The following is a 40,557-nucleotide window of genomic DNA, read 5'->3' as shown; positions in this document are numbered from 1 at the left end:
TCAAAGGAACCGCGTCTCTTACGAGACGGGGTATCAACATATCTGGCGTTGACTTTTGGCACGCTGTTGAGTTCTCAAGGAACGGACGCTTCCTTTGTACTCACCCTCTCGGGCTTTCCTCCGGGCTTTTCCCTTCGGTCTTGCGTTTCCGACTCTATCAGACTCTTTCGTGTCCGATTCCCGGTCGGCCGGGGATTGCTTTCCAGTTCTTCGCTTTCGCGTTTCCCTTTCCGGCGACTCCGACTTTATCAGAATCATTTCGGCCGAGCTAATCGGCTACTTGATTCGAAAATCGGAAGGCTCAGCGGAAATGATTTCCGCGAGCGAGAGAGACTCTAACCGTCGAGCCCCGAACCTGTCCAGTTTGGGGCAACCGTTCTAATCTACCTCCCCACGCGAACCGTGTCAACGGCTTTTGTGGGCGAGGGAGACACTAGCAGCTCAGAGGGGTCGTACGCACATCACGCTGCGACGGGGAGAACGGCGCTGCGCCCGGCGTCCTCCAGGTCTCCGGTCTCACCCACGCGTGCGGCTCGGCCACCCACTGCGTAGACGTACAGCAGGAACAGGGCCTCGACCGCGATCCCGATGGCGATACGGGACCAGGTCGGCAGGCCGGACGGCGTCACGAACCCCTCGATGGCACCGGAGACGAATAGGACGAGGGCCAGGCCGATGGCCATTCCGATCGCGGCGCGGCCCTGCTCCGCCATGGCGGTGCGCCTGGACCTGGGCCCGGGATCGATGAGCGTCCAGCCGAGTCTCAGACCCGTGCCCGCCGCGACGAAGACCGCGGTGAGTTCGAGGAGTCCGTGCGGCAGCACCAGGCCGAGGAAGGTGTCGAGGCGGCCTGCCGACGACATCAGACCGGCTCCCACTCCGAGGTTGAGCATGTTGAGGAAGAGGATCCACAGGACCGGTATGCCGATGAAGACGCCGAGTGTCAGGCACATGGCCGCAGCCTGGGCGTTGTTCGTCCAGACCTGAGCGGCGAAGGAGGCTGCGGGGTGGCTCGAGTAGTACGTCTCGTACTCACCGCCGGGCCTGGTCATACCGTGCAGTTCCGCGGGGGGTGCGATGGCCGCCTGGACCTCGGGGTGCGTGGCGATCCACCAGCCGATCAGAGCCGCGAGCCCGGTGGAGATCAGCGCGGTGGGCACCCACCAGTGCCTGGCGCGGTAGACGGCGGCGGGAAATCCCGCCGTGAGGAAGTGGACGGCGTCCCGCCATCCGGCCTGCCGGGTGCCGGTCACCGTGGCACGGGCGCGCGCCACCAGTTCCGTCAGGCGTGCGATGAGCACCGGGTCCGGAGCGCTCGACTGAATACGGGAAAGATGCGTGGCGGTCCGCTGATACAGCACGACGAGCTCGTCCGCTTCCGCTCCGGTGAGACGGCGCCCTCGGTGCAGCAGGGTGTTCAGGCGGTCCCACTCGGCATGGTGGGCGGTGACGAATACGTCGAGGTCCATCGTCGGCTGCAGCTCCAGCACTCGGTCCGTACGGCGCGCTTGGGGCCAGCTTGGCAGACTGATGTCCGGCGATGCGCGAAAGGGCGGCGACTGAGGGGTGGGCACCGGTGAGTGAACTCGTGACAGGGGACGCAGTCGTACTCGGGCTGCGCACGGCGAGGTTGCCGAGCCGGGCGCTGGCCCTGGCGATCGACCTGGTGCTGGTGTGGACGGTGTATCTGGCGGGGTCGATCGCCTTGCTGGCCGCCACCGCGTCCCTGGACGATGCCGCGCAGGCAGCGATCACCGTGGCGAATTTCCTTCTGGTGCTGGTGGGGGCGCCGATCGCGGTCGAGACGCTCAGCCATGGGCGCTCACTGGGAAAGCTGGCGTGCGGGCTGCGGGTGGTGCGGGACGACGGGGGACCGATCCGGTTCCGCCACGCGCTGGTGCGCGGCGCGATCGGTGTGGTGGAGATCCTGATGACGTTCGGGATCGTCGCGTGCATCGCCTCACTGGTTTCCGCGCGGGGGCGCCGGATCGGTGACGTCTTCGCCGGAACCCTGGTCGTCCGGGAGCGGGTGTATACGGGGCGGGCCGGCGCCGTGCCACCCCCACCGCCGTGGCTGGTCGGGCGGTTCGGGCAATTGGATCTTTCCGCGGTGCCCGATGGACTGTGGCTGGCCGTTCGGCAGTACCTGACCCGGATGCGGCAGCTCGACGCGGCGGTGAGCTGGGCGATGGCGGAGCGGCTGGCCGCTGATCTGGTGGCCGCCACGGGGGTGCAGGCGCCCCAGGGAGTGCCTCCGGCGGCCTACTTGGCGGCTGTGGTGAACGAGCGGCAGGCGAGGGAGGCCCGGCGGATGTTCGGGGGGCCCGCGTCGCGTCCGGCCGGTCCGGACGTGGGGGCGACGGCGGTGGGTTCGCCGGAGACGGCGGAGCCCGAGTGTTCCATGTCGTTCGCGGGACCCAGGTCACCGTGGGGGCCCGGAACTCCGGACGGGCTCGCGGCCGTACCGGCCGCACCTGCCGCACCGGGGCTACAGGGCAGCTCTCCGGGCACCCAGGCAGGTCCCGGTGCGCCGGCCGGACCCGGCGACTCCGCTGGTCGCGTCACCTCTGCAACACCGTCTTCCGGCCCGGGTGTTGAACGGACCGGCCGTGCGGATGCGCCTCCCGCGACGGGCTTCGTACCGCCTGCGTAGCCGACAGCTTCTGCGGCGGACCAGGCCGATCCGGTGGACCCGGCGGTCAGGGAAAGACAGAAGGCGGGGTCTCCAGGTGTTCGAGCTCGATGCCGGGGGCCGCCAGGACTACGTCACCGGCGATGTGGACCGCGTACTGCTCACCGGTGTCCAGGGCGCTGACCTGGTATTCGTCCACCAGCAGGGGGCCGTTGTCAGTGGCGTGCGCTTCACTCTTCAGTAGCGCCCAGGACTGGTCGACGGTACGGGGCGCCAGCACCGGGTCGGTAAGGGCGACCAGGCGGACGCGAGTAGCGGGGGATTCGGGGGTGAGACCGAGCAGACGGGCTGTTGCGACAAGGAAGGCGGGGGAGGTGCCGGTGAAGGCGTGAGCGGGGGCATTGCCTTCGGTGGCATAGGCACCGGTGGGATCGGTACGCACCCAGGTGACTCCCTCGATGGCGGCGCCGCGCACCTGCCAGCTCGCGGCGTGGACTTCGAGGCGGATGGGGCGGCCCAGTTCGTCGATGGCCAGATCGACGGAGCCGGCGTGGTCACCGGAGGGGGTCGTGGTCTGCGAGACGTAGCGCCAGCCGGAAGGGCCGGGCGCACAGTGGAAGTGTTCTTCGCCGAGAGGGGTGTGGTCGTGCAGATCGTGGAGCGAATAACGGCCGCGGGGCATGGGGTCCTTGGGGCTGTCTGAGGCCGGTACGGGGCAGGCCCCCCGACACGGGGGTGCGGGGGCCTGCCCGGTACTTGACTACTGCGGCCGTCCGCCGGCAGCGGATATCCCGCAGCCGCTGACGACAACGGCCGCGGGTGACGGCACGCACCGCTGCGGAGTGGTCCGGAACCCGGGTCGGTCCCGGACGCGGTCAGTAGCGGTAGTGGTCCGACTTGTACGGGCCCTCGACCTCGACACCGATGTAGGCGGCCTGTTCGGGGCGGAGCGTCGTGAGCTTCACGCCGAGCGCGTCCAGGTGGAGACGGGCGACCTTCTCGTCGAGGTGCTTGGGCAGCACATAGACATCGGTCGGGTACTCCTGGGGCTTGGTGAACAGCTCGATCTGGGCCAGCGTCTGGTCCGCGAACGAGTTGGACATCACGAACGACGGGTGGCCGGTCGCGTTGCCCAGGTTCAGCAGGCGCCCCTCGGAGAGGACGATCAGCGTCTTGCCGTCGGCGAACTTCCAGGTGTGGACCTGGGGCTTGACCTCGTCCTTGACGATGCCGGGGATCTTGGCCAGGCCCGCCATGTCGATCTCGTTGTCGAAGTGACCGATGTTCCCGACGATGGCCTGGTGCTTCATCTTGGCCATGTCGGCGGCCATGATGATGTCCTTGTTGCCGGTCGTGGTGACGAAGATGTCAGCAATGGAGACGACGTCGTCGAGGGTCGCGACCTGGAAGCCGTCCATGGCTGCCTGCAGGGCGCAGATCGGGTCGATCTCGGTGATGATCACCCGTGCGCCCTGGCCGCGCAGTGACTCCGCGCAGCCCTTGCCCACGTCGCCGTATCCGCAGACGACCGCGACCTTGCCGCCGATGAGGACGTCAGTGGCGCGGTTGATGCCGTCGATCAGGGAGTGGCGGCATCCGTACTTGTTGTCGAACTTGGACTTGGTGACCGCGTCGTTGACGTTGATCGCCGGGAAGAGGAGCTGCCCGTCGCGCTGCATCTCGTACAGACGGTGGACCCCGGTGGTGGTCTCCTCCGTGACGCCGCGGATCTCGGAGGAGAGCTGGGTCCACTTCTGCGGGTTCTCACCGAGAGTGCGGTTGAGGAGCTGCAGGATGTAGCTGTACTCCTCGCTGTCCGCGGTGGCCGGGTCGGGGACAGCACCGGCCTTCTCGAACTCGACACCCTTGTGAACGAGGAGGGTTGCGTCGCCCCCGTCGTCCAGGATCATGTTCGGACCGCCGGTGGAGGTGTTGGGCCAGGTCAGTGCCTGCTCCGTGCACCACCAGTACTCCTCCAGCGTCTCCCCCTTCCAGGCGAAGACCGGGATGCCGGCGGGGGCGTCCGGGGTGCCCTCGGGGCCGACCGCGATGGCGGCGGCGGCGTGGTCCTGGGTGGAGAAGATGTTGCAGGAGGCCCAGCGGACCTCGGCGCCGAGGGCGACCAGTGTCTCGATCAGGACGGCGGTCTGCACGGTCATGTGCAGCGAACCGGTGACACGGGCGCCGGCCAGCGGCTGCGCCGACGCGTATTCCTTGCGGATCGACATCAGGCCGGGCATCTCGTGCTCGGCGAGGGTGATCTCCTTGCGCCCGTAGGCGGCCAGGGACAGGTCGGCGACCTTGAAGTCCTGGCTGCTGGCGTCAGTCGTCATATGAGCTGCTCCTCGGAAGGTTGGTCGAGGGTGTAGGGACCGGATGCTGCGGCGACGGGCGTGGAGGCACAGGAATGCCCGAGCGCTCGCGGCGCAGTCCGTCGGAGGCCCTCTCTCCCTCGGCCGGTCCGTACTACGGACCGCCCGACCGCCATCAGCAGCGACGTCTGGCTCACCTCGAATCTACACCGACCTGCTCGGTCGGCCCCAGCCCGCCTGGGCCGGGGGCGGCCGCTCGGGAGCGACCGGTGCCGGACGACGCCCGGGGACCGGGCCGCCAGATGGACGACTGGTCCCCGTCATCGACGACAGCAGTCGGCGTACGCCGTACGGCGTACGGTCGGCGCTCCGGCAGGTGCAGCCGCCGAGGACCCCGGCACCGTGGCCACCCCACGCCGGGCAGATCAGGGCCCGGCCGGCTCGAACGGTCACGGCCCCCGGCACCGGCAGCGGGGCACCCCGTGGGCCGATCAGCACCCCGGCAGCCACGAGCGGCCTGCGCCCCGGCAGGTTCACACGGTCACGGCACCGGCAGCCCCGCACGGGCCGGATCAGCGCCCGGCACCCGGGAACGGTCGGCGCCCCGGCAGGGTCAGACGTTCAGGGCGCCGGCGCCCTGAACGTCCTGGGTTCCGACAGGTGCAGACGCTCAGCGCTCCGGCACCCGCGTACGCCCAGGACTTCACCAGGTTCAGACGGCCACGGCTACGGCACCTGGACCGGGCGGGTCAGGACGCCAGCAGGTGCAGCCGGCCACAGCCCCAGCACCGGGGCCGGCCAGAACCAGGCGGCCGGCGTCCAGGCGGTCAGCGTCCACGCTCCCACTGCCCCGGCCTCTTTCCCCTGGTGGTCACCGCCCCGGCCGTCACTCCCCAGTCACTCCCCCGGCGGGTCAGTGCTCCGGCACGGGGGACGGGCCGCCCGGTGTCGCCGCGGGGTCGTCGCCGGCGGCGGCCTGCGCCTCGCTGTAGATGTCCGGCTCCAGGTAGATCACCCGGGCGATCGGGACCGCGGACCTGATGCGGTCCTCGGCGGCGTTGATCGCATGGGCCACCTGGGTCGCCGTGTCGTCGTGCTGAACAGCGATCTTGGCGGCGACCAGCAGTTCCTCAGGACCGAGGTGGAGCGTCCGCATGTGGATCACCGAGGTGACCGTCTCGTGGTCGACGATGGCCTCCCTGATCCGTTCGACCTCCTCAGTGCCCGCCGCCTCGCCGAGCAGCAGTGACTTGGTCTCCGCCGCCAGGACCAACGCGATCAGGATGAGCAGGGTACCGATGCAGAGAGTGCCGATCCCGTCCCAGACACCGTTGTCCGTGCCGATCGCCAGACCCACTCCGGCCAGCGCCAGGACCAGGCCGATCAGCGCGCCGAAGTCCTCGAGCAGCACAACAGGGAGTTCCGGAGCCTTGGCGCGGCGGATGAACTGCGACCAGGAGAGCGAGCCCCGGGTCTGGTTGGACTCCTTGATGGCCGTACGGAAGGAGTAGCCCTCCGCGATGATCGCGAATACCAGGACACCCACCGGCCAGTACCAGTTGTCGAGGGAGTGCGGGTGCTTGACCTTCTCGTAGCCCTCGTAGAGCGCGAACATGCCGCCGACCGAGAAGAGCACGATCGAGACGAGGAAGGCGTAGATGTAGCGCTCACGGCCGTAGCCGAAGGGATGTTGCGGTGTCGCCTCGCGCTGCGCCTTCTTACCGCCGAGCAGCAGCAGGCCCTGATTGCCCGAGTCGGCGAGCGAGTGCACGCTCTCGGCAAGCATCGACGACGAGCCACTGAAGAGGAACGCCACGAACTTCGCTGCCGCGATCGCGAGGTTGGCGCCGAGCGCCGCCACAATCGCCCTGGTTCCGCCTGACGCACTCATAGGTGGACATATTCCCTTCGTCGCTGCTGCGGGCCCGGCACCGCTGCTGCGGCCGCCGTCCGGCCGCACATTGTCGCATCAGGCCACAACGGTGGCGCGGAAGATCGTGCCCGCTCCCGACAGTGTGACGCGCTCGCCCGCGGGCACGAACACCGACCGTCCAGGAGCGAGGGCCAGTTCACCGATCGCGGGCTCGCCCGCGGTGCAGAGCAGGATCTGCGCGGTGCCTGCGGGAAGGGTGAGCGGGGCCGCGTCCTCGGGCCGCACGTACCGTGACAGCCGGAACTCGTCGATCGGGGTGTCGTAGAGCTCCTCACCGTCGGGCGCGGCCTCCGGCCGCAGGACACCCGGGTCGGTCGCCTCGAACCTGACGACGCGGAGCAGTTCCGGGACATCGACGTGCTTCGGGGTCAGACCGCAGCGCAGCACATTGTCGGAGTTGGCCATGATCTCGACGCCGAGACCGTTGAGATAGGCGTGCGGGATCCCCGCGCCGAGGAACAGCGCTTCGCCCGGCTGCAGTTGAACGTAGTTGAGCAACATCGCGGCGATGACACCAGGGTCGCCCGGATAGTGGTGGGCGATCGAGGCGTACGGGGCGTGTGCGCCGCCGAGACGCCCGGCGGCCGCCGCCGCGTCGGCGACGGTGGCTTTCATCTCCTCGGGATCCGCGGTCAGCACCGCGGTGAGGACCTCGCGCAGCGCGGCCTCGTCCGGACTGGCGCGCAGGATGTCCACATACGGCTTGAGGGAGTCGACTTCGAGGGCCGCGAGCAGTTCCGCGGCATCGCCGGGGGTGCGGAAGCCGCACAGGCCGTCGAAGGGCGTGAGCGCGCAGATCAGTTCCGGTTTGTGGTTCGCGTCCTTGTAGTTGCGGTGCGGGGCGTCGATCGGGACGGCCCTGCGCTCCTCGTCCTCGTACCCTTCCCTCGCCTGCGACAGGTCGGGGTGCACCTGGACGGAGAGCGGGGCGCCGGCCGCGAGGATCTTGAGCAGGAAGGGAAGACGCGGGCCGAACTTCTTGACCGCGGCAGCGCCGAGTTCGGCCTCGGGGGCCGCGTCGATGACCGTGGACAGGGGCGTTCCCCCGGCGCCGCGGTCGACGTGTGACGGCGCACCGGGATGCGCTCCCATCCACATCTCGGCCTGCGGCTCGCCGGTGGGCCGAGTGCCGAGCAGAGCCGGGATGGCGGTCGTAGAGCCCCAGGCGTAGGGGCGCACGGTGTTGGCGAGGCGGTCCATGACGCTACTTTCCGGTGTGCTTCGAGTGGGCCGAGTGGGCCGGGCCCCGCCCGGCCCGCGGGTTCAGGCCGAGGCGGCGAGCGCCAGATAGACGGCGGCGAAGTCGGTGACGGCGACGAGTTCGGCGAGCGCTTCGAGCTCGCTGCCCTCCTCCGGCTCCAGCTCGCTGATGGCGGTGTCCTGGCCGAGGGCGAGTTCGCGGGCCGCCGGGGCGGCGGTGAGACCGCCTGCCGGGCGGTCGCGGAGGAGCACGACCCGCGCGTGCAGTGCCTGCTGTTCGTCCACCCGGTCGCGGAAGAAGTCCTCCGGGTCCGCGTCACCGGACAGCGCACCGACGAGCAGCGCGCCGTGCTGGGGCAGCGCCTCGGGAAGTGCGGCCGCGAGTGCGGGGCGGCCGGCCAGTTCGGTCAGTACGGCGGCGAAGCGGCGCCCCACCGGGCCCGCGGCCGTGCCCTCCGTCCAGATGAGCGGAAGGGAGTCGGCGAGCTCCGATGCGAGGGTCTTCGCCGGGTTGCTGTAGGTCGCGGTGGCCGGGCCGCAGCGTTCCGCGATTCCGTCGAGCCGGTCGGCCACCTGCTGGAGCGCATCGGGCGGAGCGGCGACGAGTCCGACCCGGTCGAGGAGGACGAGCAACGGCGTGAAGAGCGCCCACAGCGCACCCGACCCCGCGCCGGTGAACGGAGCTTCGTTCTCCTCCTCGTACGGGGCCTTCGCCATCGGTACGACCATCCCGTGCACCCCGTCGACGGCCTCCGTCAGCGGGGAGCGGAGCGGGGCCACCGCGACGACCGTGCATCCCCGGCGGTAGGCCTGCTCGGCCAGCAGCGCGAGACCCGGCTCCGAACCGTCCGCGGTGGCGATCAGCAGCAGGTCCACGGAGCCGGACCACCCGGGCAGGGTCCAGCGCAGGGCGCCGGCCGCCGGGGCCACACCGGTCGGCCTGAGGCTGACGACGGGGGCGGCAGCGCCCGCCAGCGCGCCGAGCAGGTCGGCGACCCCGGTGGCGGCCGTGCCGGCCCCTGCGACCATGACGGCACGCGGACGGCCCTCCGGCTGAAGGTCCGCGAGGCCGGCCTCGGCCGCGTGCCGTGCGGCGGTGCGGACGCGGGCCCCGGCTTCGGCGGCCCCGCGGAGCAAGCCGCGGCGGTCGGCTCGTGCCAGGGCTTCCGGGGCGTCGAGCAACGACTCGTCGAGCATCGGGGTCTGCCTCCTCCGATCGGCCTCGCGTGTGCGCATGCGCGGCTGTGGTGTGGGCTCCCGGCGGTGGCGCCGCCGGGACGTTCTCAGGCCGGGCGGCGGGCCTCGTCGACGAGGAGCACGGGGATGTCGTCCCTGACGGGATAGGCGAGCCCGCAGTCCTTGCCGGTGCAGATCAGCTCGGGGTTCTCATCGGCCGACCGGTCGTCGAGCGGAGCGTGACAGACCGGGCAGGCGAGGATCTCCAGGAGGCCGGCTTCGAGCGGCATGGGGTGGTCCCTTCGAACATACGGTTTGGGCCTGGTCAGCCTACCGCCGGGGCGGGGCTGGTGCGGGGTGCCGGGGCGGTTGCGGGGTGCCGGGAACGGGCGCGGAGCGCCGGGCACGGGGACCGGATCCGCGACACGGTCCGGGACGTTCAGGAATCCGTGGCGCGGACGAGGTGCAGGACCTCGTCCCGTGTTTTCGTCATCGTCGTCGCGTCCCGGGCCTCCACGTTGAGGCGCAGCAGGGGCTCGGTGTTGGACGGCCGGAGGTTGAACCACCAGGTGTCGGCCGTCACGGTCAGGCCGTCGAGGTCGTCGGTCGTGATGCCCGGGCGGCCGGCGAAGGCCGCGCGTACGGCCGCTGTGCAGGCCCGCTGATCGCTGACCGTGGAGTTGATCTCACCGGACGCGGCGTATCGGTCGTACTGGGCCACCAGGGAGGACAGGCTGTCCGGACTGCTGCCGAGCGCCGACAGCACGTGCAGGGCGGCGAGCATGCCGGTGTCGGCGTTCCAGAAGTCGTGGAAGTAGTAGTGCGCCGAATGCTCGCCGCCGAAGATCGCACCGGTGGCTGCCATCTCCTGCTTGATGAAGGAGTGGCCGACCCGGGTGCGGACCGGGCGGCCGCCGTTCTCGCGGACGACCTCGGGGACCGACCAGGAGGTGATCAGATTGTGGATCACCGTGCCGCCCGGGTGCTTGGCCAGTTCACGGGCTGCCACCAGGGCGGTGATCACCGACGGGGAGACACCCTCGCCGCGTTCGTCCACGACGAAGCAGCGGTCGGCGTCCCCGTCGAAGGCCAGGCCGAGGTCCGCGCCCTCGGCACGCACCCGGGCCTGCAGATCGACGAGGTTCGCCGGGTCCAGCGGGTTGGCCTCGTGGTTGGGGAAGGTGCCGTCAAGCTCGAAGTAGAGCGGTACGAGGTCGATCGGCAGCCGGTCGAAGACCGTGGGAACCGTGTGGCCGCCCATCCCGTTGCCCGCGTCGACCACCACCTTCAGCGGGCGGAGCCCGGAGAGATCCACCAGGGAGTGAAGATAGGCCGCGTAGTCCTGCAGCGTGTCACGTTCGGTGACGGCACCTGGATCGGCGGCGGGCGCCGGGGCGCCGGCGGCCGACCAGTCCTCGACCAGAGTGCGGATCTCGGTGAGGCCGGTGTCCTGGCCGACCGGTGACGCACCGGCCCGGCACATCTTGATGCCGTTGTACTGAGCGGGGTTGTGCGAGGCGGTGAACATCGCTCCGGGCAGGTCGAGTTGGCCGGAGGCGAAGTACAGCTGATCCGTCGAGCAGAGGCCGATGAGCGTGACGTCGGCGCCCCGGGCGGCGGCGCCGCGGGCGAAGGCGCCGGACAGACCGGGCGACGAGGGACGCATGTCGTGGCCCACCACGATCGCCGATGCGCCCGTCACCTGCACGAACGCGGCGCCGAACAGCTCGGCCGTCGACTCGTCCCACTGGTCGGGAACCACTCCGCGTACGTCGTACGCCTTCACGACCTGCGACAAGTCGACGGCAGCAGCCACTTCGGTCCTCCTGAGATCCGCTACGGGCCACTCAAACTACCCGCAGGGATGAAGGGCCCCCGCTCCCCGGCTCCGCGTCACGGCAGCATCCAGCTCAGCACCGCTGTGCTCTGGAGCACGACGATCACGCACATCACGAGCAGCAGACCGAGACTCCATGGCAGGACTTTGCGCAGCAGATCCCCCTCCCGCCCCTTCAGCCCGACGGCCGCGCAGGCGATGGTCAGATTCTGCGGGGAGATCATCTTGCCGAGCACACCGCCCGAGCTGTTGGCCGCGGCGAGGAGATCGGGCGGAAGTCCCGATTCATGGGCAGCCGACACCTGAAGGGCGCCGAAGAGGGCGTTGGACGAGGTGTCGGAACCGGAGACCGCGACCCCGAACCAGCCGAGCACCGGCGAGAGGAAGGCGAGTCCGGCGCCCGCGGCCGCCACGAAGTGGCCGATGGTGGCGGCCTGCCCGGAGAGGTTCATGACATAGGCGAGGGCGAGCACCGAGGTGACGGTGAGCACCGCGTACCGCAGTTCGTGGACCGTGGCCCCCCACTCCCGCAGTGCGGGGCCGGCGCCCACCCCCAGGACCACCGCGCTGAGCACGCCGGCGAACAGCACCAGGGTCCCCCCGGTGGCGATCAGCGGCAGTGAGAAGTCATTGCCGGAGACCGGTGTGCCGTCCGGCCCCGCCACGTGCAGGAAAGGCCAGTCGAAGACCCGGGTCGCCCGGGCGAGCAGGCTCTTGACGGGCGGGATCTGCGCGACGGAGAAGACCGCGACGATCAGCGCGTACGGCGCGTAGGCGCGCACCACTTCACGTCGCGGGTCCTGCTGGTCGAGATCCGCGCTGCGCACTCCGGTGAGCACGGTCGCCCTGACCGGCTCGGCCGCCGGCCTGCGGGCGGCGGGCACCGCCATCAGGGCCGCGGCGCCGGCCAGCGCGGCCACGATGTCGGCGAGTTGGACGGAGAGGAAGTTCGAAGCGGTGAACTGGGCCACGGCGAAGGCGAGTCCGCAGACGAGGGCGGGCAGCCAGGTCTCCCGCAGTCCGCGGCGGCCGTCGACGATGATCACCAGCAACAGCGGTACGACCAGGGCGAGCAGCGGTGTCTGACGGCCGACGACGGAGGCGACCGAGTCCAGCGGCAGACCGGTGATCTGGGCGAGCGTCACCACCGGTGTGCCCATGGCGCCGAAGGCGACCGGTGCGGTGTTGGCGACGAGCGCGACGACCGCCGCTCTGGCCGGGTCGAAGCCGAGTGCCACCAGCATCACCGCGCAGATGGCCACCGGTGCGCCGAATCCGGCGAGCGCTTCGAGGAGCGCGCCGAAGCAGAAGCCGATGACCAGTGCCTGGATGCGGGGGTCGTCGGCGAGCCGTCCGAAGGAGCGCCGCAGGATGTCGAAGTGGTGGGTGAGGACCGTCATCCGGTACACCCAGAGGGCGTTGACGACGATCCACAGGATGGGGAAGAGCCCGAACAGTGCGCCTTGCACACCTGATGAGACGGTCTGACCGAACGGCATCCGATAGGCGAGCAGGGCGACAGCGACGGCCACGGCGAGCCCGGCAAGACCCGCCCAGTGGGCTTTCATCCGCAGGCCGCCGAGCAGGACCAGCACGGTGAGCAGCGGGAGCGCGGCAACAAGGGCGGAGAGAATGAGCGAACCGGCGACGGGTTCCAGCTGCTGGACAAACACGGGGCCTCGATCCTCACGGGTGAGGGAATCGTCGTGTTCATGGCAAGCGGAAGTCAATGCTCCGGACAGGATGCGGCGCCGAGGAGGACGGCAGAAGGCGCATACGGGAGGACCCGGGACCCGAAAATCAGGACCCTGGAGCCCAGAGCCCGGAACCCAGGAGCCGTCGACTCGGGCCCAGGACTCACTCGGGCGAGCGCAGTACCCGCAGATGCCCACGGCGGCCGGCCTCCACCGGGTTGGCCGAACGTCCACCCCCGGGCTCGGCCGCGCGGTCGTGCGGCCTGGCCGCTTCGCGCACGGCGTTCGCGAGGGCCTCGAGATCATCGCCGCTGGGCCCGGCGGGGGCCGAGCCGTCGGTGAGACGCACGACCTCCCAGCCGCGCGGCGCGGTCAGCCGCTCGCTGTGCTCGGCGCACAGGTCGTAGCAGTGGGGCTCGGCATAGGTGGCGAGCGGACCGAGGACCGCGGTCGAGTCGGCGTAGACGTACGTCAGCGTCGCGACGGCGGGGCGGCCGCACGCAGTGCGAGAACAGCGACGTACAGGGCTCACGATATTGGACGGTACCGCACTCTTGAGCGGGCCGCGACGACGCGCCCCGGCGTCACCCCACCGTGTCGTGGCGCGATCTCCACCCCGCGCCCATCGGGGCAACTCGCTTGACCTGCACGGCTACCGGGCCGAATAGGCAGCAACCGACAGATTTCCATCACCACTGCGGCGATATCCAGTCATTCGCCATAAGTCGACCGGTCGGAAACAGCCAGACGATCGATCTGCGACATACCTGGAACGCGCAATATCCGACATGGCGCGCACCCGCCGGTCGACGGCTTCGTCGCGTCCCCCGGAGAGTTACGCTGCGTCAGTGATGGACAGCTCGATGGACAGCTCGCCGCCGACCCCGCCGGCCGAGCCTCGGCAGCGCCGGCGGGACCGGCACGGCCGCGGGATGCGCGGGCCCCTGGCGCCGCCCCAGGTGCCGCTCTCCGCGAGCAGGGCGGAGTCCTTCCGCGATCTCGTGCAGGACTCCGTGGAACGGCTGGAAAGGCGCTGGCCGCAGCTGTCCGAAGTGGATTTCGTGGTTCTCGATGTGCCCAGCGCGGGCGGTGCCGACAGCCCCGATGACTGGCCCGGCGAGACCTCCGTCCCACTCGGCAGCGCGGTCGCGGCCGGGAAGGAGCGGCCCGCGCAGATCGTCGTCTACCGGCGCCCCGTCGAGATCCGCACCAAGAACCGCGACGAGCGCGCCCTGCTGGTGCACGAGGTCGTCGTCGAGCAGGTCGCCGAACTGCTCGGTCTGGCACCGGAGTCCGTCGACCCGCGGTACGGCCAGGACTGACCGGCGCGGGCCGCGGACGTCAGTCGTCCAGCAGGGAGAGATCCTGCCGGGCCGCCGGCACGGAGACCGTCCCGCGGTCGTCCGGCAGGGTCTGCACCGTGAACATCGGAATGCCGTCCTCGGGGAGTTCGAGGGTCCGTGCCGCGTAGACCTCGCCGCCGCCGGACTCGGGCTGGACCGTGAGCGCGTACGACCCCTTGAGCCCGGACGGCACTGAGGGCTTCACGGCGAGCGTCGTGCCGCCCTTGACCGTGTACGTCTTGACCACCTGGTCCCCGCCTCCGGTTCCCGCCGACGAGGTGACCTTCACCTTCGCGGTCGCCCCGGGGGCGGCCAGCGAGAGCGTCGAGCCCTTGGACCGGTTGTCGGCCGCCGTGGAGCGCGCGCCCACTGGCTCGGTCGCCGGGATGAAGGCGACCTCCTGCTTGCTGCCCTTGCCGCGCACCACGCGCAGGGCTGCCACGAACGGCACCTTGCGGCCGCCGTCCTGGGACAGCACCAGCGACCCTGCGGCGCCCTTGGTGACGTCGCCCAGGTCGGCGGCCGCCGTCATGCCCGCCTTGAGATGCAGGCCCTCGTGGCCGGCCGGGGTGATCGTGCCGTCGGCCGCGGCCAGTTGGACCTTGAGGTCGACGTCGTCGGACCCGGGTGCGAAGGCCACCAGCCGGACCGACGTGGCGTCCGCCGGGATACCGGGGAGCACCATCCGGCCGGCCGGGGCGGCGGACGCGGACAGCCAGTCGCTGCCGAGCTTCTGGTCCAGGGACTGGACCGCGGCGCCGACCCGGCCGGTGCGGGTGCTCACATGGACGGTCACGTTGTCGGCAGGGTCGGGCGCCAGGGTGGAGAGCAGTACCGGCACCGACGATCCGGCAGGAACCGTGATGCCCTCCCCCACATCGGACTTGATGGCCCCGTCCTTGCCGTACAGCTCGATGTCGGCGACCGCTGCGGTGTCGTCCGGGTTGGTGAGATGGACGTAGTCCTGCCGGTCCGCCGATGTACTCGCGCCGGGGAACCAGAAGTCGGTGTCCGGCGCGGTGCAGCGGGTACCCAGCACTCCGCGTGAGCCGCCGGCGTCGACCGTGGTGGTCTGCTGGGTTGTCCAGCCGGGCGCGAGCCGGCCATCGGCGGAGCCGATGAGGGCCGGGGACTCTCCCCCCGAGTCCTTGGCGGTGACGGGCCTGCCCGGCGCCTTGAGTGACACCACGGGCTTGTCCTGGTCCGGGCCCTTGCTCTTCTTGCCGCCCTTCTTGCCGCCATCGGCGGCGTCCGTCCCCTGCCCGGCGGCGGAGGGCAGCAGCCGGGCCGACCCGGTCGCCCCTCCCTGCTCCCCGGCCGGTGTGAAGGAGGTGTACGTGGTCTCGGCGAGCTGGGATGTGCTGGGCGCCGGGCACAGCAGGCTGGAACGCTCCACGGGCAGCCTGGCAGCGGCCTTCGCCTCGGCAGGCCCCCCGGACGGAGCGGTCAGCGAGGCGAATCCGGTGATCGCCGCCAGGGCGGTGACCGCCGCGGCGAGGGCGAGGGCGGTGCGGTTCACTGGTTGCTCCCGTCAGGGCGGTGCTGCTCGTTCTCGTCGGGGTACGGCGGGTGCGACGGCCTGGGCGGCTGCTGCGGATCCTCAGGCTGCTGGTAGCCGTACGGGGCGTATCCACCCTCCTGTGACGGCTGCTGCTGGTACGGGTCGTACGGCTCACCGGGATAGGAGCCGTCCTGGTACTCCCCGCCCTGATACTGCTCGTTGCCGTACTGCCCGGCCGACTGCTGCTCGCCGGGGTAGGGGCCGGAGCCGTACTGCTCGCCGGGGTAGGGACCGGAGCCGTACTGCTCGCCGCCGTACCCGTCCGCCGGGTACTGCTGGTAGTCGGCGGCCTGGTACGCGGGCTGCTGCCACTCCCCGTACGCGGGCTGCTGAGGCACCTCGGCCCCGTACTGCGGCTCGAAGTCGCCCTCGACCGCGGGGGTCGCGGGCTCGGCGTCGGGTGCGTACCCGTCGTCGGTCGCCAGGAGGGTTCCCGTCGCGGCGCCCTCATCGGTGTCCGCCTGGGCCGCGGCGCGCAGCCTGCGCGCCCGCCGGCCTTCGCCCTCCACCGGCTGCGCTGGAACGGCGATCTCCTCGTCGGGGAGGTCGTCGTCGACCTTCTTGCGCCGGCCGGGCAGCGCGAGCACCAGCAGGACCACGGCCAGCAGGCCCTGCGTCCAGACCCACGCCGTGTGGGTGATCGGGGTGCTGTAGGTCACGTCGAGCCTGCCGCCCTCGGCCGGCAGCCGGAAGCCCTGCGCCCAGCCGTCGACGGTGGTCCCGGTCAGCGCACGGCCGTCCAGGGTGGCCTGCCAGCCCGGGGCCACGGAGTCGGCGATCCGCAGGACCCGGCCCGCCGTGCCGGCCGGCACGGTCGTATGGATGTCCACCGGGCCGGCGGCGACGGAACGGGGTTCGGCGGCGTCCGCCGGCGAACCCGATGTGCCGGAGATGATCGTGGCCCGCGCGACCTGGCGGTCCACCCGCCACAGCGCGCTGCCGTCCAGCTGGCTCAGCCTGCTCAGACCCGGCGTGGCATCGAGTACCCGGCTCATCTCGCGCGGTGCGCCGTCCCGTACCAGCACATAGCGCACCGCGTACCCGCTGAGCTGGGTCGACTGGTCGGCGCCCGATCCGGCGACCAGGTTGGCGACAACCCTGTCGAGGCGGGAGCTGCTGCCGCCGGACCCGGCGAGCTCGGCGTCACCGAGCCGGCCACCGGAGCCCCGGACCAGGGTGTACGAGACCTCGGCCGGTGAGCTCCCGCCGAGTACCAGGGTGCGGGCCTGGTCGCGGGTGCCGCTCTCCTCCGCGACGAAGGCCGGGACCTGCACCGGGTCGCGCCGTTCCAGCGGGCCGTCGGCGCCACTGATCATCCATCCGAAGGCGGCGACCACGGGTGCGAGGACGGCCGCGACGGCGATGAGTCCGGCGACCGGCTGGCGCCAGCCGAAGCTCTGGCTCGCGACCCGTTCGCGTGCCCCTTCGGCGCCGAGGACCGCGGCGGCCAGCAGAGCGATGCCGTAGACCAGAGTCGCGGGGCCCGCCCAGCCCGAGCTGTTGGCGAGGGCCGAGAAGAACAGACCCACCAGGGCGACCGCCCAGGCACCGCGGATGGCGAACTGCCGTTCTCCGCGCAGCAGGGCGGCCAGCGCGGCGAGCACCACACCGATCAGCAGCACGCCCCCCGCCGCCTTCGGTCCGCCGGGGCTCATGCCCAGCAGATCGAGGGCGGATGCGGAACCCTTGCCGAACTCCAGCCCGGCCTCACGGAAGAAGCCTGAGGGGCCGGTGAGCAGAGAGAGCGACCAGGGCGCGAGCACCAGGACCGGTGTGCCGACGACGGCCAGGAAGCGCAGGCCGTACGCGGTGATGTCGTCGCGCCGCAGCGCCAGTACGACGATCCCGAGCACCAGCGCGAACGGCCACACGATCGGCGTGAAGGCCATCGCGAAGGTCAGCAGGAAGGTGTACGCCCAGACGGCCCGCCAGCTCCCGCGCACCCCGCGGAGTCCGGCGGCGGACACCGCGCAGCGCGCGATGAGCGGCAGCAGCACGGCCAGTACGGCGGTCCCGAGCCGCCCGGAGGCCAGCGCACCGGTCGCCGCGGGCAGAAACGCGTAGGCGATGCTCCCCCAGGCACGGAGCAGGCGTGACTCGGTGAGCGGGCGCGAGACGAAGTAGGCGGTGAGGCCGGCCAGCGGCACCGAGCAGACCAGCAGCACGGTGAGGGCGAGCCCGACATGGCCGAGGAGCACCGCGGAGAGCACCGCGATGACGGCCGGATAAGGGGGCGCCGCCTGTGTGCCCCCGGTACCGAAGGGATGCCAGGCGTCCGCGTAGCGGCCCCAGAGCTCCGAGACGTGCTCGGGCGCGGGCAGCAGCGCACCGCCCGCGAGCGCCCCCGAGCCGAGCAGTTGCCGGCAGGCGACGAGCGAGACGAACAGCAGCACGGCGAAGAGCACCGGGGCCGGCTTGCGGGCGAGCCGCTTCAGCCGTGCGAACTGCTCGACCTCCAGGAAGTCCGCGTCGTCCCCGCCGGGCCCCGACTCGACGACGCCGTGCCGCGACCCGCCGGCCTCCACGTCGGAGCTACCGCCGAAATGGCTGACGACCTGCTCGGCTGTCGCCTTGACGGTGGCTCCCGGCGGCGGGAAGAGCGGTCGCAGCTCGTTGGCTTCGACCGCACCCTTCCCGCGTTTGCGCCGGGCGGCGAGGATCCGTTCGGGACGCAGCACCGTGCCCATGAATCCGGCGATCTCGTCGAGCGCCTGTCCCGGCACCTTGCCGACCAGATACGCGACCACCCGCATCAGGGTGCCGAGAACCAGGCGCAGCATGACGTAGGGCAGCGCCCTGCCCGGGGTGTTGACCAGCAGTGTGTACACGGCGCCGGCCTTGTCGACCCGGTGCGGGTTGGCCACCGAACGCCCCACACAGTCGATGGGCCTGCGTTCGCGGGCCGATGCCTCCGCGTGCCGCAGCACGGCGTCGGGTGCCACCACGACCCGGTGGCCCGCGGCATGCGCACGCCAGCAGAGATCGACGTCGTCACGCATCAGCGGCAGTCTGCGGTCGAATCCGCCCAGCTCTTCCCAGACATCACGTCTGATGAGCATTCCGGCAGTCGATACGGAGAGCACCGAACGGACCTGGTCGTGCTGGCCCTGGTCCTGCTCCCGCCGGTCGAGGCCGGTCCAGCGCCGCCCGCTGTTGGCGATCGAGACGCCGACCTCGAGCAGCTGCTTGCGGTCGTACCAGCCGCGGAGCTTGGGGCCGGCGATGACGGTGTGCGGATCGGAATCGACGACGCGCAGCAGTTCGGCCAGTGCGTCAGGGGCCGGCGCACAGTCGTCGTGCAGCAGCCAGAGCCACTGCACCGGCTCCCCGTGCGGCAGTTCGGGCATGTCATAGGTGTCGTCGCGCCAGCTGCGGCTCACCGGGTCCCAGCCGCTCGGCCGCTTCAGGTACGGCAGGTCCTCGGGGGTGAGGACGCCTGCCGTGCGGGCTGCCTCGTCGACCGCCGTGCCGAAGCCGGTACGGCGTGCGAGGTGCAACACCCGCTCGGCGCCCAGCGCTTCGGTGACGAGGCCGGCCGACGCGTCGGCACTGCCGGTGTCGGCCGCGATGACGTTCTGTACGGGCCGTTCCTGCCCGAGCAGCCCTGCGAGCGCGTCGGGCAGCCAGCGGGCGCCGTCGTGGGAGACGAGCACGGCGGTGACGACATGTCGCGGGAACTCTGGCGTTGCGGCCTCTTGAGGGGCCGTCGATTGGCTGTGCACGGACATCGAGGTACGGGCCCCTCCGGCCGGGGTCCGGGGGTCGTTCCCCCCGGAAGGCTGCGTTGCGGATGCGGTGGACGCACGCGTCCCCTGAGGAGGTCGGTGCATCGCGGACGGGGCCCCACACTAACGGCTGCCTACGGCAGCGGTCCGCCGCCCGTCGGGTGGAGACGGGCGGCGGACCGGATGTTCCGTACGGACTTGTACCGATTGAGCGAGAAGCGAGGTACCCCGCCCCGCCGGGAGCCGACCGGTGAATCCGGTGGATCCGCGTTCAGCGTCGGATGTGGCGCCGGGCAGGGGCGGGAGCCGGCCTTGCGCCGGGCGCATCCGGGCCCGCCACGACGCGGCGAGGCTCGCGGCCTTTGTCGGGCGCCCGCCGGGGGGGCGCCGGAGCGGCCTCCGGGCAGCTAGACGGCGGCCTTCTTGAGCCGCCGGCGCTCACGCTCGGAAAGACCGCCCCAGATGCCGAACCGCTCGTCGTTGGCGAGGGCGTACTCGAGGCATTCGGAACGGACCTCGCAGGCCAGGCAGACCTTCTTGGCCTCGCGGGTGGACCCGCCCTTCTCGGGGAAGAAGGACTCGGGGTCGGTCTGGGCGCAGAGTGCACGCTCCTGCCAGCCGAATTCCTCATCCGCGTCCTCGACCAGCAGTTGCTGGAACAGCTCGGTCATGTGCGCCCCTTGTCCGTCTTTGCGTCCCCGTGTTGCTGTCGCTACCGATTTCGGCCGAACGACACGAGTGAAATTACAAGCGTGTGATCCAGGCCAGTCAAGCCGAGATCTGCTATTGGGTCCCTTATTCACTCTGCGGAACCAAGGCCATGCAGAAAGTGTTCAAATCATTAGAAATCTGACACATGCCACCGGCCCATTCGTGCGCCTTCCCCCTTGCCGGGGAAAGACGCGAGCCGGCTTGATCTTGTTGCGTCCCCTCCGCGGAAGGGATTTGGATCACAGTCCGATCACAAGACAGCCGCGGCGTTTACGGCGCGACTTGTTGCGCCACATCTCCGCGGGGCCGCCAGCACAAACCTTTCCCCCGGGGCAGTAACCGGATGAGGTGAAACATTGCACCCAAATCGGTTATGGAGTTGACAAGTGAACAATCAGCCGTTCTCCTTGATTTCATGCCAGCGACCACAGTGCTCCCCGCAACCCACGTCCGTGGGTTCCGCAGCGCTGTCCAGGCGCGCTGTTGCTGTTCCAGCTGTTGAAGCCACTGAGCTCCAGCCTCTTTCCGCAGCCTTGACTGCACCTTCTGCGAGACCCCAGCACTGCCACTGCCGAGGAACCCCCGCGCCATGAACAGCAACAGCACCGTGAACAACGACAGCGACATCCAGATCGGCGGCGACATCCTCGCCGTCCAGCACCTGCTCCGGCCCGCCCCCGAGCATCCGGCCACCGTTGCCGAATTCGCCGGACTCGCGCGCTCCATCGCCGCCGACCGCGGCCGGTGGCAGGACCTCGTCGAGTACGACGCGGTGTCCCGCTGGTACCACCGCCTGCACACCGGCCCCGGCTATGAGGTCTGGCTGCTCAGCTGGGTCCCAGGCCAGGGCAGCGGACTGCACGGCCACGGCAGCTCATCGGGTGTGCTCACCGTCCTCGAAGGCCGGCTGACCGAGCGCACCCCGCGCGCCGCGCGCGCGCTGGAAGCGGGCACACAGCGGGTCTTCGCCCCCGGCTACACCCACGAGGTCGTCAACGATGCCCTGGAGCCGGCCGTCAGCCTGCACGTCTACTTCCCGGGCCTGACCGAGATGCCGATGCACAGCGCGCGCTGCGCACCGGACGCCCGCGATGTCGTGACCGCCTGACAATTCCCCCGGCACCCCGACCACCGCCCCTCGTCCGGTCCCCCGCCTGACAGACTGTCCGCATGCGCATTGTGGTTCTGGCCGGCGGCATCGGTGGTGCCCGATTCCTGCGCGGCCTCAAGCAGGCCGCGCCAGACGCGGACATCACCGTCATCGGCAACACCGGTGACGACATCCATCTGTTCGGGCTGAAGGTCTGTCCCGACCTCGACACGGTGATGTACACCCTCGGCGGTGGCATCAACGAGGAGCAGGGCTGGGGGCGTACCGACGAGTCCTTCACCATGAAGGACGAACTCGCCGCTTACGGCGTCGGACCCGAGTGGTTCGGGCTCGGCGACCGTGACTTCGCCACGCATGTCGTCCGCACCCAGATGCTGGGCGCGGGCTATCCGCTCAGCGCGGTCACCGAGGCCCTGTGCGAGCGGTGGAAGCCCGGCGTACGGCTCATCCCCATGTCGGACGACCGCATCGAGACCCATGTCGCGGTCGACGTGGACGGGGAGCGCAAGGCGGTCCATTTCCAGGAGTACTGGGTGCGTCTGCGTGCCTCGGTCGAGGCACACGCCGTCGTACCGGTCGGCGCCGATCAGGCGAAGCCCGCGCCGGGTGTCCTCGAGGCGATCGGGTCCGCCGACGTCATTCTCTTCCCGCCGTCCAATCCGGTGGTCTCGGTGGGCACCATCCTGGCCGTGCCAGGGATCCGCGAGGCGATCGCCGATGCGGGTGTGCCCGTCGTCGGGCTCTCTCCCATCGTCGGGGACGCACCCGTGCGCGGGATGGCGGACAAGGTCCTCGCGGCTGTAGGGGTGGAGTCCACCGCGGCCGCGGTCGCCGAGCACTACGGCTCGGGCCTGCTGGACGGCTGGCTCGTCGACACCGTCGACACGGATTCCGTCGAGCGCGTGGAGCAGGCGGGTATCCGCTGCCGGGCCGTTCCGCTGATGATGACCGATCAGGACGCCACGGCGGTCATGGCCCGCGAGGCGCTCGCCCTGGCCGAAGAGGTACGCGTGTGACCTCCTACCACGTCTGGGCCGTACCCGGACTTCCCGAGGTGCAGCAGGGCGACGACCTCGCCAAGCTCATCGCCGGCGCGTCGCCCGACCTGGCGGACGGTGATGTCGTCCTGGTCACCTCCAAGATCGTCTCGAAGGCCGAGGGCAGAACCGTCCGGGCCGAGGACCGCGAGGCGTCCATCGACGCCGAGACGGTACGGGTGGTGGCCCGTCGCGGCACCCTCCGCATCGTCGAGAACCGGCAGGGTCTGGTGATGGCCGCCGCCGGTGTGGACGCGTCCAACACCCCGCCCGGCACCGTGCTGCTGCTGCCCGAGGACTCCGACCGCTCCGCCCGGGAGATCCGCGGGGGACTCCGGGACACGCTGGGTGTGGAGGTCGGTGTCATCGTCACGGACACCTTCGGGCGGCCGTGGCGCAACGGCCTCACCGATGTGGCGATCGGGGCCGCCGGGGTACGGGTCCTCGACGATCTGCGCGGTGGCACGGATGCGCACGGCAATCCGCTCAGTGCCACGGTCGTGGCCACCGCCGACGAACTGGCCGCCGCGGGCGACCTGGTGAAGGGGAAGGCGGCGGGGCTGCCGGTCGCGGTGGTCCGCGGTCTGCCGCACGTCGTCACTCCGCCGGAGCAGCAGGCCGCCGGCCAGGAGGCCGCGGACCGGGGGGCCGCCGCCATGGTCCGGGTCGCAGCGGACGACATGTTCCGGCTCGGTACGTCCGAGGCGGTCCGCGAAGCGGTCAGCCAGCGTCGCACGGTCCGTGACTTCACCGGCGAACCGGTGGACCCGGGCGCGGTGCGCAGGGCGGTCGCCGCCGCCGTCACCGCACCCGCGCCGCACCACACCACCCCCTGGCGCTTCGTGCTCCTGGAGTCCGATGACTCACGCACCCGGCTGCTCGACGCGATGCGGGACGCGTGGATCGAAGACCTGCGGGGCGACGGCAAGTCGGAGGAGTCGATCGCCAAGCGGGTGCGCCGCGGCGATGTGCTGCGCCGGGCGCCGTATCTGGTGGTGCCGTGCATGGTGACGGACGGCTCGCACCGTTACGGGGACGCGCGGGACGCCGCGGAACGCGAGATGTTCGTCGTCGCCACGGGCGCGGGCGTACAGAACTTCCTGGTGGCGCTCGCCGGTGAGCGGCTCGGGTCGGCGTGGGTCTCGTCGACGATGTTCTGCCGGGACGTGGTGCGCGCGGCCCTGGCCCTGCCCGCGGAGTGGGAGCCGATGGGCGCGGTCGCCGTCGGTCACCCGCTGGCCCAGCCCGCACCCCGGGCCGAGCGGGACCCTGAGGCGTTCGTCACGGTGCGGTGAGGCCCGGCCGTTCCCGGTGCCGCACCTCCGGCGCCGGGGACGTATCCGGGCTTCACAGCCGGGCGATGTCCACCTTCGGCATCTTCGGCACCCGCCGCGCCGGTACCCTCCCGGTCAGCAGGATCAGCCGCACCGCCCGATGCCGCTGCCCGGTCTCCGCGTACGGCTCCAGCAGTTCCAGCATCCCGGCGTCGTCCACGTCCCTGCGCCCGGTCAGCGCGTACCCGACGATGCCCGGCAGATGCAGGTCCCCGACCGTCACCGCGTCCGGTGCGCCGATCGCCCGCTGGAGGGTTTCCGCCGAGGTCCAGGGGCCGACGCCGGGGATCAGTTCAAGCCGGCGTACTGCCTCGGGCAGCGGCATGGCCGCGGCCTCCTCCAGACGGCGGGCCACCCGGACCGCTCGCAGGATGGTCGAGGCGCGCTTGTTGTCGACACCCGCCCGGTGCCATTCCCAGGACGGGATCAGCGCCCACGTCCGCGGGTCCGGCATGACATGCATGCGCTCGGGGGCGGGGCCGGGTGCCGGGGTGCCGAATGTGCGGACCAGCAGACGCCAGGCCCGATAGGCCTCGTCCACCGTGACCTTCTGTTCCAGGATCGACGGGATCAGCGATTCCAGCACGAGGCCGGTCCGGCAGAGCCGGAGATTCGGGCGCCTGCGGTGTGCATCGGCGATCAGGCGGTGCCGTGGTACGAACGCCGAAGGATCGTCCGCGTCCCCCATCAGGGACGGGAGTTGGGAGATCAGCCAGTCCGCGCCGGGGCCCCACGCCTCCGCCCCGTCCACCGCCACGCGCAGCGTGCCGGGTCCCTCGGGTGTGAGGCTGGCCCGCCACACCGCCCCGTCGGGCGTCATACGGAACGTGGGGTCGCCCGGGCCACGGCGGAGCACCCCGAGGACCAGTCCGAGGTCGGCGGGGCCGCGCTTCGCGATGAAACGTCCTGCCACCCGGTAGAGGCTACTGGTCCGACGAGAAGCGCACGGACGCGTCCGGCAGAACCGCCTCGCACCAGATCCGCACCCCGGCGCGCAGCTCGTTGTCCGCGCCGACCCGCGCCCCGTCCCCGATGACCGCGCCGTCCAGCACCGAGCGTGCCCCGATCCGGGCGCCCGCCCCGATGAGTGAGTCGGAAATCACCGCTTCGTCCTCGACGACCGCACCGGCCAGCACCGTGCTGCCGTCGATCCGCGCGCCCTCCCCGATCACCGCGCCCTCCCCGATCACCGTGCCGCCGGTGAGCTTGGCGCCGGGGGCCACCGAAGCGGTCTCCAGCACCAGCCGGTCGCCGCAGCGGCCCGGCACCGCGGGGGACGGCGCACGGCCGAGGACGAGGTCGGCCGAGCCGCGTACAAAGGCCTGCGGTGTGCCGAGGTCGAGCCAGTACGTGGAGTCGACCATGCCCTGGAGATGGGCTCCGGAGAGCAGCAGACCGGGGAAGGTCTCCCGTTCCACCGAGACCGGCCGGCCGGCCGGAATGGTGTCGATGACCGAGCGCCTGAAGACATAGGCACCCGCGTTGATCTGGTCGGTGACGATCTCTTCCGGGGTCTGCGGCTTCTCCAGGAAGGCCGTCACCCGGCCCGTGCTGTCCGTGGGCACCAGCCCGAAGGCCCTCGGGTCCTCGACCCGGGTGAGATGGAGCGAGACATCCGCCCCTTCGGCCTCATGGGTGGCGACCAGCGCCCCGATGTCCAGGCCGGTGAGTATGTCCCCGTTGAAGATCAGCACGGGCTCGTCAGGACCGGAGTCCAGCCTCGATGCGACGTTACGGATGGCCCCGCCCGTGCCGAGGGGCTCCTCCTCGGTCACGTACTCCAGACGCAGCCCGAGCGAGGAGCCGTCGCCGAAGTACGGCTCGAAGACCTCCGCGAGGTACGAGGTGGCCAGGACGACATGGTCGATTCCGGCGGCACGCGCCCGTGCCAGCTGATGGGTGAGGAACGGGACCCCTGCCGCCGGAACCATTGGTTTGGGTGTGTTGACCGTGAGCGGTCGCAGCCGCGTGCCCTTGCCACCGACCAGGAGAATCGCTTCTGTCACCTTGACGTCTCTGCTTCCTGCCGGGGCCGGCCGTTAACGGGCTGGCCAGTGTATGCAGACCGTGGCGGGCCGGTGCGGGCAGAGGGTGCGGATCCGTCGTGGTGTTCAGCGTCCCTGGGCGCGCGCGGATGCGGTACGGATCGAGCCGAGTTTGCTGTAGAGGAGTGCCCCGGGGCAGTCGGTCGCGAACCCGTCCCGGTGCCCGGAGATCACATGGAGACTGACTGCGCTGCCTTTCGCGAAGCGGTTGCCGCCGCCGGAGATCAGCGTCGTTCTCCCGTTGGGGTCGGCCCCGGTCAGACCGAGCTTCCAGGCCGTCAGAGAGGCCAGGGCCCGGGTCACGGCGGCGGGCGGATTCGACGTGCCGAAGGTGCCGAGGACGGCGATGCCGGTGCTGTCGGTGTTGAAACCGAGCGTGTGCGCGCCCATCACCGGCTTGGCCACACCCCCCGCACGGCCTTCGTAGATGGTCCCGCACTTGTCGATGGCGAAGTTGTAGCCGATGTCGCGCCAGCCGTTGCTCTTCACGTGGTAGCGGTAGATACCACGCAGTAGTGAGGGGGCCTGCGCACACGTGTAGTTGTTGCCTGTCGCGGTGTGGTGCACGAACGCGGCCTTCACGGTGTCGGTGTACCGGAAGGCGCTCTCCCGGATGGTCTCGTCGGCGCCCCATCCCTTACGGGTGACGATGCTGGGACGGGCCCCGATGAACGATTTCACCTTCAGATCGGTGGGGCCCGTGGTGCCGGCCGTACCCGCGGTGTCGGTGGTGCCGGTAGTCGCGGTGGTCCCTGTGCCGGTGGTGCCGGTGGGCCCGGTGGTCATGGTGTCATCACGCAGCGACGCCTCGGTCGCCTGCTTGCTGAGGGCCGGGATCTCGTTGGCGCCGAGCGGAGCGAGCCCGGCGTTGGCCGCGGAGCTGGCACGGGCCGCATCACTGCCGGCCGCGGTCTTCGTGAGGGAATCGGGGTCGGGTCCGGGGTCGACGAGATCGAGATGCAGTCCGCGCGGCAGCCGGGTGGCCGCGGCGCGGGCGGAGGTGGCGGCCGTCGCCTGACGGACCCGCAGCTGAACACCGTCCGAAGCACCCACCCAGAGCGGGGCGGTGGACCCGTGCACCGTGGGCGCATCCGCCTCCGGGGTACCGGGGTCGGCCGCGTGGTCGTCGTTGTGGACCTCGATGTTCTGCCAGCCGGTCCAGGTTCTGGAGCCCACCGGTCTGGTGCGCACCTGGGCGGTACCGGCGAGTTCGGCGCGCGGGTCGTCCCAGACCACACCGACCAGCGAGAAGGGTGTGACGGTCCGCTTGGAGAGCCCGGCCTCCGCCGGTGCCGGCGAGCGGTCGGACGAGGAGAGCGGCGCGAGCCGCAGGGACTGGGTGGACCCGGGGACCCCGGCTGCCCGCACCCCGCCGGCCGGAGTCCCCGCGCCGGCCGGTGCGGCGAGCGGGAGGGCCAGCGCGGTCGCGGACACCACAGCGATCGAGACGGAAAGAACGGCTGAGGACAGAAGTGGACGCATGCACAGAATCGTGTACATGTTCATATAATTCTGTCCATCCAGGAACTGACGGCACATCGGCTGAACCTGCATGCCTGCCCCGTCCGCGGGGCCGCCCCGCGCCTGCCCCGCCGCGTACCCTTGCGCAGATGACTGCCAGTGACCGCACCCCTGCCGACCTGCTGCGATCCGCGCTCACCGCGGACCCGGGCCGTCCCCTTGTCACCTTCTACGACGATGCGACCGGTGAGCGCGTCGAACTTTCCGTCGCGACCTTCGCCAATTGGGTGGCCAAGACCTCGAATCTGCTCCAGGGCGAGCTCTCCGCCGAACCCGGTGACCGGCTCGCACTGCTGCTTCCCGCCCACTGGCAGACCGCGGTCTGGCTGCTCGCCTGTTCGTCGGTGGGAGTGGTGGCCGAGGTGGACGGCGACGCGGCGGCGGCCGATGTCGTGGTGAGCGGTCCCGGAACGCTGGACCGGGCACGGGCCTGCGGTGGTGAGCGCGTCGCGCTCGCACTGCGTCCGCTGGGCGGCCGCTTTCCTCAGCCGCCGGCCGGCTTCGCCGACTACGCCGTCGAGGTACCGGCCCAGGGCGACCGGTTCGCGCCGTACGCCCCGGTGGACCCGGACGCGCCCGCGCTCGGCATCGGCGGAATCCAGCTGTCCGGCGCGCAACTGGTCGAGCGGGCCCGCGAGGACGCGGCGGCGCTGGGGCTGACACCTGGCGCACGACTGCTGTCCGGCCGCCCCTACGACAGCTGGGACGGACTGTCCGCAGGTCTGTTCGCTCCGCTCGCCGCCGGCGCCTCGGTGGTGCTCTGCCGCAATCTCGGCGAACTGGCGGACGGCGGCCTGGAAAAGCGCGTCGGGAGCGAGCGGGTCACCCACACCGTGGCGTAGCCGTATCCGGAAGATCCCCCGGATGACCGGACACTCATCTGGCCCACCGCGGGCCGAGCCCCCGGGAACACGCGCCCTCACCGGTACATGATCGGGCGAGAGCACAACCATGCGCGGGGTTCAGTCGTCTATCCGTTCGATCGGCGGCCCAGCGCGTCGCCGACTCCGTGAAGGATGGACGCAGACGTGACGGACAGTCCCGGCAGGCCCGACGACGAGCGGCAGAAGGACACGCCGGAGGCGGGCCCGGCGGCGGTGCCGGTCGGGCGGAAACGGCACTGGCTGCGCTGGGCGGCGCTCGGGCTCTCGGTCCTGATCCTCGCCATCGCGGGCACCGGCTGGTGGTTCTACAACAAGCTCGATCACAACATCAGGACGGACACCACCGCCAGCGCCGAGCTCCGGACGTACGAGAAGGAGCGCCCGACCCCGGTCGCGGTCGACGCGGAGAACATCCTGCTGATCGGGTCCGACTCGCGCTCGGGCGACAACAAGAAGTACGGCAGGGACTCCGGGACGCAGCGCTCCGACACGACGATCCTGCTGCACCTCACGGCGGACAAGCAGAACGCGACGGCCGTTTCGATCCCGCGGGATCTGATGACGGACATCCCCAGCTGCGCGAAGGCCGACAAGACGCGCACCAGGAAGCAGTTCGCACAGTTCAACTGGGCGTTCGAGTTCGGCGGCACGGCCTGCACCGTGCGGACCGTCGAGAAGATGACCGGAATCCGCATCAACCACTACATGGTCATCGACTTCAACGGCTTCAAGGGCATGGTCGACGCGGTGGACGGGGTGGAGGTCTGCCTCAAGAAGCCGGTGAACGACAAGGACGCCCATCTGAAGCTGCCGGCGGGCCGCCAGACGCTGCACGGCGAGCAGGCCCTCGGCTACGTACGCGCCCGGCACTCCATCGGCAACGGCAGCGACACCGAACGCATGGAACGCCAGCAGCAGTTCCTCGGCTCCCTGGTGAAGAAGGTGCAGAGCAACGGTGTCCTGCTCAATCCGACCCGGCTGTACCCGGTGCTCGACGCGGCGACCAAGTCGCTGACCACGGACCCCGGCCTGGCCACCCTCAAGGATCTGTACGACCTGACCCGCCGGATGCGGGACATCCCCACGGCGAACATCCGGTTCCTGACGGTGCCGCGGGAGCCGTACACCGCCGACCCGAACCGCGACCAGCTCGTGCAGCCCGAGGCCGACAAGCTCTTCCATCTGCTGCGCAACGACGTCCCGATCGTGGTGAGCCATGGTCACGCCGACGCGTCCACGGGTGGTTCGCCGAATCCGTCGGCGAGTGCTCCGGGAGCGGCCGGCGGGGATGGAAAGGGGAGGGAGACATCCGCTTCGCAACCCACTTTCGCCGGAACCGACGCCTCCTCCGGCACGTGCGGGTAAAACAATTCCCAACCGGGATGCACAGGGCATGTGGATTGGGTGGTATGCCCAGTTGTAAGGAGCGTGGAATGTGTCACGGACGTCGACCTACGCTGAGCTGGGCAGATAGTGTGACGCGATCCGGTGCACTCGGCCATGTGGTCGCGCACTGCAGGATCGCAGGACCGAATGACCGAGCGCCTTGGGGGAGGGCGCCTCGCGTGGCACCGACGGAGGACACAGGCAACCGTGGACGCGCATAGCCGTGGGCGGGCGGACGACATCGACCCCGCAGACCAGTGGGTACTCAACCCGGAAACCGGCAACTACGAACTGCGACTGAGCCCTTCCGGTCCGCAATCGGGCGCGGGAAGCCGGGGGTCCGATTCGGGGTCCGGGTCAGCCCGCCGCAGAGAGACGCCGCCTCCGCAGTCCCGCCGCCAGTCGCGCCAGCCGGCGGCGCCGCCGCAGTCCCCGCGCCGCGATGTGCCGGGGCAGCGCAGCCGCCGCGCACCGGGCGGCCAGGAGAACTACGCAGGCGACCCGCAGCCCGGACGCCGCAAGCGCAAGCCGCAGAAGTCCCGCAGGAAGAAGGCGCTGATCTGGACCGGCGGGGTGATGGCCTTCGTCCTCGTCGGCGGCTCGGTGGGCGCGTATCTCCTCTACGAGCACTTCCAGAGCAACATCAACTCGGTCGACGTGGTCGGCGGCACCAGCGGCTCCACCAAGGACAAGGCCGTCAACATCCTGCTGATCGGTACGGACAAGCGCACCGGCAAGGGCAACGAGGGCTACGGCGACAAGGGCAGCGTCGGCCATGCCGACACCAACATCCTGTTCCATGTCTCCAAGGACCGCACCAACGCCACCGCGCTCTCCATCCCGCGTGACCTGATAACGGACATCCCGGACTGCGAGATCAAGCAGCAGGACGGCGGCGACAACAAGATCATCCCGGGCACTCAGCAGGTGCGGTTCAACACCAGCCTCGGCCAGGACTCCCGCGACCCCGGCTGCACCATGAAAACGGTCAAGGCCATAACCGGCATCACCGTCGATCACTTCATGATGGCCGACTTCAACGCCATCAAGACGCTCAGCACTGCGGTGGGCGGGGTCGATGTCTGTGTCGCCCACCCCGTCGACGACAAGGAATCGCACCTCAAGCTTCCCGCCGGGAAGTCGACGGTCGAGGGCGAGCAGGCGCTCGCGTTCGTACGCACCCGGCACAGCTTCGGCAACCAGGGCGACCTCGACCGTATCCAGGTGCAGCAGCAGTTCCTCTCCTCGCTGATCCGCAAGATGACGTCGGGCGACACGCTGACCAGCCCGACCAAGCTCTACAGCCTCGCGAACGCGGCCACCAAGGCGCTCACCGTCGACCGCGGGATAGGCAGCATCAGCAAGCTCAAGAGCCTCGCGCTGGACCTGAAGAAGGTCAATCCGAAGAACGTCACCTTCACCACGCTGCCGGTGCTCGACAACCCTGCGGAGAAGGTCCACGCGACCGTGGTCGTCAACCACACCCAGGCCGACCCGCTCTTCTCGATGATGCGGGACGACGTCTCGCTCACCGAGGTCAAACAGAAGGCGAAGACGGCCAAGAGCAAGCAGGACGCACTCCTGAAGGGAACCCGGGCCGCGGCGTCCGACGTCCGGGTCAAGGTACTCAACGGCGGCGCCGTGGCGGGCTCCGCGCAGACCACGCTGACCTGGCTGCAGAACACCGAGGGTGTACTCAAGTCCGAGAACGGCGGGAACTACACGCCGACTCTCCAGAAGACGATCCTGAAGTACGCGCCGAACCAGGCCGACCAGGCCCGTGAACTGGCCGATCAGATGGGGCTCCCGGGGTCGGCGATGAAGCCGGGCACCAAGGACTCGGTCGGCCTCACCCCGATGACGCTGATTCTGGGGGCCGACTTCAAGGCGGCAGGAACACCGATCGCAGCTCCGGCAAAGGCGCCGAAGGACATCCAGAAGGTGGAAGCCGACAAGACCGTGTGCGCCAAGTGACATGAGGTCACCGGGGTGTGCAGACAGCTGAATAGCAGGGGGGACGCTGGTGGGACACAGCAGCGCGCGGAGGGAGGAAACGCGGCACAGCGTTTCACACGCCGGCCGGCTCGGCTGGGACGACGGCCTGTACGAGCCAGGTGCCGCACAGACGGAAACCGGCGGGGGCGGCGGGGGCGGCGGGGGCGGCGCCCGGCGTGCCGGGCCACGCCGGCGCGGCAGACGCGGGAAGCGCCGAATACTTCGCTGGGTGGCGGCAGTTGTGTCCCTGGCGATCATCGGTGCCGCGGGCGCCGGTTATCTCTATTACCGCCATCTCAACAGCAACCTGCAGAAGGACGCGCTCAACCTCGGCGACCACAAGGCACCCGCGGCGAAGGCCAACGCTGCCGGCCAGACCCCGCTGAACATTCTGCTGATCGGCTCGGACGCGCGGGACTCCAAGGAGAACCAGAAGCTCGGCGGAGCGAAGAACACCTTCGGCGCCCCTCCCCTGGCGGATGTGCAGATGCTTCTGCACGTCTCCGCGGACCGCAGCAACATGTCGGTCGTCAGCCTGCCGCGCGACACCGTGCTGCAGATCCCCAAGTGCACCGATCCGGAAGGCAAGTCCTACCCGGCGACCGGCTGGACCCTGGCCAATGAGTCGCTCGGCCGCGGTGGCCCCGGCTGCACCGTCGCCACCTGGGAAGCCCTCACCGACATCCACATCGACCACTTCATGAAGATCGATTTCTCGGGTGTGGTCTCCATGGCCGACGCCATAGGCGGGGTGCCCGTCTGCGTGGACGCGAACGTCTACTCGCACACCCGGGACGGCCACGGATCGGGCCTGAAGCTGAAGGACGGCACCACATCCGTCAAGGGCCGGCAGGCACTCCAGTGGCTGCGCACCCGATATGGATTCTGGCCCGACACCGACGTCGTACGTACCAGGGCCCAGCACCAGTACATGAACTCGATGGTCCGGCAGCTGCGCGAGGGCACCAAACTCACCGACCCGGGCAAGCTGATGGACCTGGCCGAGTCCGCCACCAAGGCGCTCACCGTGGACCCCGGCATCGGCACCGTCAAGAAGCTCTACGACCTGGCGGGCGAGCTGAAGAAGGTGCCGACCTCCCGCATCACCATGACCACCATGCCGAACGTGAACTCCACCCGGCCCGGGTTCGGTGAGAAGGTCGACCCCAAGGCGGGCGACGCGGACAAGCTGTTCGCAATGGTCCGCGACGACACCCCGCTGGACGGCAAGGCGTCGAAGAAGAAGGCGCCGGCCGAGAAGGTCTCCGACGATCCGGCGGCGGCGAGGGACCAGATCGGCGTCACCGTGCGGAACGGCACCGGCGGCGACGGCGCACCACCGGCCCGCGGCCGCGCGGGATCCGTCGCGGCCCTGCTCAGCGGCCGGGGCTTCACCCGGGCCATCGCCGACACACAGCAGGAACCACAGAAGAAGACCGCCATCATGTTCCCCAGCGCCGACCTCGAGGGCGACGCACAGGCGGTGGCCAAGGCCATCGGGCTGCCGCTGACTTCGGTGCGGAAGTCCACCGGCGTATCGGGCGTCACCGTCGTGGTGGGCAGTGACTGGCGTACCGGGACGGTCTATCCCAGGTCCGCCGCCGACGACGGCAAGACCCCGGAAACGGCCGACGTGATCCACGGCGACGACAAGTCGGCCTGCATGCACGTCGATCCGGCGTACACCTGGACGTCCTGACACCGGGCCGGGCACCCTGCCCGGCGGGTCGCAGTGAACGACCGAGCGGGGCCGGATCCCGGCCCCGCTCGGAACAGCTGGTGTCGCAGGACCGCGTCAGACGGTGGCCCGCACCGCGGGGCGGCGGCTGGCGATGACCTTCCGGGCCAGCGCCCGGGGGCTGGTCAGAAAGCCGTAGCCCCAGCACATGTGCATGGTGGCCAGCGCGAGGGGGATCCGCACCCGCGCCTTCGGGGAGAGACCCCTGCCTGCCGGGACCGACCCGGCCACGATGGCCGCGAGGTATCCGGCGGGCACCAGGAACGCCCACGGGGTGACGGCCGCGCCGGCCACGACGGCGGCGGCGATCACGCAGACCGCGGTCGGCGGTGCGAGATAGCGGAGGTTGATCGAGCCCTCGTGGTACCGGGCCACCACATGACGCCAGCGGCCGTAGTCCTTGTACTGCTTGGCGAGGGCCCGGACGGACGGGCGCGGACGGTACTGGACGCGCAGCTCGGGCGAGAACCAGATCAGCCCGCCCGCCTCGCGGATCCGGAAGTTCAGTTCCCAGTCCTGGGCACGGATGAACTCCTCGTTGTAGCCGCCCTGCCGCTCCAGCGCCTCGCGCCGGAAAACGCCCAGGAAGACGGTCTCGGCCGGGCCCGCCCGCCCGCCGGTGTGGAAGGCCGCGTTGCCCACACCGATCTTCGAGGTCATCGCGGCGGCGACCGCGTCCTCCCAGGGGTTCTCGCCCTCGGCGTGCATGATGCCGCCCACGTTCATCGCGCCGGTCTCCTCCAGGAGCCGGACCGCGGTGGCGATGTAGTCGGCGGAGAGCATGCCGTGACCGTCGACCCGTACCACGATGGGATGCCTGGACGCCTTGATCGCGGCGTTAAGCGCCGCGGGGGTACGGCCGGTGGGATTGGGGACGGTGTGGACCCTGGGGTCCTCCCGCACCAGCTCGGCGGCGATCTCCTCGGTACGGTCCGACGAGGGGCCGATGGCGATCACCACCTCCATCTCGCCGTCGTACTCCTGCTCCAGGATGTGGCGGACCGAGTTGCGCAGATGCCGCTCCTCATTGAGGACCGGCATGATCACAGAAACAGCGGGCTTGGCGTTCATAGGGAGGTCACGTTACCGCGAACGAGGGACACCGGGCGCGGCGCCCGGGTGGCCTCCCCGGGATGTTGATCACAGCGGCCTACCGTGCTCGCAATTCCCTGCCCGACTCCCGCGGAGGTGCCCCCCGTGTCCCCCGTGCCCGCACGCCGTCGAAGCAGGCGCAGAGCAGGCCCGCGCTGGGGCATGCGCATGGCCACCGCGCTGTCCGCCATGGTGCTGGGCGCGGGCGGGATCGGTCACGCGGTCGTCACCCAGCTGAGCAGCATCGGCAGGGTCGACCCCTTCCGGGACATGAAGAACCGCCCGCACGGTGGCCAGGGCATGAACGTGCTGCTGGTCGGGACCGACGGCCGCGACAAGATCACACCCGCCGAGAGGGCGAAATACCACCTCGGCGGCGCGCCGTGCCACTGCACCGACACCATCATGATCATCCACGTTTCCGCGGACCGTTCCCGGGTGAGCGTGGTGAGCCTGCCGCGCGACAGTCTGGCCGAGGTGCCCGCGCGCACCGATCCGGCCACCGGGACGCTGCGGGCCGCCCACCCGATCAAGATCAACGCGGCCTATGCCGAGGGCGGCCCCGGGCTCACTGTCCGGACCGTGGAGCAGATGACCCATGTGAAGATCAACCACTATCTGGAGGTCGACTTCACCAGCTTCATGAAGACGGTCGATGTGCTGGGCGGGGTCGACATCTGCTCGGCCCGTCCGCTGAAGGACTCGTACACCGGTCTCGACCTGCCGGTCGGCACCACAAGACTGGACGGCGGCGAGGCGCTCCAGTACGTACGTTCCCGGCATCTCGACGCGGCGTCCGACCTCGGCCGGATGCAGCGCCAGCAGCGGTTCCTGGCGTCCCTCATCGCCCGGGCGACGAGCAGCGGGGTGCTGCTGCACCCGGTCAGGTTCCGTGATGTGGCCGCCACGATCTTCGACTCGGTCCGTGCCGATAAGGGCTTCGGCACCGACGAGATGCTCGCACTCGGACAGGCGATGCGCGGATTCACCCCGTCGTCGTCCGAGTTCACATCCGTACCTCTCGAGCGGACGAACTACGCGGTCGGCGGGCTGGGCTCGACCGTGAAATGGGACACGGTGAAGGCCGCGAAGCTCTTCGGGGCGCTGCGCGCGGACCAGCCGATCGCCGCGCAGAAGCCCGAGCTGCCGAACTCCACGCGGGTCGACGTACCGCCGGAGCAGATCCGGGTCCAGGTGGTCAACGGCACCGCCACGATCGGTCTGGCCACCCGTGCGGCCAATGAGCTGCACGCCACCGGATTCCTGTCGTCGGTCGCGCCCGCCGTGCCTGGCCGGGCCGTTTCACCGCATGTGCAGCGCACCGTCATCGAGTACGACCCGCGCTGGAACCGCTCGGTGAAGTCCGTGGCCGCGGCGCTGCCCGGGGCCGAGCTGCGGCCGGTGGCCAACCTCGGCGGGACGCTGCGGGTGACCGCCGGACCCGACTTCACCTCGGTCACACCGGTCAGGGCCGACGAACCGGCGGCAGACGCGTTCACCGCGGTCAAGGGCGACGAGGTGGTCTGCCGGTAGCGCTCACCGCGCGGTCGGGCCGCACCGGGAACACCGGAACCACACTCCGGGCGCCGCGAGCCCTCAGTCGCCGATCCCGTCGGCGACCCGCTGCTCGCGGAGCTCCTTGATAGCGCGCCGCCTGGCGAGCCGGTGGGTACGCCGGATCTGGGCCTCCTGGTAGCGGCGCTTGTCCCTCTCGGTCTCGGGGACCACCGGCGGTACGGTCCTGGGCTTGCCGTCCGCGTCGACCGCGGCGAAGACCAGATAGGCGCTGCCCACCTGCTGGGCCGGTGACGACTCGTTCCAGCGCTCGGCCATCACCCGTACACCGACCTCCATCGAGGACCGGCCCGTCCAGTTGACCTGGGCCTTCACATGAACGAGGTCGCCGACCCGCACCGGCTCCAGGAACACCATCTCGTCCATGGACGCGGTGACCGCGGGCCCGCCGGAGTGCCGGCCGGCCACGGCGCCCGCCGCGTCGTCCACCAGTTTCATGATCACCCCGCCGTGCACCGTGCCCAGAAGGTTGGTGTCCGTGCCCGTCATGATGTGGCTCAGGGTGGTACGGGAGGCCGAGGTGGGCTTGCCCGGAAGATCTGTCATACGTGCCAGCTTATGCGGGGCCTGATGTGGGCCCATTGCATCAGCTTGGCAACAGCCCTGCCCCGATTCCTCACCCGCCCTGTGATGAGCACGCCGGGTGACGGCACACTGGTCCGTATGAACGACAGGGACCGCTACGGACGCGGCAGCGAGAATGCGCAGCCCGAGGGCGCTCGGGTCATGCGGCAGGTGCCGCGGTCGGCCCCTGCCCAGCGGCAGCGCCGTGAGCAGCCGCGCGCCCAGGGATACGACGACGGTTACGACGCCCCCTACGACAGTGGCTACAACTCCGGCCAGGTCTACGGCCAGGGCGGTCACGGGCAGGGCGGCGGCCCGGGCATCCCGCGCCCCCGCTCCGGTGAGCGCCCCGGCGCCGCCCCGAACTGGGGACGGCGGATCAAGGTCGGCGTGCTGGTCCTGGTCATCGCCTTCCTCGGCGTCTCCATAGGCACCTACTTCTGGGCCGACGGCAAGCTCCGGCGGGAGGTCGACCTGTCCAAGGTGATCGACCGCCCCGACACCGGCAAGGGCACGAACTACCTGATCGTGGGTTCGGACAGCCGTGAGGGCATGTCGGCCGCCGACAAGAAGAAGCTGCACACCGGCTCCGCCGAGGGCAAGCGCACCGACTCCATGATCATTCTGCATGTCGGTGACAACGGGAACACGATGGTCTCGCTGCCCCGTGACTCGGACGTCGAGATCCCCTCGTTCAAGGGCTCCGAATCGGGCAAGACCTACCCGGGAACCGGCAAGCGCACCAAGCTGAACGCCACGTACGCGATGGACGGCCCCGAACTGCTGGTGCGCACCATCGAGTACAACACCGGTCTGCACATCGACCACTACGCGGAGATCGGTTTCGACGGCTTCGCGAGCATCGTGGACGCGGTCGGCGGGGTGGACATGAACCTCCCGCAGGGCTTCAAGGACAAGTACTCGGGCGCCGACTTCAAGTCCGGCGAGCAGACGCTCAACGGTCAGCAGGCCCTCGCCTTCGTCCGCACCCGGCACGCCTTCGCCGCGAGCGACCTGGAGCGCACCAAGAACCAGCAGAAGTTCCTGGCGGCCCTGGCCAGCCAGACGGCGACCCCGTCGACGGTGCTGAACCCCTTCAAGCTCTACCCGGTGATGGGTGCGGGCCTGGACACGGTGATCGTGGACAAGGACATGAGCCTGTGGAACCTGGCCTCGATGTTCTGGGCCATGAAGGGCGTCTCAGGCGGTGACGGCAAGCAGATGAACATGCCGGTGTCCGGCTCGAACGGCGGCAACCTGGTCTGGGACAAGACCAAGGTCAAGCAGCTGGTGCAGGAGCTGAAGAACGACGACAAGGTGACGGTGTCGGGCAACTAGCGCCACGCGGTGCGGGCCCGGACGGCGTGACCGTCCGGGCCCGCACCGCGTTTGAGCCCTTTGCCACCGGGGGCCCGTCACACCGCCACCCGGCACTTCGCCGTGGGGACACCGCCCACCGGCAACGCGGAGGGGCGCCCTCCCGGGCGCCCCTGGCGTGCTGCGTGCGTACCCTCCCGCCGGGTTACGGCAGGTTGCGGGCCATGACGATCCGCTGCACCTGGTTCGTGCCTTCATAGATCTGCGTGATCTTCGCGTCGCGCATCATGCGCTCCACCGGGTAGTCCCGGGTGTAGCCGTAGCCACCGAGCAGCTGGACCGCGTCCGTGGTGACCTCCATCGCGACATCGGACGCGAAGCACTTGGCCGCTGCGCCCGCGAAGGTCAGGTCGTCGTCGAGGCGCTCGGACTTTGCCGCCGCCGCGTAGGTGAGCTGGCGGGCCGCCTCGATCTTCATGGCCATGTCGGCGAGCATGAACTGGATGCCCTGGAAGTCCGCGATCGGCTTGCCGAACTGCTTCCGCTCCTGGACGTAGCCCTTCGCGTAGTCCAGCGCGCCCTGCGCGATACCCAGCGCCTGGGCCGCGATGGTGATGCGGGTGTGGTCGAGGGTCTTCATCGCGGTGGCGAAGCCGGTGCCCTCCTCGCCGATCATGCGGTCGGCGGGGATACGGACGTTGTCGAGGTAGACCTCGCGCGTCGGGGAGCCCTTGATGCCGAGCTTCTTCTCCGGGGCGCCGAAGGAGACACCCTCGTCGGACTTCTCGACGACGAACGCGCTTATGCCCTTGGACCGCTTGGTGGGGTCGGTCACGGCCATGACCGTGTAGTACTCGGAGACACCGGCGTTGGTGATCCAGCGCTTCACACCGTTGAGGACCCAGAAGTCACCGTCACGGACGGCCCTGGTCTTCATGCCGGCGGCGTCCGAGCCCGCGTCGGGCTCGGAGAGGCAGTACGAGAACATTCCGTCGCCCTTGGCGAGCGGGGCCATGTACTTCTTCTTCAGATCCTCGGAGCCGGAGAGGATCACCGGGAGCGAGCCGAGCTTGTTCACCGCGGGGATCAGGGAGGACGAGGCGCAGACCCGGGCCACTTCCTCGATGACGATGACCGTGGCGAGCGCGTCGGCGCCCGCGCCGCCGTACTCCTCGGGCACATGCACCGCGTGCAGGTCGGCCGATGTCAGGGCGTCCAGCGCCTCCTGCGGGAAGCGGGCTTCCTCGTCGACCGCTGCGGCGAACGGCGCGATCTTCGCCTCGGCCAGGGAGCGGACCGAGTCGCGGAGCATGTCGTGCTCTTCGGCCGGGCGGTACAGGTCGAAATCGGGCGAACCTGCCAAGGTCACTCACTCCCCAAGATGCTAACTACCGTTAAGTAACATCATTTTAGACGGCCGGCCGCCACGGGTATACGTGAGGTTGGCGACAGCGGGAATCCGGGCCTTCCCGGCGCCCGGATATGCTCGGGCGCGCACCTGATCCCGTACGCCCCCTGGAGCTTGCTGATGGCCCTGAAAATCACCGTGATCGGTACCGGCTATCTCGGCGCCACGCACGCCGCGGCCATGGCTGAGCTGGGCTTCGAAGTGCTGGGTCTCGATGTGGTTCCCGAGAAGATCGAGATGCTCTCGACCGGGCGCGTCCCGATGTACGAGCCGGGGCTCGAGGAGATCCTGCAGCGCCATGTCGCCGGGCTCGAGGGGTCCAGCGGGCGGCTGCGGTTCACCACGTCGTGGGAGGAGGCCGGGGAGTTCGGCGATGTCCACTTCGTCTGCGTGAACACACCGCAGAAGCACGGCGAGTACGCCTGTGACATGTCGTACGTGAACAGCGCCTTCAGCTCGCTCGCCCCGCATCTGAAGCGGGATGCGCTGGTGGTCGGGAAGTCGACCGTGCCGGTCGGCAGTGCCGAGCGGCTGGCCGGGCTGCTGAGCTCGCTGGCGCCGGCGGGCGAGGGTGTCGAGCTGGCATGGAATCCGGAGTTCCTGCGTGAGGGCTTCGCCGTGAAGGACACGCTGCACCCGGACCGGATCGTGGTGGGCGTGCGGAGCGAGCGCGCGGAGAAGCTGCTGCGCGAGGTGTACGCGGGCCCGGTGAGCGAGGGTTCGCCGTTCGTGGTGACCGACTTCCCCACCGCCGAGCTGGTGAAGACCGCGGCCAACTCCTTCCTGGCCACGAAGATCTCGTTCATCAACGCGATGGCCGAGGTGTGCGAGGCCGCCGACGGCGACGTGGCGAAGCTGGCCGAGGCGCTCGGACATGACGATCGGATCGGCGCGAAGTTCCTGCGGGCCGGCATCGGGTTCGGCGGAGGGTGTCTGCCGAAGGACATCCGGGCGTTCATGGCACGCGCCGGTGAGCTCGGCGCCGACCAGGCACTGACGTTTCTGCGCGAGGTCGACTCGATCAACATGCGGCGCCGCGGGCACATGGTCGAGCTGGCGCGCGAGGCGGTGGGTGGCGGATCGTTCCTGGGCAAGCGGATCGGGGTGCTGGGTGCGGCCTTCAAACCGGACTCCGACGACGTACGGGATTCGCCCGCGCTGAACGTCGCGGGACAGATCCACCTGCAGGGCGGTCAGGTGACGGTGTACGACCCCAAGGGCATGGCGAACGCCCGACGGCTCTTCCCGACGCTCGGCTATGCCGAGACCGCGCTCGACGCGGTGCGGGGCGCGGATGTCGTGCTGCATCTGACGGAGTGGCGCGAATTCCGCGAGCTGGACCCCGCGGAGCTGGGTGCGGTGGCGGCCGAGCGGATACTGCTGGACGGCCGCAACGCGCTGGACGCGGCGGCCTGGCGGGAGGCCG

The 40,557-nt window shown here is 70.2% G+C and carries 31 protein-coding genes (1 of these 31 cut by a window edge); 12 read left to right on the top strand and 19 right to left on the bottom strand.

What is annotated here, in order from left to right; all coding sequences use genetic code 11:
* Window positions 1-461: 461 nt before the first annotated feature.
* The gene (locus tag OHS16_RS19125; protein WP_328538428.1) at window positions 462-1,469 is read right to left on the bottom strand and encodes a stage II sporulation protein M; all 1,008 of its coding nucleotides are present in this window, start codon (window positions 1,467-1,469) and stop codon (window positions 462-464) included.
* Between the two features lie 107 nt (window positions 1,470-1,576).
* Here OHS16_RS19125 and OHS16_RS19120 point away from each other — a divergent pair, with 107 nt between their 5' ends.
* The gene (locus OHS16_RS19120) at window positions 1,577-2,653 is read left to right on the top strand and encodes an RDD family protein (RefSeq protein WP_328538427.1); all 1,077 of its coding nucleotides are present in this window, start codon (window positions 1,577-1,579) and stop codon (window positions 2,651-2,653) included.
* Between the two features lie 46 nt (window positions 2,654-2,699).
* Here the strand turns inward: OHS16_RS19120 and OHS16_RS19115 are convergent, their stop codons facing one another.
* The 9 genes from OHS16_RS19115 to OHS16_RS19075 all read right to left on the bottom strand — a co-directional run bounded on the left by OHS16_RS19115 (window position 2,700) and on the right by OHS16_RS19075 (window position 13,319).
* The gene (locus tag OHS16_RS19115) at window positions 2,700-3,314 is read right to left on the bottom strand and encodes a hypothetical protein (protein ID WP_328538426.1); all 615 of its coding nucleotides are present in this window, start codon (window positions 3,312-3,314) and stop codon (window positions 2,700-2,702) included.
* A 193-nt stretch (window positions 3,315-3,507) separates the two neighbouring features.
* Window positions 3,508-4,965 (bottom strand): adenosylhomocysteinase, encoded by a 1,458-nt coding sequence (gene ahcY, locus OHS16_RS19110; RefSeq protein WP_328538425.1) that lies wholly within the window; start codon window positions 4,963-4,965, stop codon window positions 3,508-3,510.
* A gap of 892 nt (window positions 4,966-5,857) precedes the next feature.
* Window positions 5,858-6,835 carry a cation diffusion facilitator family transporter gene (locus tag OHS16_RS19105; RefSeq protein WP_328538424.1) on the bottom strand — a complete coding sequence of 326 codons (978 nt, stop codon included), beginning with the start codon at window positions 6,833-6,835 and terminating at the stop codon, window positions 5,858-5,860.
* Window positions 6,836-6,913: 78 nt separating this feature from the next.
* Entirely contained in the window at window positions 6,914-8,077 is a 1,164-nt protein-coding gene (gene manA, locus OHS16_RS19100; RefSeq protein WP_328538423.1) for a mannose-6-phosphate isomerase, class I, read from the bottom strand.
* Window positions 8,078-8,140: 63 nt separating this feature from the next.
* Window positions 8,141-9,274 (bottom strand): SIS domain-containing protein, encoded by a 1,134-nt coding sequence (locus tag OHS16_RS19095; protein ID WP_328538422.1) that lies wholly within the window; start codon window positions 9,272-9,274, stop codon window positions 8,141-8,143.
* An 86-nt stretch (window positions 9,275-9,360) separates the two neighbouring features.
* On the bottom strand, window positions 9,361-9,543 hold the full coding sequence (locus tag OHS16_RS19090) for a Trm112 family protein (RefSeq protein ID WP_328538421.1): 183 nt from the start codon (window positions 9,541-9,543) through the stop codon (window positions 9,361-9,363).
* 149 nt (window positions 9,544-9,692) lie between these two features.
* A complete protein-coding gene (locus tag OHS16_RS19085; RefSeq protein ID WP_328538420.1) occupies window positions 9,693-11,069 on the bottom strand; it encodes a phosphomannomutase/phosphoglucomutase in 1,377 nt (458 codons plus the stop codon).
* A gap of 77 nt (window positions 11,070-11,146) precedes the next feature.
* Window positions 11,147-12,763, bottom strand: coding sequence for an L-lactate permease (locus OHS16_RS19080; RefSeq protein ID WP_328538419.1), 1,617 nt, complete (start codon window positions 12,761-12,763; stop codon window positions 11,147-11,149).
* 184 nt (window positions 12,764-12,947) lie between these two features.
* Window positions 12,948-13,319, bottom strand: coding sequence for a DUF3499 domain-containing protein (locus tag OHS16_RS19075; protein WP_328540908.1), 372 nt, complete (start codon window positions 13,317-13,319; stop codon window positions 12,948-12,950).
* Between the two features lie 328 nt (window positions 13,320-13,647).
* Here OHS16_RS19075 and OHS16_RS19070 point away from each other — a divergent pair, with 328 nt between their 5' ends.
* Window positions 13,648-14,106, top strand: a complete 459-nt coding sequence (locus OHS16_RS19070; protein WP_328540907.1) for a metallopeptidase family protein — start codon at window positions 13,648-13,650, stop codon at window positions 14,104-14,106.
* A gap of 19 nt (window positions 14,107-14,125) precedes the next feature.
* Here the strand turns inward: OHS16_RS19070 and OHS16_RS19065 are convergent, their stop codons facing one another.
* The 3 genes from OHS16_RS19065 to OHS16_RS19055 all read right to left on the bottom strand — a co-directional run bounded on the left by OHS16_RS19065 (window position 14,126) and on the right by OHS16_RS19055 (window position 20,084).
* Window positions 14,126-15,646 (bottom strand): DUF5719 family protein, encoded by a 1,521-nt coding sequence (locus OHS16_RS19065; protein ID WP_328538418.1) that lies wholly within the window; start codon window positions 15,644-15,646, stop codon window positions 14,126-14,128.
* Window positions 15,643-19,416, bottom strand: a complete 3,774-nt coding sequence (locus OHS16_RS19060) for a glycosyltransferase (protein ID WP_328538417.1) — start codon at window positions 19,414-19,416, stop codon at window positions 15,643-15,645. The genes OHS16_RS19065 and OHS16_RS19060 overlap by 4 nt, the downstream gene beginning before the upstream one ends.
* A gap of 404 nt (window positions 19,417-19,820) precedes the next feature.
* The gene (locus OHS16_RS19055) at window positions 19,821-20,084 is read right to left on the bottom strand and encodes a WhiB family transcriptional regulator (RefSeq protein WP_164266780.1); all 264 of its coding nucleotides are present in this window, start codon (window positions 20,082-20,084) and stop codon (window positions 19,821-19,823) included.
* A 647-nt stretch (window positions 20,085-20,731) separates the two neighbouring features.
* On the opposite strand from OHS16_RS19055, the gene OHS16_RS19050 reads away from it, so the two are divergent.
* The 3 genes from OHS16_RS19050 (at window position 20,732) to OHS16_RS19040 (ending at window position 23,567) form a co-directional block, all read left to right on the top strand.
* Complete coding sequence (locus OHS16_RS19050; protein ID WP_328540906.1) at window positions 20,732-21,232, top strand: cysteine dioxygenase; 501 nt, start codon at window positions 20,732-20,734, stop codon at window positions 21,230-21,232.
* 62 nt (window positions 21,233-21,294) lie between these two features.
* Entirely contained in the window at window positions 21,295-22,251 is a 957-nt protein-coding gene (cofD, locus tag OHS16_RS19045; RefSeq protein ID WP_328538416.1) for a 2-phospho-L-lactate transferase, read from the top strand.
* Window positions 22,248-23,567, top strand: a complete 1,320-nt coding sequence (locus tag OHS16_RS19040; RefSeq protein WP_328538415.1) for a coenzyme F420-0:L-glutamate ligase — start codon at window positions 22,248-22,250, stop codon at window positions 23,565-23,567. Before cofD ends, OHS16_RS19040 begins: the two co-directional genes overlap by 4 nt.
* 52 nt (window positions 23,568-23,619) lie before the next feature.
* Here the strand turns inward: OHS16_RS19040 and OHS16_RS19035 are convergent, their stop codons facing one another.
* The 3 genes from OHS16_RS19035 to OHS16_RS19025 all read right to left on the bottom strand — a co-directional run bounded on the left by OHS16_RS19035 (window position 23,620) and on the right by OHS16_RS19025 (window position 27,133).
* Window positions 23,620-24,519, bottom strand: a complete 900-nt coding sequence (locus tag OHS16_RS19035; protein ID WP_328538414.1) for a DNA-3-methyladenine glycosylase family protein — start codon at window positions 24,517-24,519, stop codon at window positions 23,620-23,622.
* Window positions 24,520-24,529: 10 nt separating this feature from the next.
* Window positions 24,530-25,612: an NDP-sugar synthase gene (locus tag OHS16_RS19030; protein ID WP_328538413.1), complete on the bottom strand. Its 1,083-nt coding sequence runs from the start codon at window positions 25,610-25,612 to the stop codon at window positions 24,530-24,532.
* 105 nt (window positions 25,613-25,717) lie between these two features.
* The gene (locus OHS16_RS19025) at window positions 25,718-27,133 is read right to left on the bottom strand and encodes a peptidoglycan recognition protein family protein (protein ID WP_328538412.1); all 1,416 of its coding nucleotides are present in this window, start codon (window positions 27,131-27,133) and stop codon (window positions 25,718-25,720) included.
* A 128-nt stretch (window positions 27,134-27,261) separates the two neighbouring features.
* Here OHS16_RS19025 and OHS16_RS19020 point away from each other — a divergent pair, with 128 nt between their 5' ends.
* From OHS16_RS19020 to OHS16_RS19005, 4 genes are all read left to right on the top strand, one after another.
* On the top strand, window positions 27,262-28,014 hold the full coding sequence (locus OHS16_RS19020) for a TIGR03089 family protein (protein WP_328538411.1): 753 nt from the start codon (window positions 27,262-27,264) through the stop codon (window positions 28,012-28,014).
* 174 nt (window positions 28,015-28,188) lie between these two features.
* Window positions 28,189-29,421, top strand: coding sequence for an LCP family protein (locus tag OHS16_RS19015; protein ID WP_328538410.1), 1,233 nt, complete (start codon window positions 28,189-28,191; stop codon window positions 29,419-29,421).
* Window positions 29,422-29,649: 228 nt separating this feature from the next.
* Complete coding sequence (locus tag OHS16_RS19010) at window positions 29,650-31,416, top strand: LCP family protein (protein WP_328538409.1); 1,767 nt, start codon at window positions 29,650-29,652, stop codon at window positions 31,414-31,416.
* 49 nt (window positions 31,417-31,465) lie between these two features.
* A complete protein-coding gene (locus tag OHS16_RS19005; RefSeq protein WP_443042650.1) occupies window positions 31,466-33,136 on the top strand; it encodes an LCP family protein in 1,671 nt (556 codons plus the stop codon).
* Between the two features lie 96 nt (window positions 33,137-33,232).
* Here the strand turns inward: OHS16_RS19005 and OHS16_RS19000 are convergent, their stop codons facing one another.
* Window positions 33,233-34,246, bottom strand: a complete 1,014-nt coding sequence (locus OHS16_RS19000; RefSeq protein ID WP_328538408.1) for a glycosyltransferase family 2 protein — start codon at window positions 34,244-34,246, stop codon at window positions 33,233-33,235.
* Window positions 34,247-34,435: 189 nt separating this feature from the next.
* Here OHS16_RS19000 and OHS16_RS18995 point away from each other — a divergent pair, with 189 nt between their 5' ends.
* Complete coding sequence (locus OHS16_RS18995) at window positions 34,436-35,800, top strand: LCP family protein (protein WP_328538407.1); 1,365 nt, start codon at window positions 34,436-34,438, stop codon at window positions 35,798-35,800.
* A 63-nt stretch (window positions 35,801-35,863) separates the two neighbouring features.
* Here the strand turns inward: OHS16_RS18995 and OHS16_RS18990 are convergent, their stop codons facing one another.
* Window positions 35,864-36,388, bottom strand: a complete 525-nt coding sequence (locus tag OHS16_RS18990) for an acyl-CoA thioesterase (RefSeq protein WP_328538406.1) — start codon at window positions 36,386-36,388, stop codon at window positions 35,864-35,866.
* Window positions 36,389-36,505: 117 nt separating this feature from the next.
* Here OHS16_RS18990 and OHS16_RS18985 point away from each other — a divergent pair, with 117 nt between their 5' ends.
* Entirely contained in the window at window positions 36,506-37,744 is a 1,239-nt protein-coding gene (locus OHS16_RS18985) for an LCP family protein (RefSeq protein ID WP_328538405.1), read from the top strand.
* Between the two features lie 184 nt (window positions 37,745-37,928).
* Here the strand turns inward: OHS16_RS18985 and OHS16_RS18980 are convergent, their stop codons facing one another.
* Window positions 37,929-39,086, bottom strand: coding sequence for an acyl-CoA dehydrogenase (locus OHS16_RS18980; protein WP_328538404.1), 1,158 nt, complete (start codon window positions 39,084-39,086; stop codon window positions 37,929-37,931).
* Window positions 39,087-39,251: 165 nt separating this feature from the next.
* Between OHS16_RS18980 and OHS16_RS18975 the strand changes: the two genes are divergently transcribed.
* On the top strand, window positions 39,252-40,557 hold the 5' portion of the coding sequence (locus OHS16_RS18975; RefSeq protein ID WP_328538403.1) for a UDP-glucose dehydrogenase family protein. The gene runs 38 nt beyond the window's last position; the window shows 1,306 of its 1,344 coding nt (coding positions 1-1,306); it begins with the start codon at window positions 39,252-39,254; the stop codon falls past the right edge of the window.

Source organism: Streptomyces sp. NBC_00344 (assembly GCF_036088315.1).
Lineage (GTDB): Bacteria > Actinomycetota > Actinomycetes > Streptomycetales > Streptomycetaceae > Streptomyces.
Note: the sequence above shows the minus strand (reverse complement) of the source record. Positions and strands in the feature narration are given on the sequence as shown.

Coding starts and splice junctions, on each gene's coding strand:
- cofD (WP_328538416.1), top strand. CDS start 21,295: ATGCGCATTGTGGTTCTGGCCGGCGGCATCGGTGGTGCCCGATTCCTG.
- OHS16_RS18985 (WP_328538405.1), top strand. CDS start 36,506: ATGAACGACAGGGACCGCTACGGACGCGGCAGCGAGAATGCGCAGCCC.
- OHS16_RS19095 (WP_328538422.1), bottom strand. CDS start 9,274: ATGCTCGACGAGTCGTTGCTCGACGCCCCGGAAGCCCTGGCACGAGCC.
- OHS16_RS19090 (WP_328538421.1), bottom strand. CDS start 9,543: ATGCCGCTCGAAGCCGGCCTCCTGGAGATCCTCGCCTGCCCGGTCTGT.
- OHS16_RS19000 (WP_328538408.1), bottom strand. CDS start 34,246: ATGAACGCCAAGCCCGCTGTTTCTGTGATCATGCCGGTCCTCAATGAG.
- OHS16_RS19115 (WP_328538426.1), bottom strand. CDS start 3,314: ATGCCCCGCGGCCGTTATTCGCTCCACGATCTGCACGACCACACCCCT.
- OHS16_RS19055 (WP_164266780.1), bottom strand. CDS start 20,084: ATGACCGAGCTGTTCCAGCAACTGCTGGTCGAGGACGCGGATGAGGAA.
- OHS16_RS18990 (WP_328538406.1), bottom strand. CDS start 36,388: ATGACAGATCTTCCGGGCAAGCCCACCTCGGCCTCCCGTACCACCCTG.
- OHS16_RS19070 (WP_328540907.1), top strand. CDS start 13,648: ATGGACAGCTCGCCGCCGACCCCGCCGGCCGAGCCTCGGCAGCGCCGG.
- OHS16_RS19060 (WP_328538417.1), bottom strand. CDS start 19,416: ATGTCCGTGCACAGCCAATCGACGGCCCCTCAAGAGGCCGCAACGCCA.
- OHS16_RS19025 (WP_328538412.1), bottom strand. CDS start 27,133: ATGCGTCCACTTCTGTCCTCAGCCGTTCTTTCCGTCTCGATCGCTGTG.
- OHS16_RS19105 (WP_328538424.1), bottom strand. CDS start 6,835: ATGAGTGCGTCAGGCGGAACCAGGGCGATTGTGGCGGCGCTCGGCGCC.
- manA (WP_328538423.1), bottom strand. CDS start 8,077: ATGGACCGCCTCGCCAACACCGTGCGCCCCTACGCCTGGGGCTCTACG.
- OHS16_RS19015 (WP_328538410.1), top strand. CDS start 28,189: ATGGACGCAGACGTGACGGACAGTCCCGGCAGGCCCGACGACGAGCGG.
- OHS16_RS19125 (WP_328538428.1), bottom strand. CDS start 1,469: ATGGACCTCGACGTATTCGTCACCGCCCACCATGCCGAGTGGGACCGC.
- OHS16_RS18995 (WP_328538407.1), top strand. CDS start 34,436: ATGGCCACCGCGCTGTCCGCCATGGTGCTGGGCGCGGGCGGGATCGGT.
- OHS16_RS19020 (WP_328538411.1), top strand. CDS start 27,262: ATGACTGCCAGTGACCGCACCCCTGCCGACCTGCTGCGATCCGCGCTC.
- ahcY (WP_328538425.1), bottom strand. CDS start 4,965: ATGACGACTGACGCCAGCAGCCAGGACTTCAAGGTCGCCGACCTGTCC.